A 55,677-nucleotide genomic window follows, 5' to 3' on the forward strand; every position below is an offset into this window, starting at 1 on the left:
GGCCCGCTCCGTGCGGGCCGGCCGCGGTACGTCCGTGAGACGGGGTGTCCTACTCGGGGCCGTACCAGACGGTGGTGGCGTTGCAGAACTCCCGGATGCCGTGTCCGGCGAGCTCACGCCCGTAGCCGGAGCGCTTCACCCCGCCGAAGGGCAGTGCGGGGTGCGAGGCGGTCATGCCGTTGAAGAAGACACCGCCCGCCTCCAGGTCGCGCACGCACCGTGCCGTCTCCGCCCGGTCGCGCGTCCAGACGTTGGAGCTGAGCCCGAAGGGGGTGTCGTTGGCGAGGTCCAGCGCCTCGTCGAGATCCGCCACCCGGTACAGCGTCGCGACCGGGCCGAAGGTCTCCTCGCGGTGGATGCGCATACCGGGGGTGATCCCGGCGAGGACGGTCGGCGTGTAGAACCAGCCCCGGTCCAGGCCGCCGCCCAGCCCCTCGGGCCTGCCTCCCCCGCACAGCGCGGTGGCGCCCTGGCGTACGGCGTCGTCGACGAGCTCCTCCAGATCGGCGCGGCCCTGTTCGCTGGCGAGCGGCCCCACGTCGGTGGCGTCCTCCAGCGGGTCGCCGACGGTCAGGGCGCGCATCCCCGCGGTGAACCGCTCGGCGAACGCGTCGTACACGTCCGCGTGCACGATGAAGCGCTTCGCGGCGATGCAGGACTGTCCGTTGTTCTGCACCCGGGCGGTCACCGCGGTCTCCGCGGCCTTGGCGACGTCCGCCGACGGCAGGACGACGAACGGGTCGCTGCCGCCCAGCTCCAGCACGGTCTTCTTCACCTCGTCACCCGCCACGGAGGCGACCGCCCGGCCTGCCGGTTCGCTGCCGGTGAGCGTCGCCGCGGCGACCCGGGGGTCGCGCAGGATCGCCTCGACCGCGCCCGAACCGACGAGCAGCGTCTGGAAGCAGCCGTCGGGGAATCCCGCCCTGGTGAACAAGTCCTCGATGTACAGGGCGGTCTGCGGCACGTTCGAGGCGTGCTTGAGCAGTCCGGTGTTGCCCGCCATGAGTGCGGGCGCGGCGAATCGCATGACCTGCCAGAGCGGGAAGTTCCACGGCATCACCGCCAGGACGACGCCCAGCGGGCGGTGGTGGACGTAGGCCCGGGACGCCCCGGAGTCCTTGACGTCGGCGTCCGCGGGGTGCTCGTCGGCGAGCAGGCGCTCCGCTTCGGCCGCGTACCAGCGCATCGCCTTCGCGCACTTCGCGGCCTCCGCGCGGGCCGCCGTGACGGGCTTGCCCATTTCGGTGGTCATGGTGCGCGCGATCTCCTGCCGGTCCTCGTCGAGGAGGTCCGCGGCCCGGTTCAGCAGCCGGGCCCGCTCGGCGAAGTCCGTCGTGCGGTAGCTGTGGAACGCCCGGTGGGCGGCGGCGAGCCTGCGCTCGGTCTCCCGCGCGTCCAGTGCCTCGAATGTCCTGAGCGTCTCGCCGTTCGCGGGATTCACCGTCGCGATGGGCATGACATGGCCTCCTTGCATCGGTTGATCGACCGTTACACGCCACGCCCTGCCGCGCGACGCGGCCCCCTGCCCCACGTACCCGGCCGGCGCGGATCATGCGTGCGCGGGGCACGCCGTCCGCACCGGCCTGGCGCCGGACCGCTCGTCACACGAGGGCGGGAACGGGCCCGCCGAGGAACGTACGGCCTCCGGGGAGGGGCGTACGCGGCAGCAGTCCGGTGGTGCAGGGCGTCTCCGCGTAGCGCGTGAACCAGACGACCTTGCCGTCGGTGGTCCGGCAGGTGCCCCAGCTGTCGCTGAGCGCCATGACGCGGCTGAGACCGCCGCCACCGCCGCTGAGCAGCCGGGGCATCCGGGAATCGTTGTCGGCCACGGACACCGTCAGGTGCCGGCCGGTCCAGCGGAGTTCGACGACGCACTTGTTGTCGGCGCCGACGTGCCGCTGGACATTGGTCAGGAGCTCCTCCGCCGCCCGGCAGACCGGCCGGACGTGCAGATCGAGACTCCAGTGCCGAAGGTGCGCGGCGACTATGCGCCGCAGCTGGGAAATGCGCTCTGCCGACACCTGTAGTTCGACCAGATAGTGCCGGTCGAGTGGAACGGTCATCGTCGAGGCTCCTCACCGCGAGGCCCACGTGCTTCACCCCGTTTGAACCAACGACCCCCGAACGCGAAGCGTGAGCGGCTGTCACATCTGGGTCACTCATCAGAGTGACCCGAGGGGGCCGGTTGCGCAACCGAGGGGGCCGCACACCCTGGGTCACACCAGGTGGGGCAGCAGTCTGTCCGGGGTGAGCGGGAGGGCGCGCAGCCGCACGCCGGTGGCGTGCCGCACGGCGTTCCCGATGGCGGCCGCCGTACCGACGATGCCGATCTCACCGATGCCCTTGCTGCCCATCGGGTTGAGGTGGGGGTCGTCCTCGTCGATCCAGTGCGCCTGGATGTCGGGTACGTCGGCGCACGTCGGCACGTGGTAGGAGGCCAGGTCGCTCTCGGTGAAGTCCCCGAAGACCGGGTCCATGGTGCTGCCCTCGGTGAGGGCCATGCCGAGTCCCATCACCATGCCTCCGACGAACTGGGAGCGTGCCGTGCGGGAGTTGAGGATGTGGCCGGCGGCGAACACCCCGAGCAGCCGACGCACCCGCACCTCGCCGGTGAGGGAGTCGACCGCCACCTCGGCGAAGTGGGCACCGAAAGCGTGCCGCGCGTAGGGGGACTCCTCCGCCGTCTCCTGTTCCGTGTCCGCCGTGACGGTGACGCCCTCCGGCGGGACCGGCCCGGTACGGCCGCCGAGCCTGGCCACCAGGGCGGTGGCCGCCTTGTGCACCGCCGATCCCCAGGACGCCGTGCCGGAGGAGCCGCCGGCCACGGGGGCCGCGGGCAGGTCGCTGTCGCCGATGTCGATGTGGACGTTCTCCGGCGAGGTGCTCAGTGCCGAGGCCGCGATCTGGGCCAGGACGGTGCGGGCGCCGGTGCCGATGTCGGTGGCGTTCACCCCGATGCGGAACGAGCCGTCCGGCGCTGCGTGCGCGGAGGCGGCGGACTTCGAGACGAGTACGGGGTACGTCGCCGAGGCGACCCCGGTACCGAGCAGCCACGGTCCCTCCCGGCGGACCCCTGGGTCCGGGTCCCGGTCGTACCAGCCGAACCGCCGGGCGCCTTCGGTCAGGCAGGCCGCGAGGTTGCGGCTGCTGAACGGGCGTCCGCTGTCGGGTTCGGCCACCGGTTCGTTGCGCAGGCGCAGTTCGACCGGGTCGATCCCCAGGGCGCAGGCCAGCTCGTCCATGGCGGATTCCAGGGCGTACATTCCCGACGCCTCGCCCGGTGCGCGCATCCAGGAAGGGCTGGGCACGTCGAGGGCGGTCACGCGGTGCACGGTGCGGCTGTGGGGCGAGGCGTACATGACGCGGGCCGGTACGGCGGCCTGCTCGACGAACTCCTTGACCTTCGAGGTGTGCGTGACGATCTCGTGGGAGACGGAGGCGAGTACGCCGTCGCGGTCGGCGCCCAGTCGCACCCGCTGCACCGTGGGCGCGCGGTGGCCGACGATCGCCGCCATGTACCGGCGGGGCAGCGCGAGCTGGACCGGGCGCCCGGTGTGACCCGCGGCCATCGCGGCCAGCACGGCCTGGGGGCGCGGGGTGCCCTTGGAACCGAAGCCGCCGCCCACGTGCTCGGAGATGACGGTGATGCGGTCCCGTTCGATCCCCAGTGCCCGGGCGAGGCTGTCGCGCACCGTGGTGGAGCCCTGGCTGGAGTCGTGGACGGTCAGGTGTCCGTCGGCCCACCGAGCGGTGGAGGCATGCGGTTCCATGGGGTGGTTGTGCAGGCCTCCCAGGGTGTACGTGACGTCGATCCGTGCCGGTGAGGCGGCGAACGCGGCGTCGGCGTCGCCGCGTTCGCGGACCGCCGGGTGGCCGCCGTTGGCCTGCTCGGGCGTGTAGAGGCCGGGGTGGTCCCCGGTGAGGATCACGTCGTGGCCGGTTGTCCTGTACTCGACCCGGACGGCCGCCGCACCGGCCCTGGCGGCTTCCAGGGTCTCGCCCAGGACGAGGGCGACGGGCCAGCCCCGGTGCGGAACCCGGTCGTCCTGGAGGACGGAGAGGATCAGGTCGTCGGGTTCCTTCAGGCGCGGCGCGTTGTCCGGGGTCAGGACGGTGTGCACGCCCGGCAGGGCGAGGGCGTCGGCGGTGCGGGTCGCGGTGACGTGCCCGCTCGGGACGGTGGCGGGGACGATCCAGCCGTACAGGCAGCCGGGCGGGGTGTGCTCCGCGGCGTACCGGGCCGTGCCGGTGACCTTGTCCCGGCCCTCCCTGCGGACGACGGGGGCGCCGGGCGGCTGGGGTGCGTGGCTCATGGCGGCAGTCCTCGGTTCGTCGAAGTGCGGGCAGGGCGGCTCAGCGGGGCGGTGCTGTCCGGGCGGTGAGGCGTGTCAGGGCCCCGATCGCCAGGTTGCGGGCCAGGGCCACCTTGAATCCGTTGTCCCGCAAGGGCCTGGCGGCTTCGAGTTCGGTGTCCACCGCCCGGGCGAAGGTCTCGTCGGTCGCGGGTGCGTCCCGCAGCACGGCCTCCGCCGCCCGGGCGCGCCACGGTTGGTGGGCGAGCCCCCCGAAGGCGAGGGACACCTGTTCGACACGGCCGTCGCGGACGGTCATCACAGCGGCGACGGAGGCCAGTGCGAAGGCGTACGAGGCGCGGTCGCGGGCCTTGCGGTACAGGGAGACGGCACCGTCCTGACGCGGCGGCAGCACCACTTCGGTGATCAGCTCACCCGGCCTGATCACGGTGTCCTGGTCGGGGTTGCCGCCCGGCAGCCGGTGGAATCCGGTGACGGGCACCGTCCGTTCGCCCTCGGGCCCGTGCAGCAGGACCGTGGCGTCGAGGGCCGACAGGGCGACCGCCATGTCCGAGGGGTTGGTGGCGACGCAGTCCTGCGAGTGGCCGAGCACCGCGAGATCGCGGTGGGCGCCCTCCCGGGCCGGGCAGCCGGAGCCGGGCAGGCGTTTGTTGCAGGGCTTGGAGATGTCCTGGAAGTACGGGCACCGGGTGCGCTGGAGCAGGTTCCCGCCGGTGGTGGCGGTGTTGCGGAGCTGGCCGGAGGCACCGGCGAGCAGCGCCTGCGAGAGGGCGGGATAGTCGGTCCGTACGCCGGGATGGGCGGCGAGGTCGCTGTTGCGTACGGTCGCGCCGATCCGGAGCCCCCCGTCGTCCGTCCGTGTCACCCGGTCGAGCGGGAGCCGGCTGACGTCGACGAGCAGACCGGGCGACTCCACCCCGAGCTTCATCAGGTCGACGAGGTTGGTGCCACCGCCGAGGAACCGGGCCCCGGGGTGCTCGGCACAGGCGCGGACGGCCTCGGCCACGGAGCCGGGGCGCAGGTAGGCGAAGGGTTTCACGGCGCCACGTCCTCGATCGCCCGGACGATGTGGGGGTACGCGCCGCACCGGCAGAGGTTGCCGCTCATCCGTTCGCGGATCTCCTCCGCCCCGAGGGCGGCCGGCCCGTCGGGGGCGGTCGCGGTGGGCGGGGTGACGTGGGAGGGGAATCCGTCCGCCACCTCGCCGAGCATGCCGACCGCCGAACAGAGCTGCCCGGGCGTGCAGTAGCCGCACTGCAGGGCGTCCCTCTCCAGGAAGGCCGCCTGCAGGGGGTGCAGCCGGTCGCCGTCGGCCAGCCCTTCGACCGTGGTGATGCGGGCACCCTCCTGGGCGACGGCGAGCAGCAGGCAGCTGTTGGCGCGCCGGCCGTCGACGAGCACGGTGCAGGCACCGCACTGGCCGTGGTCGCAGCCCTTCTTCGCACCGGTGAGCCCGAGGTGTTCGCGCAGCGCGTCCAGCACGGTGGTGCGGTGGTCGAGCGTCAGCGTTCGTGCGGTGCCGTTGATGTGGAGGGTGAGGGCCGAGCGGGTGCCCGGAGGCGGGCCCTGTCCGGTGTCCGCGTCGTCATTCCCGGGGATCGGGTCCATGGAGCTGGTGCCTTCCGGTCTCGGATGGTGCGGGCATCAGGCGGGGCCGCGGCTTTCCAGTCGCAGCCGGATCTCCTGTTCCTGGTCTCCTGCGGCCGTTCCCACGACCTGGACGGCGAAGGTGTCCGCCAGGTGCTGACGGAGGCGGTCGACCGCCCAGTAGCCGCCTTGCGCCTCGACCGTCACGGGTGCGGACAGCCGTGTGGGCCGGGCATCGGCCAGCGTCTCGGACACGTCGACGGTCGCCGTCCACACGGTCGGGCGCGTCGTCGACGCGTCCTGCGGTGTGTCGCTCGCCGGGCGGTCGGAGACGAAGGCCCGGCGCAGCACGTCGAAGACGGTCCGCGCGTCCTCCTTCGGGCAGCCGGTCACCGCGACCACGACGTCGCCGCTCTCCCGGTGTTCCTGTGTCTGTGTGTCCGTGCTGTTCACAGTGATTCCTTTCGACTTCGTGGAGGGCCATACCGCTGCCGGTGCGGGTCGTCACGAACGGGTCGGACAGTGCACTCGTTCGGGTGAAGCGGGTGGCGGCCGAGCGAATCGGGTACTCCGGACGTCCCTCCGGTGGTCCAGGGATTCATTCCAGGCTCACCCCGCGGCCTCGCGACGGCGACACGAGCGGGCTCGCCCCGCGGGGGCAGGTGCCGAACGGGCCGGCCTGCCGTGTCATGATCGTGTAGCCGGTTCGAGCCGCGTGAAACTCTTTCGCCGGGACACCGTCACAAAATATGAATTACTTCCCTCAACTGTCTGTTAACGGCCCTCCGGGGTATGCGCCATGCATGGACGTAACAAACGGAGCCAGGGATTCTCTCGCCGTCACCCTCGCCGGGCCCGGCACCATCGGGGTCGTTATCGGCATCGCAGGACTAGCCGTGGTGGTCCTGCTGATCGGCTCGTTCTGGTGGGGCATGCGGCGCCGGGACCGGGAGCTGCCACCCCCGCGCCCCGAGGAGCAGCCGCACCGCCCGGATCATCGGACGGAGATCCGGCAGAAGGACGTGCACGGCTCGGACCGCTTCCCCGAGGACGGCCGGGGCCTGTCACCGTACGAGCTCGGCGACCGTGGCAACGAGGTGATCCCGCCCGAGACCGACCGCCCGCGGGACTGAGGTGATTTCGCCCCGGTCCGCGGGGCGCAGCCTGCCACGGCCTCCCCGTCGCTCCGCCGACGGGGAGGCCGTGTGTTGCGGGACCGGCCGGTGCCCGTGAGGCTGGGGCTGGCCCCGCGGCACCGAAGAAGTCATGCCGCAGAACCGATAAGGCAGTGCCACCATGACCGCAAGCGAACCGGCGCCGCTGACCGGCGCCACCGCGCCGTGCTGGGTCCACCTGGTGACCCAGGAGCTGGGGGCCGCACAGCGCTTCTACGGCGCCGTCCTCGGCTGGACGTTCCGCACCGGACCACTGGGCGAGGACTACGCCATGGCCCGCTCGGGCGGTGTGCCCGTGGCGGGCATCGGTGCGGTCGCCTCCGCCTACCAGGTGGCCGTGGCCTGGATGCCGTACTTCGCGGTCCGGGACGCCGACGAGGCCTCGGCCCGCATCCGTGAGCGCAGCGGCACGGTGGCAGTGGGCCCGCTGGCCATCGGCAAGGGGCGAGCCGTGCTGGCCGCCGACCGGGAAGGCGCGTCGTTCGGCGTCTGGGAGTGGACGGGGCGCGCGGCCTCCCTGGCACCGTCCGGGCACCGGGCGCACGCCTGGCTCAGGCTGCGCACCAGGAACGCCTTCGACGCCGCGATCTTCTACGGCGAGGTCCTCGGCTGGGAGAGCGGGGCGCCCGGCTGTTGCGAGGTCTCGTACGTCAAGGAAGAGGTGCTCGTGCGGTGCGACGGCAGGCCGCTGGCCCGGATCAGCTCCGGGGCCGTCGAGGCCGCGCCCGATCCGATGGTGCGCCCGCACTGGCAGGTGCAGTTCCCGGTCGACGACGTGGCGGCGACCGTCCGCCTCGCGGAGGAGCACGGGGGCACGGTCATGGAGCGGCGCGCCGTGCCCCCCGGCAGCGAGGCGACGCTGCGCGACCCGGACGGCGGGCTCTTCACCGTGACGGACGTACGCAGCCCCGCGGACGGCGACGACTGAACGGGTCATCCGGCCTGACCGGAGTCCCCGTCGCCCGGTGACCGGCTGCCGTTGCCCCGCTTCGGCCCCCTGGCGATGGCCCACAGCGGGAAGAGGAACCAGCAGGCCATGAACCACAGCGCCATCGCGCCCACCAGCCACAGCGCCAGGGCGTTGTGGAGCGCCACCCGCATTATGAGCAGCAGGACGGAGCACATCGTGCAGAAGAGCAGACCGAGTCCGAGCTTCGTCAGGTGCGAGGCCCAGGTCACGGTCTGCGGCTTCATCCGCCGGCCGGTGAGCAGCCGGTGGTACGACACCGGCCCGATCAAGGCGGCGGCCGTGGCCGACCCCAGCATGACGGTGACGACGTAGATGTTCCGGTCGGTGGTGGAGAGCTCGGCGAACCGTGGCTGGAAGACCACCGCGAGCAGGAAGCCGAACAGGATCTGCACGCCGGTCTGGGCGACCCGCAGCTCCTGGAGCAGTTCCGTCCACTGCCGGTCCGCCCGCTCCTCCTTGGTCTCCTCACGACCACTTCTGGCCGCTTTCGCGTCGCGTTCCCGGCCGTTGTCGGGCCCGCCCGCCGATATGTGTCCCATCACTGCCTCCACCACGTCGAGTGGATGGTTCTGGTGCCCCGTACCGGCTCCACGAATCCTTCCGGCGGGAAAGCGCATGAGGGCCGCGTCCGGAAAATCGCGGTCCGGGACCTTTTCGGGCGGTACGGCCGCGCCGGGCGGGCGAAGCACCCGCCCGTTCCGCCCGTGGTGGCACCCACCCACCTCGGAATTGACCAGGCCAGGCCGGTGCGGGCGTGGCCGTGGGACCACCGGCACCGGGCGATCGCGGGCCGGACCCTCGACGCACCGTGAGCGCTCGCCTAGGATCCTCCTCACGGCATCGCGCGTCGGTCACCGGCCGGGTGAGGCGTGGAGGTAGCCCGTGAGATGCCCGCTGGAGGCATTCCACAGTGTCAGTCGAGTTGAACCACACCATCATTCACTGCCGGGACAACCGTGAGTCCGCCGAGTTCCTGGCGCACATCCTGGGCCTGGAAGCCGGACGGGAATGGGGCCCCTTCATTCCGCTCGTCCTCGCGAACGGCGTGACGCTGGACTTCGCGGTCATTCCCGCCGAATCGATCACCGCGCAGCACTACGCGTTCCTCATTTCCGAGGCGGAGTTCGATACGGCGTTCGAGCGGATCACGGCGCAGGGGATCGCGTACTACGCCGATCCGCACCGGAAGCTCCCCGGCGAGATCAACCACAACGACGGTGGACGGGGGATCTACTTCCCCGACCCGAACGGTCACGGGATGGAGCTCATCACCCGCCCGTACGGCGGCTGGTCGTAGCGGAGGCTGCCGACAAGGCGCCGGAGTGACCCCTGCCGCTATTCCGGCGGGGGTCACTCCCGTCAGGGGCTCGCGACCGGGAGGGTCAGTTCGGGCCGGTCCCACATCACCGCGGGCGGGCGGGCCGCCACCGTACCGGTGCGCTCCGCACCCACACCGAGGTAGAAGCCTTCGGCCGGGGGATGCGCGACGACGCGCACCTCGCTCAGCCCCGCGCGGCGCGCCTCGTCCCGCAGGTGAGCGACGAGGAGGCGCCCGATCCCCAGCCCCTGGGCGTCGTCGCCGACGAACATCAGGTCGAGTTCGGGCGGGGAGACGACCAGTGCGTAGAAACCGAGCACACGGCCCTCCTCGCCCACGGCGACGAAGACCCGGTGCGTCTCGATGTAGTCCGGGCCGACCCGGTACCCGGCGACCATCGGCGCGTAGGGACCCTCGTAGGCGCGTGAGGTGGTGACCAGACGGGTGAGCCGCCTGGCGTCCCGCGCGACGGCCCGCCGGATGCGGACCCCTGCGGGGGCGGCGGACCTGCCACGCCGGTACGTAACGCTCATACAGCGAGTATCACGCACCTGTACGGGCCCCGTGCACGGGGCCGCGGGCCCCCGGGGATCCGGCCTGCGGGATCCGGTTCAGCCCCGGCCGCGCCGCTCCCGCCACTCCCCCACGGCCGCCTCGACGTCGAAGGGCCTGAGGTTCAACGGCGGGCCCTCGGGTGGCATGACGAGCGCCTTCCGGATCTTCTCGTTGACCTCGGCCAGGATGCGCCGGACCTCGGCCTCCGTCCTCGCCGCGGCGGCTGCTTTTCCGGCGTCCTCCGCCTCCTTGCGGAGCGTCAGCGACGGCGGGAGCACCGAGAGCCCCTCCCGCCGCATCCTGGCCTTGATCCACCACGTCTCGTCGTAGGGCCGTTCGAGGCCGGCGAGTGGTTTGCCGAAGCCCGGCAACGCGGAGAAATCGCCGCGCTGTTCGGCCTCGCGGATCTGTTTGTCCACCCACGATTCGAAGCTGACGCCCGCGGGCTTGCGCTCGGTCACCGTGTGCCCCTCTCGGAACGCGTCCGGCGGGACTCCGGGTCCGGGCCCGGTCCGGCGCTTCCACGGTACCGGGCGGGCCCGTCCGCATGAACTCCGTCAGGTGGGTACACGTCAGCGTGCGCACCGCCCGGCACATCGGCCGGGCCCGTCCGGAAGGGGATGACGAGAGTGGGACAGCTCGACGCACCGACCACGAACCGGAAGGAGCGCCTGTCATGACGACCGTGGTGATCATCATCGTCGCCGTCGTCCTGGTGGCAGGGCTCGGCTACTTCCTCGTCCGTGCCCGCACGGGTGGCGGCCACGGGCTGCGGCGCCGCTTCGGACCCGAGTACGACCGCACCGTCGCCCGCCATGACGGCGACAGGAAGGCCGCCGAGCAGGAGCTCGCCGAGCGCGTGAAGCTGCACGGCCATCTGCGGGAGCGGCCTCTTTCCCAGGAGGCGCGCGAGGCCTACGCCGGCCGCTGGGCCGCCGTGCAGGAGCAGTTCATCGACTCACCCGCCGAGGCGCTCGCCGAGGCCGACGCCCTGCTGGCACGGCTGGCCCGCGACCGGGGCTTCCCGGACGGCACCGGCTTCGAGGAGCAGACCGCCGCCCTCTCCGTGCACCACGCGGAGCAGGTCGACGGGTACCGCAAGGTGCACACGGCAGTACGCGGCCGGGGCGGCACGGAGGAGATGCGCAAGGCGCTGATCGAGTCCCGCGACCTCTTCGACGTACTGCTCGGGCACGCGCCCGACGAGCCGGTCCGCCCGGACCGGCAGCGGACCGACGGAAGGACCACGGCATGACGCACCGCACCGAACACACCGGGAGCTCTCCCATCGAGGCACCCCGGACCGCGACGGAGAGGCGGCACACCGAGGCACCTCGCCCGATCCCGGACCAGCCGCACGACCTGTCGCACGGGACCGACGGGACACAGCTCGCGGCACCCGGCCCCGACGGGCACCAGGCGAGGAACCGGGGTCCCGGCGATGCGGGTGCGCCGCCCGCGTCCGCCGACCGGCCGGCCGCACGCCCCGAGGTCACCTCGGCGGGTCTGCCGCTGCTGCCGGCCGAGGAGCAGGACGAGCTGACCCGGCGTATGCGCCAGGCCGTCTCCGACTTCGTCGAGAGTCCGCGCCACGCGGTCGAGGAGGCCGAGAGCACCTTCGACCGGATCGTGGCCGAGCTGACCGAGGCGCTGGAGGACCGCAGGCATGTCCTGCGTTCCAGCTGGCGGACGGGGGACGCCGAGGCCCGGACGGAGGAACTGCGGGTTGCCCTGCAGCAGTACCGTGACGTCGGCGAACAGCTCCTGCGGATCTGAGCGGGACCCCGGAACGGCGGCCCGGTGCGTTGTCCTTCGAGGACGTCGCACCGGGCCGCACCGTATGTCAGACCGGTACGGTCAGGTCGGCGCGCAACCGCTCCACCACCGCCGGAGGCAGCCGCAGCCCGTCGCGCAGATAGCCGTCGAGCCCGCCCCAGCGCTCGTCCATGGCGTCGAGGGCGGCCTCCAGATAGCGGGGCCGGGCATCGATGACCGCGGTCGCGATGGCCGGGTCGCCGCCCTCGTCGAGGAAGCGCCGCACCAGGGGTCCGAATGCGGCCCTGACCGCGCGGTTCACCGCCAGGAACTCCGCCCGTACGACGTCACGGGGCGCGCCCGCGACGAGCAGGAGGAGCGCGGCGGCCCAGCCCGTGCGGTCCTTGCCGGTGGCGCAGTGGAAGAGCAGCGGTCGCGCCCGCGGGTCCGCGGCCGTCTCCACGAAGGCCCGGTACGCGGCCGCCGCGCCCGGCGACAGAACCATCTTCCGGTAGGTCTGGGCGAACAGTTCCTCCGCCCTGCCGCCGCCGAGTACGGCCGCTGCTCCGTCCGGGTCGCAGAGCAGCGCCCTGAGCCGGGCCGGGGCGACGCCCGGGTCGTCGCCGAGGACGTCGGCGACGAACAGTCTGGCGCCCGGGGGCAGCCGGTCGGGCGCCCACTTGCGTTCGTCCGCGGTGCGGAGGTCGACGACGGTGCGGATGCCGAGTGCGGCCACCGCCATGTCGTGCTCCGGGTCGAATTCGCTCAGCTGGCCCGAGCGCAGAAGGATTCCCTGTCGCAGGCGGCGGTCGCGCCCCAGGGCGATACCGCCCAGATCGCGCAGGTTGACGACGGTGGCGGCCGGGACGGCCCGGGCGGTCTGCACGATGAACTGCCTCTTTCCCGACGAACTGCACAGGTCAGGATCAACGTCGCACGGAGCATGAAAATCGACAAAGGAAAACGCCGGGTGCCGACGGTGGTATCGGCCCGGGTGTCAGTCGGTGAGGATCCTGGCCTTCTGCGCCGCGAACTCGGCGTCGGTCAGGACATCCTGCGCCCTCAGCTCGGCGAGCCGCTCCAGGAGCGTAATGATGTCGTCCCCACCGTCTGCCGGGACACGAGCGTGCGCCACGAGCTCCCCGCCCGCCGTGCGGGCCGCCCGGGCGAGCGGCACCGACCAGAGGTCCTCCCAGACGATCAGCGCCGCGGAACCGCCCTCCGGCATGCGTCCGAGCGCGTCGACGTCCATGATGTCCGGGAGTCCGGCCGTCTCGCCCTCCGGCGGCTGGAACGACACAAGCCCCGCGGGGTCGAGCACCCGCTGCTCCACACGCTCCAGGGCGCCGCCCTCGCCCTTCCGCGCGAAGGTGAGGGCCAGAATGCGCACCGCCTGCGACGCGACCGCGTCGGCCAGGACGGGTGCGATCACGTCGGCGAACCGGCCGCCGGGAAAAGTGACGACGAGGTACTCCACGGGTCCCACGGCCATGGCGCGTCCTTTCCCTCACGGTGCTGGGTCGCCAAAAGCATAACTTCGGTCATTAAGTGACGCACTGTGAAGAACTATGACCAAGCGAACTTCACCCCCTTACTCACAGGATCGCGTGCGTTCCGGAGAGTGCAAGGTCACAGCAGGTTCTACTGCTGCCTCCAAAAGTGCTGCCCTAGCATCTGAGCATGACGGTCCTGCCTGCTGACGGGCTCTCTCTGGCCGCCGATTTCCCTGACCCCTCCCACGACCAGTGGCAGAGCCTTGTCGAAGGTGTACTGCGCAAGTCGGGCAAGGACGTCACGGGCACGGCCGCCGAGGAAGCGCTGTCCACCGCGCTCGGGGACGGGCTCACCGCCCGGCCCCTCTACACCTCCGACGACACCTCAGCCGACCCCGGATTCCCCGGCTTCGCCCCCTTCGTCCGGGGCAACAGGGCCGTGGGGAACACCGTGGCCGGCTGGGACGTACGACAACACCACGCCCTGACGGATCCCGTACGCCTGAACGAGGCGCTGCTCGGCGATCTGGAGAACGGCGTCACCTCGCTCTGGCTCGCCGTGGGCGGGCCCGGCGGGGTCCCCGCCTCGGGCCTCGCCCGTGCGCTGGACGGCGTGTACCTCGATCTGGCACCCGTCGCCCTCGACGCGGGCGACGACTTCGAACCCGCGGTGCGCGCCCTGCTGGCCCTCCACGAGACACGCGGAGTGGCGAAGGGCGCGGTACGCGGCAGCCTCGGGGCGGACCCGCTCGGGCGGACGGCCCGTACCGGCACGGAGCCGGACCTGACGGCCGCCGTCCACTGGGCGCGGGTGTGCGGGCGCGAGTACCCGGGGCTGCGCGCCCTGACCGTGGACGCGCTGCCGTACCACGAGGCGGGCGGTTCGGCCGCACAGGAGCTGGGGCTCTCGCTGGCGACGGGCGTCGCCTATCTGCGGGCGCTGACCGCGGCGGGACTCTCCGCCGAAGAGGCGTGCCACCAGATGGAGTTCCGCTACGCGGCGACGGCCGACCAGTTCCTGACGATCGCCAAACTGCGCGCCGCACGGCGTCTGTGGGCCCGGGTGGCCGAGGTGTGCGGGGCGAGGGCGTCGGGTGCGCAGCACCAGCACGCGGTGACCTCGTCGGTGATGATGACCCGCCGCGATCCGTGGGTGAACATGCTGCGGACGACGCTGGCCTGCCTGGGTGCGGGTGTCGGCGGGGCCGACTCCGTCACCGTACTGCCGTTCGATCACGCTCTGGGGCTGCCGGACGCGTTCGCCCGGCGGATCGCGCGCAACACGTCGACGATCCTGATGGAGGAGTCGCATCTGGCCCGGGTCATCGACCCGGCGGGCGGCTCCTGGTACGTGGAGCGGCTGACCGATGAACTGGCCGCCGCCGCCTGGTCCTTCTTCCAGGAGGTGGAGCGGGCGGGCGGTCAGGCCGCCGCGCTGCGCTCCGGAATGGTCGGGGAACGGCTCGCGGCCACCTGGGCCGCGCGCGGCAAGGACCTGGCGCGGCGCAGGGAGCCGGTGACCGGGGTCAGCGAGTTCCCGAATCTGGACGAGCGGTCCGTGGAGCGCGAGTCCGCGCCCGCCGGGCCCTCGGGCGGTCTGCCGAAGGTGCGCCGCGACGAGGCGTTCGAGGCGCTGCGGGCCAGGTCGGACCGCCATCTGGCGACCACGGGCAGCCGCCCGAAGGTGTTCCTCGCGGCCCTGGGGCCCGCCGCGGTGCACACGGGGCGGGCGTCCTTCGCGGCGAATCTCTTCCGCGCGGGCGGGATCGAGCCCGTCCACGATCCGGCTTCCGTGGACGTGTCGACCGCGGGCGGCGCCTTCGCCGCCACCGGGGCGACGATCGCCTGCCTGTGCTCCGGGGACGCGTTCTACGCCGAACAGGCGGAGGCCGTCGCCGAGGAGCTCCGGTCCGCCGGCGCCGAGCAGGTCCTCCTCGCGGGCCGGCCGGGTGGGTACAGCGGTGTCGACGCCTATGTGTTCGCCGGCTGCGACGTGGTCGCCTTCCTCTCCTCCGCACTCGACCGTATGGGAGTGGCGTGATGCAGACCCCTCAGACCCCTGTGACCTCGCAGACCGATGTGACCTCAGAGGCCTCCGAGTCCCCCGTGGCGGGCAACCCGGTACCGGACTTCTCCGACGTCCCTCTGTCCGCGGGGACCGCGGCCGACGGATCCGCCGACCGGTGGAGTGCCGCGGTGAAGGAGTCGTCCGGCGCGTTGGAGGACGAGCTGCTCTGGGAGACGCCGGAGGGTATCGAGGTCAAGCCGCTGTACACCGGGCAGGACCTGGAGGGCCTGGACTTCCTGGACACGCGCCCGGGCATCGCCCCGTACCTGCGCGGCCCGTATCCCACGATGTACGTCAACCAGCCGTGGACGATCCGGCAGTACGCGGGCTTCTCGACCGCCGAGGAGTCCAACGCCTTCTACCGGCGCAACCTCGCCGCCGGGCAGAAGGGCCTGTCCGTCGCCTTCGACCTGCCCACCCACCGCGGCTACGACAGCGACCACCCCCGGGTGACCGGCGATGTGGGCATGGCGGGCGTGGCGATCGACTCGATCTACGACATGCGCCAGCTCTTCGACGGCATCCCGCTGGACCGGATGTCGGTGTCCATGACGATGAACGGGGCCGTGCTGCCCGTACTCGCCCTGTACATCGTGGCCGCCGAGGAACAGGGCGTCGCGCCCGAGAAGCTGGCCGGGACCATCCAGAACGACATCCTCAAGGAGTTCATGGTCCGCAACACCTACATCTATCCGCCCGGCCCCTCCATGCGGATCATCTCCGACATCTTCGCGTTCACCTCGCAGAAGATGCCGCGCTACAACTCCATCTCCATCTCCGGCTACCACATCCAGGAAGCCGGCGCGACGGCCGACCTGGAGCTCGCCTACACCCTCGCCGACGGTGTGGAGTACCTGCGGGCCGGACAGGCCGCGGGCCTGGACGTGGACGCGTTCGCACCACGGCTCTCGTTCTTCTGGGCGATCGGCATGAACTTTTTCATGGAGATCGCGAAACTACGGGCGGCCCGGCTCCTCTGGGCGAAGCTCGTCAAGGAGTTCGATCCGAAGAACGACAAGTCCCTCTCCCTGCGCACCCATTCGCAGACATCCGGCTGGTCGCTCACCGCGCAGGACGTGTTCAACAACGTGACCCGCACCTGCGTCGAGGCCATGGCCGCCACCCAGGGCCACACCCAGTCACTGCACACCAACGCCCTCGACGAGGCGCTCGCCCTGCCCACCGACTTCTCCGCGCGCATCGCCCGCAACACCCAACTGCTCCTCCAGCAGGAGTCCGGCACCACGCGTGTCATCGACCCATGGGGCGGCAGCGCCTACGTGGAGAAGCTGACGTACGACCTGGCGCGACGTGCCTGGCAGCACATCCAGGAGGTGGAGCAGGCGGGCGGCATGTCGAAGGCCATCGACGCGGGCATCCCGAAGCTCCGCATCGAGGAGGCCGCGGCCCGCACCCAGGCCCGCATCGACTCGGGGCGGCAGCCGGTGATCGGTGTCAACAAGTACCGGGTGGAGACCGACGAGAAGATCGACGTCCTCAAGGTCGACAACTCCTCGGTACGCACCCAGCAGATCGAGAAGCTGCGCCGACTGCGCGAGGAGCGCGACGAGGCGGTCTGCCAGGACGCCCTGCGCGCGCTGACGGCGGCGGCCGAGCGGGACCCCGGTCCCGGGCTCGAAGGCAATCTGCTGGCCCTGGCGGTCGACGCGGCCCGCGCGATGGCCACGGTCGGCGAGATCTCGGACGCCCTGGAGAAGGTGTACGGCAGGCACGCGGGCCAGATCCGTACGATCTCCGGGGTCTACCGCAAAGAGGCAGGAGAGTCCCCCTCCGTGGACCGCACCCGCACCCTGGTCGACACCTTCGAGGAGGCGGAGGGGCGGCGGCCTCGCATCCTGGTAGCCAAGATGGGCCAGGACGGCCACGACCGCGGCCAGAAGGTCATCGCCACCGCCTTCGCCGACCTGGGCTTCGACGTCGACGTCGGCCCCCTGTTCCAGACCCCGGCCGAGGTCGCCCGCCAGGCCGTAGAGGCGGACGTGCACATCGTCGGCGTCTCGTCGCTGGCCGCCGGGCACCTCACACTCGTACCGGCACTCCGCGCGGAGCTGGCGGCGGAGGGCCGGGAGGACATCATGATCGTGGTGGGTGGGGTGATTCCCCCGCAGGACGTCGAGGCGCTGCACGAGGCGGGGGCCGCGGCGGTCTTCCCGCCCGGCACCGTGATCCCGGACGCCGCGCACGACCTGGTCACGCGGCTCGGTGCCGCGCTGGGCCACGAGCTGTGAGCCGCTGAAGGATGGCGCGAGACATCGACATCGACGCGTACGTCAAGGGTGTGCTCGACGGGAAGCGTGCCTTCGTGGCCCGCGCGATCACTCTCGTCGAGTCGACCCGTTCCGATCACCGGGTGCTGGCCCAGCGGTTGCTGGGCGAGCTGCTGCCGCATTCGGGGCGGGCCAGACGCATCGGGATCAGCGGGGTGCCGGGCGTGGGGAAGTCCACGTTCATCGACGCGCTCGGGACCCTGCTGACGGGGCTCGGGCACCGGGTCGCGGTGCTGGCGGTGGATCCGTCGTCCAGCCGTACGGGCGGTTCCATCCTGGGCGACAAGACCCGGATGGAGCGGCTGGCCGTGGACGCCCGGGCGTTCGTCCGCCCCTCCCCCACGGCCGGGACGCTCGGTGGGGTGGCCAGGGCGACCCGCGAGTCCATGGTCGTGATGGAGGCGGCGGGTTACGACGTGGTGCTGGTGGAGACGGTCGGCGTCGGGCAGTCGGAGACGGCGGTCGCGAACATGGTCGACACGTTCCTGCTGCTCACCCTGGCGCGTACCGGCGACCAGCTGCAGGGCATCAAGAAGGGCGTCCTGGAGCTGGCCGACGCCATCGCGGTCAACAAGGCGGACGGCCCGCACGAGCGCGACGCGCGTTCCGCCGCTCGTGAACTGGCGGGTGCGCTGCGGCTGATGCATCCGGTGGACGCGGCGTGGACTCCTCCGGTGCTCACCTGCAGCGCCCGGGAGTCGACCGGTCTGGACGAGCTCTGGGAGCGGCTGGAGCAGCACCGTACGCTGCTGGACTCCACCGGGCGGCTCACGGCCAAGCGCCGGGAGCAGCAGGTGGACTGGACGTGGACGATGGTCCGCGACGAGCTGCTGGACAGCCTGCGCAGTCACGCGGCGGTGCGCGCCCTCACTCCAGGTCTCGAACAGCGGGTACGCGGGGGCGAGTTGACGGCTTCACTGGCCGCGGAGCAGATCCTCAAGGCATTCCGGGGCGATGCGGCGGGTGCGCCGGAACCGGTCGGCGGAAAGAATCCGGAGGACGGCTGAGCGCCGTTCACGCATAGTGGGTGCGGTGACCGACGACCCCGCACCCACGACCGTCTCCGGTGAGCTGCTGGGGTTCGCGCCCGATACCCGGGTGCTCATCGTCAACTGCGATGATTTCGGGATGTACCACGCGGTCAACTCGGCGGTCATCGCGTCGATCGAGGACGGTGTCGCGGCCTCGTGCAGCCTCATGGTGCCGTGCCCGTGGGCGTCGCACGGCATGCGTCTGCTCCGTGAACGGCCTCAGATCCCGTTCGGGATCCACCTCACGCTGGTCCGCGACTCGACGGACCACCGGTGGGGGCCGCTGAGCGCGCGGGACGTGGTTCCCTCGCTGCTGGACGACGCGGGTGAGCTCTTCACGCCTGCGGGCATCCCCGAACTGCTAGGCCGGGCCCGCCCGGAGGAGGTCGAGCGCGAGTTCCGCGCGCAGATCGACGCCGTCATGGAAACCGGCCTCCGGCCGACCCACCTCGACTGGCACTGTCTGGCGGACGGCGGGCGCGAGGACATCCTCGACCTGACCGTGGCCCTGGCCGGGGAGTACGGCCTGGCGGTACGGATCTGGCTCCCGCCGGCCAGGAAGAAGATGCTGCGGCTGGGCAGGCCGGTCACGGACCATGACTTCCTGGACAGTTTCTCGCTGGACCTCGACGGCAAGGCGGCACGCTACGCCGAGCTGCTGCGGTCCCTCCCGCCCGGGCTGAGCGAGTGGGCGGTGCACCCGGGGCTGGGTGACGCGGAAGCCCGCGCGATCGACGGCGGATGGCGGGTGCGCAGCACGGACCACGCCTTCCTGACGTCGCCGGAGGCGCGCGAGATCGTGCGGCAGGAGGGGATCGTGGTGACGGACTACCGCACGGTCCAGCAGATCTGGTCCGGGTCGGCCGCGGCGCGGTAGCAGGACTGGTCCCCTTCCCGTATCCGTTCTCGCGTGCTACGGTCCGTTCAGCACATGTGTACGCCCCCTTCTTCGGGCGCCGGTGCTGTTTCCTCTCTCTCCCGCTGTGGCGCCCGTCCTTCGATGACCGGCGATCCAGCTTCCTCTGTCCGGTCCGGGCTCATCCAGCCCGTCGTACGAGGCGTGTTCTCTGCCGCCTTCGCTTCGCCGGACCTCTCATTCGCCATGTCCGCGAAAGGACCCACCCATGACCAGCACACTCGAACGCCCCGTCGCCCAGCAGGGCAGCCCCGTCCGCACCGCCGGCGTCCTCGACACCACGAACAACGGACACGGCGTACTGCGCACCGACGGCGGCCATCCCTCCCCCGGCGACATCCAGGTGTCGCCCGCCCTGGTCCGGCAGCACGGCCTGCGCAAGGGCGATGTCGTGGAGGGCACCTGCGAGCGCCCCCGCGCCCTGTCCCATGTCGACTCCGTGAACGGCCGTGCGGTGCGGGAGCTCCGGGGCCGTCCGCACTTCCGCGACCTCACTCCGCTGCACCCCCGGGAGCGCCTGCGCCTGGAGACCCCGAACGGTGGACCGGCCCCGCGCATCGTCGACCTGGTGTCCCCCGTCGGCAAGGGGCAGCGCGGGCTGATCGTCGCTCCGCCCAAGACCGGGAAGACCGTGCTGCTGCAGCAGCTCGCCGCGGCCGTCGCCGTCAACCACCCCGAGTGCCATCTGATGGTGGTGCTTTTGGACGAACGCCCGGAAGAGGTCACGGACATGCGCCGTTCCGTCCGGGGCGAGGTGTACGCCTCCACGTTCGACCGGCCCGCGAAGGAGCACATCGCGCTCGCGGACCTCGCCGTGGAACGCGCCAAGCGGCTCGTCGAGCAGGGCCGGGACGTCGTGATCCTCCTCGACTCCCTCACGCGGCTGTGCCGGGCCCACAACAACGCTGCCGGGGCCGGCGGGCGCACCCTGAGCGGGGGTGTCGACGCCGCGGCTCTCACCGGGCCCAAGAAGCTGTTCGGCGCGGCCCGGCTCACCGAGGAGGGCGGTTCGCTGACCATCCTGGCGACCGCGCTGGTGGACACCGGCTCCCGGGCCGACGACTACTTCTTCGAGGAGCTCAAGAGCACCGGCAACATGGAACTCCGCCTCGACCGCACACTCGCCGACAGGCGCGTCTTCCCCGCCGTCGACATCACGCCCTCGGGCACCCGCCGTGAGGAACTCCTGCTGTCGGCGGCGGAGCTGACCGCCGTACGGGGGCTGCGGCGCGCGCTGCGGACCCGGGACAGCCACTCGATGCTCGAAGCGCTGCTGGACAGGGTCCGCAGGACCCCGGACAACGCCACGTTCCTCCGGCAGGTCCAGCACACCGTTCCCGACGCGTGACGGCATGTCAGGTCCGGGCCGGTGGCGGACCCCTGGCGCCGGGGTCCGCCCGGAGGTCCGCTCAGGCCGTGGCGCCCAGCGCCTCGGCGACCAGGGCACGGGCCTCGTCCTGGACCCTGGCCAGGTGTCCGGCGCCCTGGAAGCTCTCCGCGTACACCTTGTAGACGTCCTCGGTGCCGGAGGGGCGGGCGGCGAACCAGGCGCTGTCGGTGCAGACCTTGAGGCCTCCGATCGCGGCGCCGTTGCCGGGTGCCTCCGTGAGGACCGCCGTGATGGGCTCGCCGGCCAGCGTGTCCGCGGTGACCTGTTCCGGGGAGAGCCGGGCCAGTACCGCCTTCTCCTCGCGTGTCGCGGGGGCGTCGACCCGGGCGTAGGCGGGGTCGCCGAACCGTGCGGTGAGCTCGCCGTAGTGCTGGGAGGGTGTGGAACCCGTGACGGCGGTGATCTCCGAGGCCAGCAGCGCCAGCAGGATGCCGTCCTTGTCGGTGGTCCACACCCGGCCGTCACGGCGCAGGAACGACGCCCCGGCCGACTCCTCGCCGCCGAAGCCGAGGGTGCCGCCGAAGAGCCCGTCGACGAACCACTTGAATCCCACCGGAACCTCCACCAGGTGCCGGCCGAGGTCCGCGGCGACCCGGTCGATCATGGAGGAGGAGACCAGGGTCTTCCCGATGCCGGTACCGGCCGGCCAGCCCTCGCGGTGCGAGTAGAGGTAGCGGATGGCGACGGCCAGGTAGTGGTTGGGGTTCATCAGCCCGCCGTCGGGGGTGACGATGCCGTGCCGGTCGGCGTCCGCGTCGTTGCCGGTGGCGATGGTGTACGCGTCGCGCTGTTCGATCAGGGAGGCCATGGCGTACGGCGAGGAGCAGTCCATGCGGATCTTCCCGTCCCAGTCCAGCGTCATGAACCGCCAGGTGGGGTCGGCGAGCGGGTTGACCACGGTGAGGTCGAGCCGGTGGCGCTCGGCGATCCGGCCCCAGTAGGCGACCGACGCGCCGCCGAGGGGGTCGGCGCCGATCCGGATCCCCGCATCGCGTACGGCGTCCAGGTCGAGGACGGCCGGGAGGTCGTCGACATAGGCGGTCAGGAAGTCGTACCGGCCGGTGGTGTCGGCGGCGAGCGCCCGGTCGTGGGGCATCCGCCGTACCCCCTTCAGCCCGTCCTCGATCAGGGCGTTGGCCCGGTCCTGGATCCAGGAGGTGGCGTCCGAGCCGGCCGGACCGCCGTGTGCCGGGTTGTACTTGAAGCCGCCGTCGGCGGGCGGATTGTGCGAGGGCGTGACCACGATGCCGTCGGCGAGTCCGGTGGCGCGGTCCCGGTTGTACGTCAGGATGGCGTGCGAGACGGCCGGGGTGGGCGTGTAGCCGTCGTCGGTGTCGATCAGGACGGTGGCCCCGTTGGCGGCGAGCACCTCCAGCGCGGTGACCCGGGCGGGTTCGGACAGCGCGTGGGTGTCGGCGCCGAGGAACAGCGGCCCGTCGGTGCCCTGCCGGGTCCGGTACTCGCAGATGGCCTGCGTGGTGGCGGCGATGTGGTCGTCGTTGAAGGCCGCCGACAGGGCGGAGCCACGGTGCCCCGAGGTGCCGAAGGCGACGCGCTGGCCGGGCTGGGACGGGTCGGGTCGGACGGTGTAATAGGCAGTCACCAGCCGTGCCACGTCGACCAGATCTCCGGGCTGCGCCGGCTGACCGGCCCGTTCGTGAACCATCGCTTCTCCTCTGTGTTCGCCGGTGGGCCCGGCTGTACGGGGGCCGCCGACGGGCGGACGATCATCACGAGTTGTACCTGATGCCGTTCCCGCGGCCACACCCCGGTCGGGCGGACGGACCAGCAGTACATCCGGAGTCCGGCGTACACCCGGCACTTTCGCCATGATTGGCCGGTTCACGCGGAGGCCCGCGCAGCGACGGCGCGGGCAGGGGCGCCGCCGACGGTGGGAAGGCGACTGTCGGCGGGGACGGGAACCGAAAGCCGCGAAGGGCGCACCCGACCCTGCGGCCATTACCCGCGCTTTACCGACCGCCGGATTCGTCGTGCGTGCTTCCGCGACGAGTTGCGGAGCGCTCGCACCAGGCGAATGCGTACGGGCCTTTTCATCATGCGGCACGGTTCGGAACAAATACGGAGACCGGCATCTGACACGCCGCAGCACATCGGAAATCATCCCGCAATCCCCGTCCGGAGGTAATCCGTGCGGACAGATGCGCGAGTCATACGTGTTTTCGCACGCACTATCTGCCAAAGTGCACTTCGGTTTTACCCACTTGATCTCTGCCTCCGGAATTCTGGCCGCCGGTGTTCACCCGATCCGGCTCTCCGGGGGCATATGAGAAGAGAGCCGTGCGTGCTGCAGAAGAGTTGCACCGAGGAAAGTCGCCTGACGGTCCTTCATTTGGTCCAGCCGGTGGAGGGGGGCGTCGCACGGGTCGTGACGGACCTCGTCGCCGCGCAGGTCCGGGCAGGGCTGCGGCCTGTGGTCGCCTGTCCGCCCGGCGGGTCGCTGGCGTCGGAGGCGGCCGACGCCGGGGCGCGTGTCCACGTCTGGCCCGCGGAGCGTGTTCCGGGCCCCCGGCTGGGACGTGAGATCGCCACCGTGGGCCGGCTGGTCCGCGCCTGCGCTCCCGATGTGATCCACGCCCACAGTGCCAAGGCGGGGCTCGCGGGGCGGCTCGCGGTCCGGGGCCGGGTCCCGACCGTGTTCCAGCCGCACGCCTGGTCGTTCGATGCCCTGGAGGGCCGCGCGGCCGGGATGGCGATGGCCTGGGAGCGGTTCGGGGCCCGGTGGAGCGACCGCATCCTCTGCGTCAGCGAGTCCGAACGCCGGGCGGGTCAGCGGGCGGGCATCGCCGCCCGCTGGTCGGTGATCCACAACGGCATCGACCTCGGCCGCTTCCGGCCCGGCGGTGGTCAGGCGGCTGCCCGCGCCGGCCTGGCCCTGCTGGAGGGTGTCCCCGCCGACGCACCCCTGGTCGTGTGCGTAGGACGGCTGAGCCGGCAGAAGGGCCAGGACGTCCTGCTGCGGGCCTGGGCCCGGTCCCCCCTCGGGGACGCGCGGCTCGTCCTGGTCGGCGACGGGCCGTACGGGGACGAACTGCGGCGCACCGCACCTCCCGGGGTGGTGTTCGCGGGGGCGAGCCGGGACGTACGGCCGTGGATCCACGCGGCCGACGTGCTCGTGCTCCCCTCGCGCTGGGAGGGCATGGCGCTGGCCCCGCTGGAGGCCATGGCCTGCGGCCGGCCCGTCCTGTTGTCCGACGTCAACGGCGCCAGGGAGAGCCTGCCGCCGGGCCACGCACCCCACTGCCTCGTGCCGCCCGAGGATCCCGCGGCCCTCGCTGCGGCGCTCACCGCCCTGCTGGCCGATCCGGCGCTGCGGACGGAGCTGGGCCGCACGGCAGAGCGGCACACCCGGTCGGTCTTCGACGTGGCGAAGACCGCGGACGCGGTCCTGCGCCTCTACCGGGAACTTGCCGGCCAGTCCCGCCCCACGACGAGGAAGCGCACCGAGCGATGACGACGGAGAGTGCACCGGTCCCCCGATCCGCCCAGGCGACAGCCGTACGCCGTGCGGCTTCCGCGATCCGCCCCCCGCGTGGCGGGGACGGTCGCACGCGGTCCCTGCGGGCCGCCGGGAGCCGCCGAGGACGGGCACCCGTCACCGGCCTCGTGGCCGCGGACGGGCTGGCGCTGGGCCTTGCCCTCGCCCTGGTGGCCCCGGTGCCCTGGCCACCGGGCGTCCTCCTCCTGCAGGCCGCCGCCCAGCTGCTCCTGAACGCCTACCGGGGCCTGTACCGGATCGGGCTGTCCCCGTCCGTCCTGGCGGAACTGCCCGCGCTCTGCGGCCTGGCGCTGGTGCAGTGGTACGCCACCGCCGAGGTGCTCGGCGCGTACGACCCCCGCTACGGCATGGGCTGGACGGCGCTGGCCCTCGCGGCGGGCGCCCAGACGTTGCTGAGCTGCGCGGGGCGCGCCGCTGTCCACCGGACCCGGCTCCGGTCGGCCGCCCGGAATCCGCAGTCCACCCTTGTGATGGGCGAGGGCCCGGCGGCCGACCGGGTCACGGCCGTGCTCCAGGAGCACCCGGAGTACGGGCTCCGGCCGGTCGGCCGGGTGGGCTCCGGCGGCCCCGCGGACGACGGCCCCGAATCCCCGGCCGGGGCGGCGGCACTGCCGGTCCTGCCCGTCCTCGCGGATGCGCAGGACATCGCCCGGGCCGTCATCCAGAACTCCGTGCGGCACGCCGTCTTCACGGTTCCGCCCGAGTCGGCGCCCGACGGGGCGGCGCTCGTCGAGCTGTTCGTGCGGCACGGCTGCCGGGTATGGCTGATCACCGATCAGGGAACGCCCCTCGCCGGTCCCTCGGTGTCCCGGCAGGACCGGCCGGACCACCTGTGGGGCTTCGCCGCCCACCCGCTGCACGGAGGTCCCCGTCGGCCGGTCGCGCACCGGGTGAAGCGTGCGATGGACGCCGTTCTCGCCATGGTCGCCCTGGTCGCGGCCGCCCCGGTGATGGCCGTCTGCGCACTCGCCGTACGCGTGTGCGACGGCCCGGGCGTGATCTTCCACCAGGAGCGCATCGGCCGGCACGGACGGCCGTTCGTCCTGCTGAAGTTCCGCACCCTGCGCCCGGCCGACGCGCACGAGTCCGCCACCCGGTGGAACGTGTCGGACGACGGGCGTATGAGCCGCGTCGGCAGGACGCTGCGCCGGACCTCGCTGGACGAGCTGCCGCAACTGTGGAACGTGGTGCGCGGCGACATGAGCCTGGTGGGGCCGCGTCCCGAACGCCCTTACTTCGTGCAGCAGTTCAGCCGGATCCACCCCGGCTACCGGGCCCGGCACCGGATGCCGGTCGGCATCACGGGGCTCGCCCAGGTGCACGGTCTGCGCGGGGACACCTCGATCGAGGACCGTGCCCGCTTCGACAACCGCTATATCGAGACCTGGTCGCTCTGGCAGGACGTGTGCGTCCTCGCGCGCACGGCCGGTTCGCTGTTCCGGCTCGGAGGCAGTTGAACAGTGACACTCACCGTGACCGCGGCTCCCGCGGCCCCCGCCGTACGTTCCGCGCCGGCGCCCGTACCTTCCGCTCCGGCGTATCCGTTCCCGCGCCGGTGGGGCGGCGGATGGCCGCTGCTCCCCCTGGTCGGCACCGTGCTGCTGCTGGCCGTGCCCGCCGACGGGACGGGGGCCGGCACCGTGTACGGCGTCCCTCCGGCCGATCTGCTCTCGGGCGTGGCCGTGCTCGTCTGCCTGGCGCGCCTGCTGTTCCTGCGGGCCCGTCCGCTCACCCGGGCCGGGGCGTTCGTCCTCGGTCTGCCGGCCGCGGGCATCGCCGTGGCCACGGTGACCGCGGCGGACCCGATGGCCGCGCTGCCGGGCTTCGTCCGGTACCTCCAGATCTTCGTCCTGGTGCCCGCCGCCGTCCTTCTGCTGGTCAGGGACGCCCGGGGGTTCCGGATCATCACGGGTTCGCTCGTACTGCTCGCCCTCGTCCAGGGCGCGACGGGCGCGCACCAGTACGCCACCGGGTCCGGGGCCTCGTACATGGGTGAGGACGTCCGGGCCGTCGGCACCTTCGGCGCCGGTGATGTGATGGGGATGGCCACGGTCGTCGGCTACGGACTGCTCGCCGCCACGGCGTACGCCCTCCGCGCCCCTTCGGGCGCGCCCCGCTGGCTGCGGATCGGTGCCCCGGTGACGGCCGCCCTGCTGGTCGTTCCGCTCACCCTGTCCTTCAGCCGGGGGGCCTGGATCGCGACGGCGGCGGGGGCCCTGGCCGTGATCGTGGCGGCCGGGGTCCGGCAGGCCGTGCGCGCGCTGGCCGTGCTGGTCGCCGCCGGGGTCGTCCTCGTCGGCGGTCTCGGCGTGGGGTCCGAGATGATCTCGCAGCGGCTCACCAGCATCACCGAGGTGACCAGCGCACCCGACCGGTCGGTCAACGACCGCTACACCATGTGGGCCGCGGCCGCGGGGATGTGGCGCGAGCAGCCCGCGACGGGCGTCGGGCTCAAGGGCTTCCCGGCCCACCGGGACGGACACGCCTCGATCGGTCTCTCGGCCGGCAGTGACACCGCGGGCGCCGGACAGGACTTCGTGAAGCAGCCGCTGCTGTCCCCCCACAACATGTTCCTGCTCGTCCTGAGCGAGCAGGGCCTCATCGGCTTCACCGCTCTGGTGGGCTCCTGGGCGGCGCTGTTGGTCGGCGGGGTGCGCAGGCTCGTGCTCGCCCGCTCGCGGCGGCGGGAGGCGGCCGTCGACTGCGGTCTCGCCGCCGTCGGGCTGATGACCTGGCAGACCGTCGACTTCCTGTACGCGGACATCGGCGGCCCCTCCACCGTGCTCACCGGCATCGTGCTCGGTCTGGCCGCGTGGTGGGCGCTGGCCGGCCGGGAGAGGGCGACCGCCGCGTGACCGGGACCGTGACGGGAACGGCCGGGCAGGCAGCGGTTCCCGGAACTCCCACGCCTGTCGTTCCGCCGCGGCCCGGCGGGTTCCTCGCCCGGGCCGCGGCGGGCGCCGCCGGTCTCACGGTGATCGCGGCCCTGCTGGGGCTCGCGCGGGACCAGGCCATCGCCCAGCTGTTCGGGGCCAGTCATGACAGCGACGCGTTCCTGATCGCGTGGACCGTGCCGGAGATGGCCGCCACGCTGCTGATCGAGGACGGGATGGCGTTGCTGCTGGTCCCCGCCTTCAGCCATGCACTGACGCGGCGCGCGGCCGGCGATCTTCCGGACGATCCCGTCCGCGCGCTCGTCGCCGGCACCTTTCCCCGGCTGTTCGCCGCCCTGGCCTGCGCGGGCGTGCTGCTCGCCCTCGGTGCCCCGTGGGTCGTGGGTGTCCTGGCGCCGGGACTCGACGATCCCTCGCTCGCCGTGGACTGCACGCGGCTGACGGCCGTCACCGTGCTCACCTTCGGCGTCACGGGGTACTTCAGCGCGGCGCTGCGGGCGCACGGCCGTTTCCTGGCGCCGGCCGGTGTCTACATCGCGTACAACATCGGCATCATCGGGATGACGCTCACGATGCATTCCCTCTGGGGGGTGCGCGCGGCGGCGGCCGGGGTCGCCGTCGGCAGTGTGCTGATGATCCTCACCCAGTTGCCGACGTTCGTGCGACTGGTGCCGCGGCGCAAGCCGCGCGGGCCGCGGTGGCGGGGAGCACGGCCGGGGGTGCCCGCGCTGCTCGGCGCCTCCGCCCTCGCGCCCGTGGTGCTGTTCGTGGTGAGCCGTCAGGCGCAGGTGCTCGTGGAGCGGTTCCTCGCCTCGTCGCTGTCCGACGGGGCGATCTCCCACCTCAACTACGCGCAGAAGGTCGCGCAGCTGCCGATGGTGCTGTCCATGATGATCTGCACGGTGACCTTCCCGGTGGTCGCCAGGGCCATGGCGGCCGGGGACCGGGAGGGTGCCCGGCGACGGGTGGAACGCGACCTCGCGCTGGCCGGCACGGTGGTGCTGCTGGGCACCGCGATGGTGCTGGGGTATGCCCCCCGGATCGTCGAAGTCCTCTTCCAGCACGGCGCGTTCGACGCCGCGGACACCGCGGCGACCGCCGGGGTCATGCGCGTCTACGCGCTCGGCCTGCTCGGCCACACCCTGGTCGGAGCCCTGTGCCGGCCGTACTTCTCGACGGGGACGCCCACCTGGTACCCGCTCCGTGCCATGGGTGTGGGTTTGCTGGTCACCGTCGGTGCGGGGCTGGTGCTGGCCGGACCGTTCGGTGTCGACGGCATCGCGGCGGCCAACGCGATCGGCATCAGCACGGCCGCGGTGCTGATGCTCCTGGGACTGGGCTCGCGTGCGGTGGCCGTCCGGGCCGGTGCCGTGGCGCTCGCGCTCGGCCGGCCCGCGGCGGCCGCGGCGGTCGCCGGGACCACGGGTTACCTCGCCTCCTCCCTGACGGAAGGTCCGGTGCTCAGCGTGGCAGCCGGCTGCTTCCTCGTACCCACGGCGTTCCTTCTCACCGGACTCGCGCTCAGAGCTCCCGAAGCCGTCCATCTGCTGGCCCTCATCCGACAGAGGTTCTCCCATGGCCGCTGACACCTCCACGCCCCGTGCCGTCCCGTACACCCGCCGAAACCGTCCCTGGATCCTCACCTACCACTCGGTGACCGACCCGACGGACGATCCGTACGGCATCACCGTCTCCGCCGACCGTCTGGACGAGCAGCTGACCTGGCTGCGCCGCCGGGGTCTCACCGGGGTGGGTGTCACCGCGCTGCTGCGGGCACACGCCGCCGGACGGCGCGGGCTGGTCGGGCTGACCTTCGACGACGGGTACGCCGACTTCCTCCACGAGGCGCTGCCGGTGCTGCTCCGGCACGGCTGCTCGGCGACGGTGTTCGTCCTGCCCGGCCGGACGGGCGGTTCCAACGACTGGGATCCGCTCGGCCCTCGGAAGCCGCTGCTCACCGAGGAGGGTATCCGCGCGCTCGCCGGGGCGGGGATGGAGATCGGCTCGCACGGTATGCGTCACCTGGATCTGACGGCGCTGGCCGACGACGAGCTGCGTGAGGAGACGCACGGCAGCCGGGAGGCGATCCGTCGTCTCACCGGCACCGGACCGGCGGGCTTCTGCTACCCGTACGGCACCGCCGACCGGCGGGTGGTCGCGTCGGTGCGCGACGCCGGGTACGCGTACGGCTGCGCCCTCGCCCCCGGCCCGCTGCTGGGGCCGCTGGCCCTGCCCCGTACGCATGTCAGTCATGCCGACCGGGGCGCCCGGCTCCGCGCGAAGGCCGTCCGGCACCGGCTGCGCCACCGGAGCGCCGCCGCTCCCGTCGGCCGGGCGGGGGGTGAGGAGCGGTGAAGGTCCTGCACATCATCACCGGCCTCGGCATCGGCGGGGCCGAGCAGCAGCTGCGGCTGCTGCTGCGTCATCTGCCGGTGCGCTGTGACGTCGTGACGCTCACCAATCCGGGGGCGGTCGCCGAGGGACTGCGTGCCGACGGCGTCCGGGTGCGGAACCTCGCGATGAACGGAAACCGGGACCTCAGCGCCGTGCCCAGGCTGACCCGGCTCATCCGCCGGGGGGCCTACGACCTCGTGCACACGCACCTGTACCGGGCCTGTGTGTACGGCCGGATCGCGGCGCGGCTCGCGGGGACCACCTCGGTGGCGACGGAGCATTCGCTGGGGCGTTCGGAGATCGAGGGGCGCCCGCTCACCCGTGGCACCCGGGCACTCTACCTGCGCACCGAGCGGCTCGGAGCGGCGACGGTGGCCGTCTCCGGCACCGTCGCCGGCCGGCTGCGCGACTGGGGCGTACCGGCCGCACGGATCCACACGGTGACCAACGGAATCGATGGGGCGGCCTTCCGCTTCGACCACGCCCAACGGGCCGCGACGCGTGCGCTCCTCGGCATTCCCGGCGACGCCTTCGTGGTCGGGGGCGTGGGCAGGCTCGTACCCGGAAAGCGCTTCGACCTGCTGATCCGCGCCGTCGCGGCTCTCCCCGGTGCCTGGCTCGTGCTGGCCGGGGAGGGGCCGGAGGCCGGTGCGCTGCGCGCCCTCGCCACCCGGTCGGGGATCGCGGACCGTGTCCGCTTCCTCGGGGGCTGCGGGGCGGGGGGCGACGCGCCCGGCATTCCCCCGGTGCTGTGGGCCATGGACACCTTCGTCTCGGCGTCCCGTGAGGAGACCTTCGGCCTGGCCGTCGTCGAGGCACTGGCCGCCGGACTGCCCGTCGTCCACGGTGCGTGTCCCGCCGTCGACGACCTGCCCACCGGCCTCGCTCCGGACACCGTCCGCCTCGGCTCCCTCACCGATCCCGTCGGTGAGTTGACGACCGTGCTGCGCCACCGGATGGCGAGCGGCATCCGCAGGCTGCCGCCCCCACCGGCCGTGGACCGCTACGACATCCGGCTCAGTGGCGCGCGCCTCCTGAACGTCTACGCACACGCCCTCGACACAGCCCCCTCGACCGAGAGAGCCCACTCATGACCGACTCGCCCGAGCCGCAGCCGACCGAACCCGGCCGACGCCTGCGCAGGCTCCGCCCCGCGTTCGTACCGCCCCGTTGGTGGCCCCTGCCCGCCTGCGTCCTGATCGGGACGGCGTGCGGGCTGTCCTACGGGCTGCTCGCCCAGCCCGAGTACGCGTCCACCAGCTACGCCATGGTGACCGCGGGCAAGGGCGTCGACCCGGCGGCGGCACTGGGGTACGCGCAGTCGTACGGCCGGCTGGCCACCAGCGACGCGACCCTGAACTACGCCCGTGGTGCCGCTGGGGAGCCGGTGCGCGAGCTGCGCACCCATGTGCGGTCCGAGACCTCCCCCGACTCGCCGATGATCGCCATCACCGGTACGTCGGACGATCCGCGCCGGGCCGCCGACATCGCCGACGCGGTGACCGAGGCCGTGGTCGTCAGCAGCGGGCACGTCGCCAAGGACACCGGGGTGAAACTGATCAAGTTCTCGCACGCCGTGAGCCCGGTCGAGCCGGTCTCCCCCTCCGTTCCGCTCGGCACGGCCGTGGGTGCGAGCGCGGGCGGTCTGATCGGCGGACTGGTCCTCCTCGTCCGGCCCCGTCCGGGGCGACGGGACGTCACCGCCCAGGTCCCGGGCCCCGCCCAGGCGGCCCCGGCCGATGAACGGGAGCTCGTCCGATGACCTCAGCCCGAACCGGCCGGCTCTCCGTCACCCTCTGCCGGGATCTGCGGGAGTTCTCCGCACTCGCCGGGGAATGGGACGCGCTGCACCGCCGCTGCCCGACCGCGACCCCGTTCCAGAGCCATGCCTGGCTCCATTCCTGGTGGCTGTCCTACGGAGTCCCGGGGCGGCTCCGGGTGGTCCTGGCCCGTCGCGGGGACCGGCTGATCGGCGCGGCGCCCCTGATGCTCGCGCACCGGCCGATGCCCCTGCTGGTGGCCATGGGCGGTGCGATCTCCGACTTCTTCGACATCCTCGTCGACGGTGAGTGCGCCGACGACGCCGTCACCGCCCTGGAGCGTGGACTCGACCGGGCCGCCGTGCACACCGTCATCGATCTGCGGGAGGTACGGCCCGACGCCTCGGTCCAGTCGCTGTTCGGGCTGTGGTCCGGGGCCCGGAGCAGGCTCACCGACTCGACCTGCATGGAACTGCCGGCCGTGCCGATCGCCTCCCTGATCGAGCGGATGCCGGGCTCGCGTGCGCAGCGGGCCCGGGCCAAGCTGCGCAAGACCGATGCCGCGGGCATCGAGTGCCGTGCGGTGCCCGGGCACCGGGTGGCGGGTGCGGTCGACACCCTGCTGCGCCTGCACGAACTCCAGTGGCGTGGCCGCGGGATCAACGCCGAGCACCTGCGCCCCCGCTTCCGCGCGCACCTGGTGCGCTCCACCCGCCGGATGGTGCACGACGGTGAGGCCTCGCTGCGGGAGTTCCTGCTCGACGGAGAGGTGGTGGCCGCCGATCTGGCACTCCGGTCCGCGCTGCTGACGGGCGGCTATCTGTACGGCGCCGACCCCCGGCTCAGGGAGAGGAAGGTGGACGTTGCCTCGATGCTGCTGCGCGAGGTGGCCGGGCAGGCGGCGAGCGGCGGTTGCGGGGTGCTGAGCCTGCTGCGCGGCTCGGAGCGGTACAAGAACCACTGGGAGCCGGAGCCGGTCGTCAATCAGCGTCTGCTGCTGGCCCGTTCACCCCTGGAGCCGATGCTGCGGCTGCGGGAGTCACAGGTGGCGGTGCGGGACAGGGCCGCGGAGACCGTGAAGACGCGTTTCCCCGCCGCGCGCGACTGGCACGGCCGGCTGAGCGGGTTCCCGGTGGCGGGCCGCAACTGACGAAGAATTACGACTTTTCGACCGATCCGTTACCGTCTGTCGATTCCCGCGTTGTCAGGGCAGATCGGCCGCACGTTCTGTGGCCGGTTTCGACCCTCCCAAGGAGAACTTATGTCGCGTATCTCGAAGGTGGCCGCCGTCATGGCCGGTACCGGTGCCCTGATCGCCGGCGGTGCCGGCCTGGCTACCGCCGACGCCGGAGCCGAGGCCGTCGCGGCCCACTCCCCCGGTGTCGGATCGGGCAACGTCGTGCAGGTGCCCATTCACATCCCGGTCAACGTCTGCGGCAACACCGTGAACGTCATCGCCCTGCTGAACCCGGCCTTCGGCAACACCTGCGCGAACGTGTCGGACAACCACCACAAGCAGGGTGGCTACGGCTACTGATCTCCGTAGCTGTCCGGCCCGGGCCTCCCCTCCCCGCTCCCGCGGAGAGGGGAGGCCCGCCCGTTTCCGGGGCGGGCACGCCTCCGTCTCAGACGTAGCGGTAGATCCGGGTGTGGTCCATGAGCTGCGAGGGCGCCACGTCCCACGGGGGCATCGGCTGGTCCCGGGCGAAGACGCGGTCCCGTTGCGGGTCGTCGGCCGGGAGCTTGCGGGCGGGAAGGTAGCGGGAGCGCGGGTGCGCCTTCTGCCAGCGGGCCCAGAGCAGGTCCATGTAGGCGTGGTGCAGCCAGAAGACCGGGTCGTCGGGTGACCCGGCGCCCGCCATCGACCCGCCGATCCAGCGGTGCACCCGGTTGTGGTTGGCGACTCCCCGGGTTCCTCTGATGCCCCAGCCCTCGATCCTGTTCCGGAAGCCGGTGACGCTGAGGCTGTTCCAGGGCGCGGTGTCGTAGACCGGGTCGCTCAGCGCGCGGTCAACCTCCGCCTTGGTGGGCAGGGTGACCGGTGCGGAGGGCCGGCCGAAGTTCCGGCGCAGGAAGTGGTCGTCGGTGACTCCTCCGCCGATGCGCCAGTTGCCCTGCCGGAAGGCGAACGGTCCCGTCATGACCTGACGGTCGCCGGATCTGCCGTTGCCTCCGAGGAAGTCCTCCGCCCAGAGCGAGGAGGACGGTGTGTTGTCCCTGGTCCAGTCCCAGTACGGGACCGAGACCGTGGGGTCGACGGCTCGCAGGGCCTTCTCGAACTCCAGCAGGTACCTGCGGTGCCACGGGAAGAAGGACGGTGTCATGTGGGCGGCCCGCGGCCGGCCCTCGGCGTCGGTGACGTAGTACTGACGGTGCATCGTGACGAATTCGTCGTAGCGTCCGGAGCGTTTGAGCTCCAGGATCGCGGCGACCAGGCGCTTCTTCTCCGTACGTGTGAGGTTGCGCTGATCCTTGCGGTTGTACACCCGTGCTCGTCCTTAGGGTCGGTTGGTGTGCGGGGAGGTTGTGGACAGCTGGGAGGGACCGATCTCGTCGACGGCCGCGCGGGCCGTCTCCAGCAGCGTCGGGAACGACTCGTAGTGGTTGACCGTGCTGAGGTAACTGCCGTCGGCACGCCGCATCACGTGCAGCGGTCTGCCGTCGATGCGGACCTCGGCGTCCGGCACGGCGGCCACGGCACCGGCCTCACCGGCCCGCGGCTGCCCGCCGGCCGGGACCATGACCGTGGCCGCGCCGCGGATCTCCCGGCCCTTGTACCTCTCCGCGAACCGCTCGGGCCGCGTGGCGTCGCGCGCAGCGGGGGGACCGGTCTCCGGGCCGCCGAGGAGGACCGGGGCGAGTGCCCCGCCCGTGCCGGCGATCACCGTCGCGGTGAAGGCGGTGCGCAGCACGGCGCGGCGGCCGGGCCCGCGGCCGCCCGCTGTTTCGCCGCTCGCACCTGTGGTCGGGTCCATGGTGGTGTACCTGCCTCTCGTCCACTCTTCCGAGTTGTCTTCTCTGTCGAAGTGGGCAACGAGATGACGCGCGAACGGTTCTCGTCGGCGTGCGTCACGCGACCGTGGGAATTCTCGGGGCTGTCCGGCCGCGTCGGCCGCGCAGCGGCTCGTGGCGCGCCAGCATGGCCGTTCGAGCTCCCGGAGGTTGTGCATGAACGCGCCGACGCAGGTTTCCACGGACCGTGGACGAGGGGCGGTGGACGCCGATCTGGCCGACCCGTCGTTCTGGCGGCTGCCCAGGGCCGAGCGGCTGGCCGCGTTCGCCCGGTTGCGGGGGCTCGGCGCACCGGTGCGTTTCACCCCGCGTACGGGTTCACGCACCCCGTTCCACGCGCTGGTGCGGTACGAGGACGTGAGGGCGGCGAGCCGGCAGCCGCGGGTGTTCGCCAGTGCGCCCGGTGTCACCACTCCGGAGCCGGCCGGCTGGGCCAAGGCCGTGTTCGGCAATTCCATGGTGAACATGGACGGCGCCGAGCACGCTGGTCTGCGCCGGACCATCTCCCGCGCCTTCACCCCGCGGCTGCTCGCCGGCGCCGAGGAGAACATCGACGGGATCGCCCGGCGTCTGGTGGACGAGGTGGCGACCGGGCGGCCCGGCGACTTCATGCGGTCGGCCCCCTCCCGTATGCCGTTCGAGGTCATCTGCGACCTGATGGGCATTCCCGGCCGCCACCGCGCCGCGATCGCGGCGCAGATCGACCACGCGTCGGAGTACGTCGGGGTCCAGCGCCGGGGCCGGGCCCGGCTTCGGGTACCCGGACGCGGTCTGCGGTCCCTGGCCAGGATGCAGATCGTGATGGCGCGGATCGCCCGGGAGCGCCGCCGCCGCCCGAAGGACGACGTGATCTCGGCGCTGGTCCGCGCGGACGTCGACGGGCAGGCACTGTCCTCCCGTCAGCTCGGCGCGTTCTTCTCGCTGCTGCTCGTGGCCGGGGTGGAGACGACCCGCAACGCGATCGCCCACGGGATGGTCCTGCTGTCGGCCCACCCGGAGCAGCGCGCCCTGCTGGAGTCCGACTTCGACCGGTACGCCGATGGGGCGGTGGACGAGATCGTCCGTCTTTCGACGCCGATCATCCAGTTCCGCCGGACGGTCGCCGCCGAGTACGAGCTCGGCGGCCGTGTCCTCCTTCCCGGCGAGAAGGTGATGCTCCTCTACGCCTCGGCGAACCGGGACGCTTCGGTGTTCGCCGATCCCGACACGTTCGACATCACCCGGTCGCCCAATCCGCACCTGGGGTACGGCGGGGGCGGTCCGCATCACTGTCTGGGCGCGCATCTGGCGCGGCTGGAGATGAGGGCACTCTTCCGGGAACTCCTCATGCGCCCGGACGCGGTGCGGGCGGTGGGTGAACCGGAGCTGGTCGACTCGAATTTCGACAACCGGGTCCGTTCTCTTCCTTTCACCTTCGGAAGGCTTCACCCGAACGGCCGGGGCTGATTCCCCGCGTGTCGCGAATGGTCTATTCACGGGTGTTCGCAGAGCCCGTTGTTGAACTTTTCTCTTTATGGTCGACAGGGTCGGAGGTACGCCACAATCCAAGGAGGAGCCGTGCCCGTACAGCGCCGTCTCATCAACTTCGGAATCGGGACGGCTGTGCTCGGCCTTCTCGTCGGTGGCGCGGTCGTCGCGGACCGGGACGCTCCGGGTTCCACGGCGGACAAGGGCTCCTCACCCGCTCCGGCGGTGCCGGACGGCTCGACGGCGGTCGGGGCCTATCTGGACTACGGGCCCAAGGGCGTGCGGCGGATGGCGCAGCTGTCGCGCTGGCTCGGGGGGACGGAGATGCGGGTCGGGCACAGCTATCTGCCGGGCGATCTGTGGGTGAACATCGAGGGCAGCCCCGGCTTCCTCGCCTCGTGGGGGGCCTGGCGGCGGGCTTCCGCGGACCGGATGTTCGTGCTCAACACCCCGATGCTGGAACGCAACGAGGAGCGCGTCCCGGACGGCGAGGTGCGCCGGCTGCTGCGGGCGGGTGCCGCCGGGGAGTTCGACGAGCACTTCCGCAAACTGGCCGACCGGCTGGTCCTGCTGGGCGTCCCGGACACGGTGATCGTGCTCGGCTGGGAGATGAACGGGACCACGTACACCCACCGCTGCGGTCCCGATCCCGTCGCGTGGAAGGCGTACTGGAAGCGCATCGTGACCACGATGCGGTCGGTGCCCGGTCAGGAGTTCCGCTTCGACTTCGCACCGAGCCGGGGGCTGGACGCCGTTCCCTGGACCGAGTGCTATCCCGGTGACGACGTCGTGGACATCATCGGCATGGACTCGTACGACCAGCCTCCCGCCCGTACGTTCGACGACCAGGTGAACGAACCGTACGGCCTGCAGAAGCAGGTCGACTTCGCCGCGGAGCACGGCAAGCCGATCTCGTTCCCCGAGTGGGGGCTGTTCCGCAACGGGGACAACCCCGAGTACATGCGCCGCATGCTGGAGTGGTTCGAGCAGCACGAGCCGGTGTACCAGACGATCACGGACTACTGCCCGCACGGTGTGTGGCAGTGCGCCGACAATCCCGAGTCCTCCCGGGTGTACCGCGAAATGCTGACCCTGCGGCCGGGCGAGGAGGGGCCCCTCACGCCGGACCCCACGCCGAGCGGGACGCCGAAGCCGGACAAGCCCGCGCCCGTCGAGCCGGAGCCGGACCCGAACAGGCGCGAGTGGTGCTTCAGCGTGCCGCTGAGCGACTGGTTCGGGCAGTGGGTGGCGGACCAGGAATTCTGTCTGCGCGGCTGAGAGGGCACCCGCGCGGGCGGCTTCACGGTGAAGTGCTGAGCGTGCTGGGCTCCGGCCCGGGGACGAGGCCCCCGCCGTGTGTGCGCGGGCGCCGCCTGTGCGGTGGGAGCCTTGTCGTCGTCGCCTGTGCGGTGGGCCGCGTACTGCCCCGTGCTACCGGTCAGCCGTCCGGCCCTGCACGCGAATCGCTGGACACCGCAGGATCTGGCCCGAGGTGGTGCCGACGAGGATCGTGCCGTCGGGTGCCGCGTGCAGACAGAGTGGTTGGTACGGGGGCAGCGGACGTCGGTGGAGTACCGTCCCGTCGGCCGCGTCGAGGGAGACGAGACCGCCGTCGGCGCACAGGGCGTGCAGGACACCGGCATGGGCGTCGAGGTCGACGACCTCGGATTCCAACGGCTTGCGCCAGACTGCCTCGCCGGACGGGAAGCGTCGGCGGACGACCTCCCTGTGCCCGTGCAGCAGAGCGGCGCCGACGGCATCGGATACGTACACCACCCGCCCGAGCGGTGCGTCGACGGAGAAGAGCAGGGTTTCGACCGCTCCGTCAGGGCCGAGCGCGACCACATTCCGGCCGCTTCGCCCGTACAGCAGCTCGGGGCACCGGCGGGCCTGGAGCGGGACGAGGTCGTACCGGTCCGGCACGTGGAGCGAGCTGATCAGGTCGCTGCCCCCCGCGGTGAAGATCCGTGTGTTGGGCGGGGCGGGTGGCTCCGTCCCGAAACTGCGGTCGTACGTGTCCCGGATCGCCCAGGCCCCGTCCGTACGGGCGGACATCGCGGCCGAGAACGGCATGGAGTGCCGGTCGAGAACGGTGCCGTCGGCCATGTCCACGAGCAGGAAGTCGGTCCGAGCGCGGGCGTCGGGACCGGAGACCGCCACGCGGACGCTCCGCTCGTCCGAGGCCACCTCGATCCGGGTGCCGCCGCTCGCCGAGGGCGCGGGCACGCTCCACAGCGCCGATCCGTCCTCGGCCCAGCACTCCACCGCCACGTGCTTGCGGGTGGCGAGCACGCGGCCGTCGCCGAGCCCGGCCACGGCCCGGACCCCGCCCTGGGCGTCGTAGCTGCGCCCGGCCCGCTCGGCGAGCATGCGCAGCAGCGGTTGCGCGGGCGATATTTCGCCGAACGCCCCCGGGTCCTCGAGGTCGAGCGGTGTCCGGTCGAGTGCGGTCAGGTCGAGGGCGTCAGAGGTCAGACCCCGCCAGTTCTCCCGTACGACCGTCGCCCGGGCCGTCAGGTGGTCGACTCCGTCGTCCCACGCGAAGAAGATGAGTTCGAGGGTGCGGTCGTCCAGCCAGCGGACGGGCTCGATGCCCCACGTCGGGTCGGGGAAGTCGACGCGGTGGCCCGTGTCGCATTCGAGCAGGGTGAGCCCTCCCGCGCGGTCGTACTCGTCGCCGTTGTCGAGGCCGACGGCCAGGAGGGGCAGTGTGGGGTGGAAGGCGATCGACTCGGCCTCCTCCGTGAAGGTCAGCAGGTGCGCGCAGGACAGGTCGGCGGCCCGGTACACGGCGACCCGGCTGTACCGGTGCGTCACCGAACTGCCCGCGATCCACTGTCCGTCGCTGCTGACCACTACCTCGCACGGGTACCCGAGCAGTTCGGGAAACGGCTGGTCGTGGAGTGTGGTGGTGTGCGATTCAGGCAGGCCGGCCATGGTGCTCCGCAAGATGGGCGAACGAGTCCCGGGCCAGGGTATCGAGGGCACCGGCTTCGCGGCTGGGACGAAGGTCCGGAACGACGAGGCGAAGGCGTCGCACTCCGTGCTGGGGTCCGTACGGCGCCGGGGTCGCGTGGGGATCCGTCCTCGGCGGGTTCCGAGTGCGCGGCGACCACCGGCAGGACCGCCTCAGGCCTCACCTGAGGCCCGGCCGAAGCCCGGAGACAGGAATCTTGGTGGGCGGGGCCGACGGAACCGGGTAACGTCTTGTGTCATGTTCTTCCAAACGCCGGTTCACGAGTGAGCGCGTGACGGGTCCCTGCTGACGTCTCCCGACGTCGCCGCGACCGTCCCCCACCGATGAATCCGCAGATCACTTCACATCATTTCCGGGAGAACCCATGACCGTGAGCAAGAACATCAACAACCCCGTGGGCATGGGCGGCGGCCAGCGCAAGCGGCTGTCCCGCGCCGAGCGGCAGAACAACGGGCCGCACCGCAACCTCGACCGCCAGAGTGCCGCCGACCAGAAGGCGGAGCTGGTGCGCAAGATGCGCGAGAAGGCAGGCTCGGCCGAGGGCGCCGGGCACACGGACGACGACACCACACAGAGCTGAGGCACCGCCGCCACGGGGCGGCACCGAACGAAGCAGGGCCCGGACCGCGACACGCGGTCCGGGCCCTGCCGCCGTAGCGACCTCGCCCTGGAGCGGCCCAGGACGAGCGCCTTCCACGACACCCTGCTTTCGTACGGCAGTGCGACAGGGCTACGTGTGAGCAGGCGCAGCTGCTCACGCGGGCGCTCTCCCCCGCCGACCAGGGGTGGAGGGCTGAGAGCGGCCAGGGCCGCGGCGGCGATCAGGCTCAGGACGGCGACGGCTGTGCAGGTGGCGGGTCGACCGACAGCGGTGCCGGCGGCAGTCCCGACAACCATGGTCACGGTCGGACCCAAAAACCGCACCCGGCTCAGTCCCGTCAGCGGTGACGAGACGTACAGCTCTTGCCGCCACAGGCGCTGTCCGCGAAAACGCCTGGTCAAGTCCACGATCCCGGAGCCGAGGGACCAGGGGGCGAACACAACGGTCGTCGGCACCTCGCAGGCGGCTGTCTGCTCGATCTGCCAGAGGGCGGCCGAACCCGCTGGCGTTCCACAGCGCGTCGACCGGCTGAACATCTCCTACAGAGGGTCTGACTGTTCGTCGTTGATCCAACCGGATGGGTCGCTGTCCAGCCTCAGGGTGAGCTCGGCGATCCGCCACCGCCTTCGGACCGGCGCAGACCGAACGTGCAGGCCCGGTCGAGATCAGCTGGATGCTCTTGCCGGTGTTCCTCGTCCGCACCGGGTAGGCCCGCACCTCAGCGGTAGCGGCGGCCGTCGTCGTGACCACGACATTACCCAGGTGGTGCCGCACCCTTCCGGTCTGTGCCGTGTGTCCGTCGCGGACGAAGTCGAGCACCGCCGCACGTCCGGTGACCGGGCCGACACCCCTTGTCCGGGCCTGTCAGCACGATCTTGCCCTGGATGTGGCCCCGCGCGGCTCGCGCGTGGGCGCTGCCCGCCTCGGGCAACGGGAAGGTGCTGTCCACCCCGACCTGGAGCTTGCCCTCGCCGAACAGGCGCCCGACCTCGGCGATCTGCGGGCCGTTAAAACGCACCTGAATGTTCGAGACCGTGATGCCCAGACTCGCCGTCTCTTCCGGGTCGTACTGGGCGAAGAACACCGGAGGCATGCTGTCGCCGCGCTTGAGCACGGGCAGGAAGCGTGAGCTGTCCGGGCCACCGACGGTGTCGATCACCACATCCACGCCACTGACCACGTCCGCGGCCTACGGCCCGCGGCCCGCGGCCTGGTGTAGTCGATGAACTCATCGGCGCCGAGCTTGCGCAGGAACTGCTCGTGCCGGCCCGGGGCGACCGCGATGACGTGTGCCCCCTTCCATTTCGCCAGCTCGTATTCCTCGGACGTCCAGGAGACGGTCCACACCAATTCGTGCTCCTCGACGTCCACCACAGCCATACGCAGTGCCTCCGCACCCCCGGCACGCCACCTCTGACAGTCGCGCTCCAGTTGTTCCTCGACGGCCCGAACCGCGGCTTCTCGCTCGATCACGCCTGCAGCATTCCGTACGGACACGGGTCCGGCCAGCCATTTCCGGCAGCCCGTGGGGCGGCTTCCTGACGTCCTTGCCGGGCATCCTTGCCCAGGAAATACAACAGCAGCGGAGTACCTCGCCCGGGATCTGTTCGGAGTGCCACGACACGCCCGCCGTCCCCGGCGCGTACAGCCCGCCAGCTGGTGTGGACAGCTGCGTCACCATCAACGGCGGCGCACCGCAGGAGCGGATCCGAGCGCCGGAGCATGCTGCGGTGTGCGGCATCATGCCCGGATGAGCAATTCGGTGGGGTTCTTCGTAGCGCCTGATGACGTAGTGGCCGCACGCGTGCTTCGAGACGGACCCGGCCACGCCTCGGAGGTGGTGTCCTGCGCAAACTTGACCCGGAGGAGGCCGTGCTCGAGTGGGAGTGCCTCTTCAGCGGCAGCAGTTTCGAGGAGCTCGTCGAAGCCGACGAGCCGCGAGTTGTCGCTGACCAGGACCACGACGGGTGCATGGTCTTCGCCCTCTCGGACCGCTTGCTCTCAGCATTGCGTGCTGCCGGGGAACCCGAGATCAGCGAGGTGGCGGGGCTGTGGTCTCAACTGCGGGAGCGGGATGGGGAGGCCATCGGCGTGGACCTGGCCGGCGAGATCCCGGGCGATCTGACGCGTCTTGCCCGTGTCGCCGAAGGACAGGCGGGCGGTGTCTATTGCTGGGTTGCGTGAGTCACGGCCGCAGTCGCCTCCAATTCCTGGTGGCCGGACCCCAGCCGTCCAGCCCGGGTTCCGACGGCTTATATGTTGATCAAGAGCAGCGTTGTCGCGTTCGATAGCAGGGAGTCGGTTCTTGAGCCGGCAGCTGGGGTCGTTGACGGAGCTGCGTCAGAATGCCGCACTCGGGGTGCTGATGAGGCCGGCCCGGTCTGCCTGGCCCGTCTCCATCCCGCCCACCAGGAACGGAAACAGCACGATGACGAATGACGACGACCCGGTACTCGACGACCCGGTAGGGCAGTCGCTTGGGGGCCAGCACGCGCATCTCGCCCGACGGCTCGGCCGGGCCGCCACCTATCACGCGGATGTGGCGACCTTCTCCTCTGTGTCCACCGACCGGAACGCAGAGGGCTGGACCGATCTTGCCGGGTTGCTCGGTCCAGGCGCCTTCGCCGACATGTTCAACTGTCCCGTCGTCCCACCACCGGGTTGGGAGCCGGTCTTCAGTCTTGAGGGCCGTCAGATGATCTGGTCCGGCGGTGCCCGCCCCGACCCGCCTGGTGCCGAATCCGACGCCGATGTGATCGAACTGGGCGCGGACAGCGTGACCGAGATGCTCGACCTGATTGCACGGACGGAGCCGGGGCCCTTCTGGCCGCGAACCCACGAACTCGGCGCCTATCTGGGTGTCCATGACGACGGCTCCCTGGTGGCGATGGCGGGTGAGCGCCTGCGGCCCCCGGGGTGGACCGAGATCAGCGCGGTCTGCACCGTTCCCGACGCACGTGGGCGAGGACACGCCTCACGCCTGGTCAGCGCGCTCGTCACCCGCATCGTGGCTCGCGGCGAGCGTCCCTTCCTGCATGTGGCCGAGACGAACACCGGCGCGATCGCGCTGTACGAACGGCTCGGGTTCAAAACCCGCCGGCAGATGACCTTCCGAGGGTTTCGCACCCCGTGACGGGCCTGCCTCGGCTGTCGGCCATGAACACTGGCAGCGGGCATCCGCGCGGAGGACCGGGCCGCATACGCCGCGACGTCAGTTGACGGACAAGCGATGCCGCCGAGCCCTCCGTCCTCGATGACAGGCGCACCCTCGCGATCGCCGCGTGGATCGGCGCCACTGCGGTCGACTGGCTCAACACCGCCGACCCTACGGTTCGCATTGTCGGCTCGGCCGGATGCGGAGGGTCACTGTGCACCAGCCTCAGGACGACTCACCATCCACGAGAGGCATTTCCATGAGTATCCACTCGATCCGACGGATCAAGGGCGCCATGGCAGTCGGCGCCCTCACCGCCAGCCTCCTCGGAAGTGCCGTAACTTTCGCCTCCCCAGCAGCTGCTGCCTATGCCCGGCAGTGCAATATCAATCAGGTGACATCGGTCGGTGTCACCCCCGGCTACTCCATCACTCGGCCGGCGTAGCTGAGTGGAGGCAGCAGAACGGCCAACTGCTGGATGGATTACGGCAGCAGCGGATCCGGCGTGGAGTGGCTCCAGTTCACGCTCAACTCCTGCTACGGGTTCAGCCTCGCGACTGACGGCGAGTTCGGGTCGAACACGCGCAGTGCCCTTGCGTCCGCCCAGCAGCAGGAGAAGATCACCGCTGACGGCATATACGGCACCCAGAGTCGTCAGTACCTGAAGTTCCCGCGATACCGGGAGATCACAGGTGACCGCAGCGGCTGCGAGTCGGTCAACTGACGCGTAGGGGCTTAGGAAACCGGCCTCGTTACGGTCTCCGAGCGTGCGGCGAGCAACAATTCGGGGTCGGCATCCGGATCGGGTGATCTTCGCGCCGTGCAGGCACAGAGATCATCGAAGGTGTCACGGCGGTCGCCGCCGGACCCGCCGTCGACGGCCCGCCTTCCGCGCGACGACACGACCTGACGGGCAGTACCCACGCCCCGGCCCGTACCCAGGCCGGGGCGTGCACCTCGTTCAGGGGCACCTGACGGCCCATGCGTGAGACCGCCGGCCTCACGAGCCGCCTTACGGCTGTCGTCGCCGCGGCACTCCAGACAGAGCCCTACCGGTGCCGCGCACTGCCGTCCCGGCGCTTCGAGCCGCCCCTCCTCGTCCGCGGCGGACAGCGCCCGGTACACCGTGGTGAGGCAGATACGAACTCCCTGTCGCGTCATCGCCGGCATTCGGGAACGCCGCCGTCAGCCGTTCGGCGGCCCTCTTGCCGCGGTGGGAAGAGCCGTTGTCGACGACCCAGAAGACACGTTTGGCGCTGGCGTAGGGTTCCCGTGTCATGACCTGGACGACCAGGGTCATGAACGGGTCGATGCCGGTGCGCGGTTCGCAGCGGCCGAGCACTCGGGCCGGTGGACGTCGTAGGCGGCCAGGTAGGCCAGGGCGCCGCCGCGCCCGTAGGTGTTTTTGACGCGCGTCGCCCTGGCCTGGTCCGGGGCCAAAGTCGGAGGGCAACGGCAGCGGCCTGGATCGAGGTCTTCTCATCGCTGGAGACGACGTACTCGTCCGTGCCGAGGGGTTCTCCTTCGAAGGTGCGGGCGTACAGGTCCAGAACTCGCTGGGCCTTGGCGCGGAAGTCCGGGTCGCGGATGAAGATCCAGGACCGGTACTGCCGGACTTGAGCGCGTCCTGGCGCAACCAGCGGCGTACCGTGGACGCGGAGATGCTGTCGGTGACCTGGCGCGCGGTCAGCTCGGTGGCCAGCTCCGGGCACGACCAGCGACAACGGGACCCCCGGTCTCGGCCGGGAGCTGGCACCAGGGCCTTGGCCTCGGCGACCTGCACTGGGGTGAAACGCTGAAACGCGCAGGGCGCCCCGAGGCCTGCGGTCGGCCAGGGCAGGCAGCCGGCCGTCGGCGAATCGGTTGCGCCAGGTGCGCACGGTGTCCAGGTGCAGGACCGACTCGCGAACAATGTGCGCATTGGGGCGCCCGCGGGCCGCGTGCCGCACGATCGCGGCCCGCTGCCGGGCCTGGTACGCGGTCTTGTGACCGTAGGCCGCCTTCTTCGACCGCTCACGTTCGGCGTTGGTCAGGACGATCGGACGGGCGAAGGCAACAGGCATGGCAGGCAGACCGATCGGGAGAAGTGGATCACCGGGACCGCAGTCTGCCGTGCCCGTGCCAGGACGCGTCGGGCAGGATGACCGTCATACCCACGCCCCCGGATCACACAACGCCACCGTCCTATTGTTGGCTGATGCGCGCACACCATATTGACCGCCCAGCCGATCTCGACGTCGTCCGTGAGTCCTATGACCAGGTGGCCGACAACTACGCCCACATGGTGGTGACGGCGGGCATGGGTGATATCCGTCGCCATCCCTGGCTCAAGGCGTCGATCGACGCCTTCGCCGACACCGTGGGCGATCTTGGGCCCGTCCTCGACGTCGGTTGCGGCCCCGGCACGGTAACTGGCTACCTCGCCGAACGCGGACTCGACGTATCCGGGGTAGACCTCTCTCCCCGCATGATCGAGAACGCGCGCCGTCTTCATCCGCAATGCCGCTTCAGCGTCGCCTCCGCCACCGAGCTCGACCTCGGTGAAGCCTCGCTCGGCGGCGTGCTCGGGTGGTGGTCACTGTTCAACCTCCCCCGCGATGTCCTTCCGCAGGTCCTCGCCCATTTCGCGCACGCCCTGAAGCCGGGCGGGCACTTCATCACCGCCACACACGTCGGTGACGAGGATGCGGTGCGCACCGAAGCCTACGGAGGAGTGCCCGTTCGCTGGACCACGCACAAGTGGCGGCCGGAGCAGCTCGTGGACCTGATCGTGCAGGCCGGACTGCACCCGGTCGCCGAACTCCGGCTCCCTGCGGATGAGCAGACCGGGCCGGGCGTGGTCGTCATGGCCAAGCGCCCGGTCTGAGGACCCCAGGACCCGGAGGCGCCACGCTCTGGACTGCGCCTGCGCCTCTACGTCGCAGCCTCCGACACATCTGACCAGCCCCACACGACGCCGCTTTCGGAGGCGACCACTTAGAGACCATCTCATTTGGCGAGTCTGCGGTAGCAGATGAGGGTGCGGGCGATGCTGGTGAAGGCCAGGAAGTGGTCGCCGCCGGCGGAGCAGGTGGGCACGACAGCGGCGCGCCCGGGTTCCGGCCGCGCCGCTGTCGAGCTGTGGTCAGCCCTCGGGGGAGCCCCCGGGTCAGTGGAGCTTGTTGACGGCGGTCTTCGTCGTGGTGCGGAAGGCGGTCAGCGGGGCGTCCTCGAGGTCGCCCATCTGGCCCCAGCGGACGAGGGTGACGGTGCGGCCGTCGCGGCCGACGGAGAACAGGTGGATGTCGGAGATGCCGATCTGCGGGTCGGCGGTGTCCAGGCTGTAGACCCAGGCGCCCTCCTCGACGGCGAGCTTGCCGTGGGAGGCGCTGACGGCCTGCAGGCCCGGGTTCTGCTGCTCCAGCAGGGGGCCGCAGCCGGCGAGGGCCCCGCGGAGGGTGTCGACCAGCTTCACGGCGTCGGCCTCGGTACGGGCGACGGTGGTGACCTGGACGCCGTTGGTGTCGAGCTCGGTGCTGAACTCGCGGTAGCGGGTGTTCTGCGCCGGGATCTTGTACGGGGCGCAGAGGACGCCGCCGTTCTCCGGGACGCCGGTGAAGACCTGGGTGGCGGTCCACGGCGTCGACGACGGCGGCATCTGGGAGGCAGCGAGGAAGGCGGGCTGGGCAGCGGCCTGCGCCGGGGCTGTGGCGAGGGCCGCGAGGCCCAGTGCGGCAGCGGCTGCGGTGGCGAGTGCGGTGCGGAGCTTGTTCATGGTGGTGGATCCCCCGTCGGGTCGTTCGTTCGGTCAGTGCTCAACCAGCGTGGGGCCGGCGCCCGCCGGATGCAACGATCACGCGCCCACCAGCCGTCCCGGAACCATTCCACCCCCGCTGACGTGCAAGGACGTGAAGGATGGGACGCAGGGTCGAGGGGGATGGAATGCCGAAGGACGCCGCCGTCGAGGAGTTCGCGGGGCTCGTGCGCGCGCTGAAGGCGCGGGACGGGAGGAGTTACGAGGCGCTGGGCCGGCGGCTGAGCGTCAGCGCGTCCACCCTCCACCGCTACTGCTCGGGCGCGACCGTCCCGGAGGAGTTCGCCGTGGTCGACCGCCTCGCCCTGCTGTGCGGGGCGGACCAGGAGGAACGGCGGGCCCTGGAGGCGGCCTGGACGGAGGCGGACCGCGCCCGCCGCCGAGCGGCCTCGCCCGCGCCCACGCCTGTGCCGGCCGTGTCGGCCGCGCCGGAATCGAACCCGGAACCGTCCGCGCCGGAACCGGGCCCCGGCCCCGCGCCGGACCCGTCCGCCCCGGACCCGACCGCCCCGGACCCGACCGCCCCGGACCCGTCCGCCGCGGATCCGTCCGCGCCGGAGGCGCCCCGCGCCCGCCCCCGTCGTGGCGCCCCCGCTCCCCTCCTCGTCGCCGCCGTCGCCCTCGTCGTGCTCGCCCTCGCCGCCACCCTGCTCGGCCACCCCACCCGTACGACTTCCGCCCCCGCTCCCGCTTCCACCGCTCCGGGGCGGACTGCGGCCCCCCTCCCCTTCACCTGGAGCATCGGTTCCCAGCTCTGGGAGGGCGGCTGCGGGCACACCTACCTCGTGGACCGGGCCCCCCGCGCGGTCGCCCTGCCGCCGGTCGCGGCCGACTCCGGGGCGTGGGCCGGGACGCACGGTGCCGTGCACGGCGGGGAGGCGCTGGTGCGGATCACGGTCCAGGGCCGGTCGCCGTCCGACGCCGTCGTCCTCCATGCCCTGCACGTGCGCGTGGTCGACCGCGCCGCGCCGCTGCCGTGGAACGCGTACCGGATGGACAACGGCTGTGGCGGCGCCGTCACCCCGCGCCACTTCGCCGTGGACCTCGACCGGCCCCGCCCGCTCGCGAGGCCCGTCGACGGCCTTGACGCCTCCGGCGCCGAGGTCCGGAAGATCCCGGCCGTCTCCTTCCCGTACAAGGTCACCTCCTCCGACCCCGAGGAGCTGCTGGTCTCCGCGCGGACGGCGGGCTGCGACTGCCGCTGGTACCTGGAGCTGGAGTGGAGCGCCGGGGGCCGTACGGGGACGGTGCGGATCACGGACGGCGGGAAGCCGTTCCGCACGAGCGGGACCAGGGGGAGGCCGGCGTACGTGCACGACTCCGCCGAAGGGCGCTGGATCAGACTCGGACTCTGGACAGACCGGGTGACCGATGAGTAACTTCGACTGACATAGGCTGAGCAAGCGCTTGGAGACCATCTCATTTGGCGAGTCTGCGTTAGCAGATGAGGGTGCAGGCGATGCTGGTGAAGGCCAGGAAGTGGTCGGCTTTGCGCTCGTAGCGGCGGTGGAGGCGGCGGCATCCAGCGAGCCATGCCATCGTGCGTTCCACGGTCCAGCGGTGGCGGCCCAGGCGTTGTGAGGACTCAACTCCCTTGCGGGAGATGCGGTGGGTAATGCCTCGCCCGCGTAACCATCGTCGCAGGTGGTTGTAGTCGTAGCCCTTGTCGGCGTGGAGCTTGCCAGGCTTGCGCCGCCGTCGGCCACAGCGCGAGCGGATCGGCGGGATGCCCTTCACAAGAGGGATCAGGGCCTGGTTGTCATGCGGGTTGGCCCCGGAGATTCCGACGGAGATGGGCAGACCGGAGCGTTCCGTGATCAGGTGGATCTTCGAGCCGTACTTGCCCCGGTCGACAGGATTCGGACCTGCCAGGTCCCCTTTTCGGGGCTCGCATGTTCACCGAGTCGATCGCGCACCGCGACCAGTCCAGCTCGCCACGAGCCCCGAGTTCGTCGAGGACCAGGCGGTGGAGCTTGGCCCACACCCTGGCCTTCGACCACTCCGAGAACCGCCGGTGGGCCGTCGCCCCGGACGGGCCGAACGACGCGGAAGGCAACTGCTGCCAGGTGCAGCCCGACGTGGCCACGAACACGATCGCGGCCAGCACCTCCCGGTCACCGTGCCGCCGCCGGCCACCACCTTGCGGCCGCGACGGCGCCTCCGGCACCACCCGCTGGAACAACTCCCACAGCTCGTCCGGCACCAGCCGCTCAACGATCCCCACCATGACCCACGGAATACCGGTGTAACCAAATGAGATGGCCCCTTAGGTGCGGGTAGTGCAACTGCTGGTCATGTCAGCCCTCAGGAGTCGGCGCACGCAGCGGCCGACCTCACGGGGAGGGCCGGCGCCGAGGGAGCCGGACACCGGCCCGCGGAGAGTGCCTGGGGCTCCAGGCAGACCGCCTGGCGTTCCTTCAGGCCGGGTGGCCCACCCTCGACGACGGGTCCCCGGTACCCGCCGTCGGCGGGGCGGCCGGGCCCCGTCGCCACAACGGTGATCACCCCTCACCTCGAACGAGATGGTAATCATTTCGGGTCGCCGACAGAGCCACCGGAGAACCCGAACGAACATCACCACCCCTCCCCCGCGGGCCCTGCGAGACACCCGCGCGCCCACGAAGGCACCTCACCGGCCATGACAGCTTCGGGCCAGGGAACGGCGACGGGTGGCGTCACGGCCCCGGCCGCACCACCACCCGTCATCGACACCGAGGGTTCACCAGGAGGACTTGGTCACTCCGGGAAGGAATCCGGCATGCGCCTGTTCGCGCATCCGGACCCGGGACAGCCCGAACTTCCGCAGGTGACCGCGCGGCCGGCCGTCCACACTGTCCCGGTTGCGCACCCGGGTAGCACTGGCGTTGCGCGGCTGGCGGCGCAGTTCCCCGACCGCGGCGAGCCGCTCGGCCTCCGAGGTGCCGGGCCTGCGGATGATCTCCTTCAACTCCGCACGCCGGGCTGCATACTTCTCGACGGTCGCCTTGCGCTTCTCGTTCTGCGCGATCTTGCTCTGCTTGGCCATCAGACCTTCACTCCCCTCGCCCGGATGCGGGCTACCGCCGCCTCGATGCCGATGGTGTCGATCACCTTGATCGCCCTGGCGCTCAGCACCAGGCGCACATGCCGCCCTTCGCCGGGCAGCCAGTAGCGCTTCCGCTGGATGTTCGGGTCGAACCGGCGCGACGTACGCCGGTGCGAGTGGGAGATCTTGTTGCCGAATCCCGGCTGTGCGCCGGTCAGTTGACAGTGGGCGGACACGGAGTTACCTGCCTCTCATCGAGTCGACTCCATATTGAAAATGGAAACCATTGCCATATAGTAGCGGCATGGCTCGCAACGAACTACGCCCGATCATCAAGCTCCGCTCCACCGCGGGAACGGGTTACACCTACGTCACCCGCAAGAACCGGCGGAACAACCCCGACCGGCTGGTCCTGCGGAAGTTCGACCCGCTCGTCCGCCGCCACGTCGACTTCCGCGAAGAGCGCTGACACCACCACTCCCCCGACCCTCAACCACCAGGACACCGCCATGAAGCCCGGAATCCACCCCGCCTACCGTCCTGTCGTCTTCCGCGACAAGACCGCCGACTTCGCCTTCCTGACCCGCTCCACCCTGACCAGCGACCGGACCGTCGAGTGGGAGGACGGCCACACCTACCCGGTTGTCGACGTGGAGATCTCCTCGGCGAGCCACCCCTTCTACACCGGCACCGCCCGTGTCCTGGACACCGCGGGACGCGTCGAACGCTTCGAGCGACGCTACGGCCGCCGCGAGGGCCGGTGATGGAGGACAAGCACACGCTCCCTGTCGTCATCGTCAGCGGGCTGCACTCGGACGCACGCCACGAGGTCGTGGAGGGGCTGCTGAGGGAGATGCCCCACAGCGTCGCCCTGCACCACGACCTCGCGACGGCGGGGAAGGGCACGGTGCTCCGGACCGTGCGCGACGCCTCCGGGGTGCTCTCCAGCGGCGAGACCCCGCTGGTGAACGACTGCGCCTGTTGCGCCCTGCGCGAGGACCTGGTGCCGGAGCTGGAGCGACTGGCGGCCGACGGGGTGACCAGGGCGGCCGTCGTCGAACTGTGGGACTCCGTCGAGCCCCAGGCGATGGCCGAGGCCATCGCCGCACACGGCGGGGGACGGATAGAGGTGACCGGCGTGATCACCGCCGTCGATCCCGCGCTCGTGCTGCCCTACCTCGTCAACGGTGACGACCTCGCCGAGGCGGGTCTGGCAACCGCGGCCACCGATCAGCGGACCGTGGGCGACACCTGGGCGCGACAGCTGGAGTACGCCTCGGCGGTCGCCCTCGTGGACGACGGCCAGGCGGACCAGGAGGACCGGGCCCTGATCGGCCAGCTGCACCCGACGGCCCCTCAGGCGGCGGCCGGCTCACCGGAGCTGGTCGGGCTTGCCCTCGTGGGGTTCGACGTGGAAGCGGCCGGCGCGGGACAGCATCCGGCGTGCGCGCTGCTGCCCCAGGAGGCCGAGGAGGCCGGCGTCAGCACTCTGGTGTGGCGCAAGCACCGACCGTTCCACCCCGGGCGCCTGTACGACGCCCTGGAGGACCTGAGCTGCGCGGCCGCCCGTAGCCGGGGCCGGTTCTGGCTCGCCGACCGCCCGGACACACTCCTGTCCTGGGACGCGGCGGGCGGCGCCCTCTGCGTCGAGGACAACGGCCCCTGGCTCGCGTCCCTCCCGGATGCCGCCTGGGACATGATTCCGCCGGTCCGGCGGGCGGCCGCCGCACTGGACTGGCACCCCGAGCACGGCGACTGCTGCCAGCACCTGGTCTTCGTCTCCCCGGGCCTGGACCGGGACGGGCTGACCGCCCTGCTCGATTCCTGCCTGCTGACCGACGCCGAGTACGCCGCGGGCCGTGCGGCATGGAAGGACCTGCCTGCCGCCTTCGACGAGTTCCTCGATCCCGTCCACCGACCGCCGCACGCACCCGCTCACCCCGCTCCGTAAGGAAAGACCCATGGCCCGACCCCAGGAACCCCGTAGGCCCGCCAAGGACCGCCCGAACCCGCTCGACGCCGCCAAGATCACCCACATCGACTACAAGGACACCGACCTCCTGCGTAAGTTCGTCTCCGACCGAGGCAAGATCCGCAGCCGCAGGGTCACCCACATCACCGCCCAGCAACAGCGACAGGTCTCCACCGCGATCAAGAACGCCCGCGAGATGGCGCTGCTGCCGTACGCCGGCTTCCGCAAGTGATCAACGAACCGGGGGTGATCACCACGAAAAGTGACGGTTGAGGACTCCGGGTGCCGAACAGCACCTCCGGCAGCGCGCCCGGAGGTGTCCTTCCGGCGACGGGCTTACGCTGCGAGATATGCCGGACATGTCTGCCCCCGGCGGGCGCGTTCGGTGCCCCCGATCCCCGGGACGGCGAACCGACGAAGGAGTCAGTGAGATGTCCGCGACCACGGCGCACCACCCCCATCCCGCGCACGCGCACCAGCACGCCCCAGGGTGCGGCCACGTGGCGATCCCGCACAACGACCACATCGACTACGCGCACGACAACCACCTGCACCGTGCCCATGAGGACCATGTGGACGAGTGCGTGAATCCGGCACACTCGGTGCACGAAGGACACGAGCACCGGCACGGACAGGACTGCGGTCACGTCGCCGTGCCGCACGAAGAGCACGTCGACTACGTCCACGACGGCCATCGGCACGCCTCCCACGACGGCCACTGGGACGATCACTGATTGATCGGCCGCCCCTCGGCCCCGGTTGATCACATGACATCCACGCGTCCGACAGGCGCCGGTGCGAAGTTCCGCACCGGCGCCTGTCGCTGTCCATGTTCATGCATGGAGCAGGAAGAGAGGCCACTCCGCCTGGACATCATGAATACGACAATCATCCCGCCAAGCTGACCCATCACCTGCGGCGGCGCGCCGACCGGCGCCCACGGTAATCGAGCTGTCGCTGCCCCGCTGAGAGGTGAGTGCCGCTGATGGCGGGTTGACCATCGATGCGGGATCGGACACGGGTGCCGCCTCGGCGACGTGACCGGCGTGGCGAGCCCGAAGAGCATCAGGCAGAGCGTCAGAGGGACGCGCCATCGTTTCATCGGTACGACTCCATGATTGTGAGGAGGGTTGACGCCCGGACGTCGCGGTCCGCCGGATAGGTACGTGAGCCTGGAGGCCGGCAGCCGTTCGCGCCACCGGACCCCACCGGACCGGGATAACCGGCCCCGGAGGCCGGTCGTTACGACCGGGACGCACGTGAGGGCCGGGCCACGAAGCGGGCCGCATGACGGCGGGCGCCGGGTGCGGGTGTACGAGCCGCCCCAGGGAGGCACGCCGATTCCCATGCGTCACCGCCCGGACCGGCCTCTTCGTTCCGGTACGTTTCCACAGAGCCGAGGCGCACGCGCAGTTGCCCGATCGAGGTGCGAGCGCGGACAGCGGGCGTCCGGGCCAGGCCACTTGGCCTTCGACGCACACCCCCTCCCGGCGGCAACGGCGCCACGGGAACAACTACGTCAGACCGCCGACCCGAGAGCCCGTCAACAAGCCGGGACGGCGGTTTCCCATCCGTCGACATGTCTCGAGCATTGACGTGCCCATGCCGTGTCGCTATTTTCGGAGAGCGCTCTCCTTCACCGGCGGAGCGCCGCTTCCGCGACGAACGTTTCAGGAGCCTCATCCATGAAGCCTTCACGATTCACGTCGACTGCCCTCCTTGCCGCACTGACAACGTTGTCTCCGCTCCTGGGTGTCGGGGTGTCGGAGTCATCCGCCGCCGCGGCGGCGACGGTCATATGCAACAGGTACTGCGACGGGCGGGATCCGGCGCTGAGCGCCCAGGATCGTGTCCCGGTCACCGCCGGGGTCTCCTCTCGATCGGTCGCGCTGCACTTCGACGACGCCGGCGCGATGGGGTGGGCGTCCATCGACGACGGGGCACCGGGCGACCGCGTGTGGCTGGACAGATCGATGAACGGGGGCCGGACCTGGGAGGCGGGCAGCCGTCTCGGCGAGACCTCGGTGCCCTCCGGGTGGCGAGGCTGGCGCACGCAGATGTACAACGTCGACGACTGGAACACCCAGGGCGTCGGGGCTCTTCGGGCCTGCGGTCAGCCGGCCGGGGGCGCCATCGCCTGTACTCCCTGGGCACGCACCACGTGGAACGCGGGCAGCAGGAGCACCGCGGCGGCCACCGCCCTGATGATGTCGTTCGACCGCGACAGCAAACTCTTCGGCGGCAACGGCTGGTGGACCGGCGCCAACGCCCTGACCGCGATCATCGACAACATCCGGATCAGCGGCATGCGCAGCTATGCCTACGCCATCGCCGACACGTACGAGAAGAACATCGCCTCGCAGGGTGGGCAGTTCCGCAACGAGTACCTCGACGACACCGGGTGGTGGGGTCTGGCCTGGATCGCCGCATACGATCTGACCGGCGACCGCCGGTACCTCGACACCGCGCGGGCCGACGCGGACCACATGTACGCCAACTGGAACGGCACCTGCGGGGGCGGTGTCCGTTGGAGCACGAACGGCAACTACAAGAACGCCATCACCAACGAGCTCTTCCTCCAGCTCACTTCGGCTCTGCACAACCGTATCCCCGGGGACACCATGTATCTGGAGCAGGCGAAGAGGGAATGGGCCTGGTTCCGCAACAGCGGCATGATCAACGGCGACCGCCTGATCAACGACGGTCTCGGCGACAACTGCGCCAACAACGGCCAGCCCACCTGGACCTACAACCAGGGCGTCATCCTGGGCGCCCTGACCGAATTCCACCGGGCCACGGGCGACCCAGGCCTCCTGACAACCGCACGCGGCCTGGCCGACGCCTCCACCGTCCGGCTCCAGACCGAGGGCGTCCTGCGCGAGCCGGGCGAGGGCGACAACTGCACGGGAGACGGCCCCAGCTTCAAGGGCGCCTATGTCCGCGGGCTCGGCACCCTCAACCGCCAGTTGTCCGACCGCCCGTATGCCGCCGCCCTCACCCGCTGGGCCAACAGCGCCTACGACCGCAATCGCAACGCGCTCGACCAGTACGGCCCGCACTGGAGCGGTGGCAGCACAACCATCGGATACGGCTGCCAGCAGAGCGTGCTAGACCTCCTCAACGCCGCCACGGGCTGAGCTGACGATGCGGTCGCGGGGTGGCGCAAGAGGGTGCGGTCCTCCGCAGCCGCCATGGTGGAGAGCGAGATGAGCGCGTACGTGACGGAGCGGTGGTTCGGGGCGCTCTCCGATCAGCACCGCTCACTCTGCCGCGGCCAGTACTTCCCCGGAGCCCATAGTTCGCGTCCTTCGTACTGCACGATCTTGAGCCGGGCCGGCTCGCGCAAGCCGCCTGATCTGCAGGAACAGAGAGCGCCCCCTTGGCTGTCGGCAGCAGGTGATCGTCGTTTCCGGCTTGTGGCGCAGTGCCGTTCGTTGGGAGCATCTCCGCATGTTCGAGTTGCTCCCCGGAGTCGGGCTCCGGCTCCCCGGCTGTGCCGGCACCCTCTGCTTCGGCATGGACGAGCGCACCGCCCAGTGGGCCGTCGCCACCTTCGCGGACGTGCGCGACGGTTGGGCCTGCGGCGCCCGCTGGGCCTTCAGCGCGCAGTACCGGGGCCTGAGACTCGACGCGTACGGCGACACCAGGGACCGCCGCGGCCGGCACCAGGACACCCTTGGCCTAGCCGGCATCGGCCTCACCCGCGACCCCTTCACGCTCACTGGGCCGTCTGCCTGCCCAGTTGTCCTAGGCGCCGTCGATCTCTTCGGCTGCCCGACCGCCGAGGTTTCGGATGCCCTGAGTGACAGCCTGCCCCCGACGCTCCGGCTCAGCGGCGACGGTCTCTACCTCACCGCCGTGTCGGTTCACGCGGAGCCCGTACCTGTCGAGAGCTGATCACGACGGCGAGCCTGATCGACGCGCCCGAGCACGGCGCAGCAGGAGCTCCAGCGGGCCTGACGGGGTGACCCGGACCTCCGCCAGGACGCACGTGATCCGCGCCGCAGCTGGATTTCGTTCATGAGCGCAGTTCCTGCCGTTCCGGGAGCCGTGGAGCAGTCGCGCTGCACCCGCCTGATGGTCGGCCGGCTCCGACGGTGGGGTCGACCGCGACGAGGTCGTTGATCTCGTCGGCGAAGTCGGGTCCCGGCAACGGGAGGTCTACGTCCGGTTCGTCGGTGACGTAGCCGACGGCCACGGCGGTCGGTACGTAGTGCATCAGCGCGTCGACGAACTCGGTGCGCGGGCGGTT

Annotated in this window: 55 protein-coding genes and 1 pseudogene (1 of these 56 only partly in view); 34 read left to right on the forward strand and 22 right to left on the reverse strand. The window is 71.4% G+C overall.

Going from position 1 to position 55,677, the window contains the following annotated elements:
* Positions 1-49: 49 nt before the first annotated feature.
* The 6 genes from ACFWVP_RS03700 to ACFWVP_RS03725 all read right to left on the reverse strand — a co-directional run bounded on the left by ACFWVP_RS03700 (position 50) and on the right by ACFWVP_RS03725 (position 6,353).
* A complete protein-coding gene (locus ACFWVP_RS03700; RefSeq protein ID WP_384493310.1) occupies positions 50-1,456 on the reverse strand; it encodes an NADP-dependent succinic semialdehyde dehydrogenase in 1,407 nt (468 codons plus the stop codon).
* 145 nt (positions 1,457-1,601) lie between these two features.
* A complete protein-coding gene (locus ACFWVP_RS03705) occupies positions 1,602-2,063 on the reverse strand; it encodes an ATP-binding protein (RefSeq protein ID WP_384493311.1) in 462 nt (153 codons plus the stop codon).
* A gap of 153 nt (positions 2,064-2,216) precedes the next feature.
* Positions 2,217-4,313 carry a xanthine dehydrogenase family protein molybdopterin-binding subunit gene (locus tag ACFWVP_RS03710; RefSeq protein ID WP_384493312.1) on the reverse strand — a complete coding sequence of 699 codons (2,097 nt, stop codon included), beginning with the start codon at positions 4,311-4,313 and terminating at the stop codon, positions 2,217-2,219.
* A gap of 40 nt (positions 4,314-4,353) precedes the next feature.
* Positions 4,354-5,352 (reverse strand): FAD binding domain-containing protein, encoded by a 999-nt coding sequence (locus tag ACFWVP_RS03715; protein ID WP_384493313.1) that lies wholly within the window; start codon positions 5,350-5,352, stop codon positions 4,354-4,356.
* Positions 5,349-5,921 carry a 2Fe-2S iron-sulfur cluster-binding protein gene (locus ACFWVP_RS03720; RefSeq protein WP_384493314.1) on the reverse strand — a complete coding sequence of 191 codons (573 nt, stop codon included), beginning with the start codon at positions 5,919-5,921 and terminating at the stop codon, positions 5,349-5,351. The genes ACFWVP_RS03715 and ACFWVP_RS03720 overlap by 4 nt, the downstream gene beginning before the upstream one ends.
* Before the next feature lie 36 nt (positions 5,922-5,957).
* Positions 5,958-6,353, reverse strand: coding sequence for a hypothetical protein (locus ACFWVP_RS03725; RefSeq protein WP_384493315.1), 396 nt, complete (start codon positions 6,351-6,353; stop codon positions 5,958-5,960).
* A 350-nt stretch (positions 6,354-6,703) separates the two neighbouring features.
* On the opposite strand from ACFWVP_RS03725, the gene ACFWVP_RS03730 reads away from it, so the two are divergent.
* Together ACFWVP_RS03730 and ACFWVP_RS03735 are read left to right on the forward strand one after the other, a co-directional pair.
* Entirely contained in the window at positions 6,704-7,033 is a 330-nt protein-coding gene (locus ACFWVP_RS03730) for a DUF6479 family protein (protein WP_384493316.1), read from the forward strand.
* Between the two features lie 163 nt (positions 7,034-7,196).
* Entirely contained in the window at positions 7,197-8,003 is an 807-nt protein-coding gene (locus ACFWVP_RS03735) for a VOC family protein (RefSeq protein WP_384493317.1), read from the forward strand.
* A gap of 5 nt (positions 8,004-8,008) precedes the next feature.
* On the opposite strand, the gene ACFWVP_RS03740 is transcribed toward ACFWVP_RS03735, so the two are convergent.
* The gene (locus ACFWVP_RS03740) at positions 8,009-8,584 is read right to left on the reverse strand and encodes a DUF6328 family protein (RefSeq protein WP_384493318.1); all 576 of its coding nucleotides are present in this window, start codon (positions 8,582-8,584) and stop codon (positions 8,009-8,011) included.
* 371 nt (positions 8,585-8,955) lie between these two features.
* On the opposite strand from ACFWVP_RS03740, the gene ACFWVP_RS03745 reads away from it, so the two are divergent.
* Positions 8,956-9,342, forward strand: a complete 387-nt coding sequence (locus ACFWVP_RS03745) for a VOC family protein (protein ID WP_384493319.1) — start codon at positions 8,956-8,958, stop codon at positions 9,340-9,342.
* Between the two features lie 62 nt (positions 9,343-9,404).
* Here ACFWVP_RS03745 and ACFWVP_RS03750 read toward each other — a convergent pair whose 3' ends face one another.
* The gene (locus ACFWVP_RS03750) at positions 9,405-9,896 is read right to left on the reverse strand and encodes a GNAT family N-acetyltransferase (protein WP_384493320.1); all 492 of its coding nucleotides are present in this window, start codon (positions 9,894-9,896) and stop codon (positions 9,405-9,407) included.
* Positions 9,897-9,974: 78 nt separating this feature from the next.
* Entirely contained in the window at positions 9,975-10,379 is a 405-nt protein-coding gene (locus ACFWVP_RS03755; protein WP_384493321.1) for a DUF1992 domain-containing protein, read from the reverse strand.
* 215 nt (positions 10,380-10,594) lie between these two features.
* On the opposite strand from ACFWVP_RS03755, the gene ACFWVP_RS03760 reads away from it, so the two are divergent.
* Entirely contained in the window at positions 10,595-11,173 is a 579-nt protein-coding gene (locus tag ACFWVP_RS03760) for a hypothetical protein (protein WP_384493322.1), read from the forward strand.
* Positions 11,170-11,694, forward strand: a complete 525-nt coding sequence (locus tag ACFWVP_RS03765) for a hypothetical protein (protein ID WP_384493323.1) — start codon at positions 11,170-11,172, stop codon at positions 11,692-11,694. The genes ACFWVP_RS03760 and ACFWVP_RS03765 overlap by 4 nt, the downstream gene beginning before the upstream one ends.
* A gap of 67 nt (positions 11,695-11,761) precedes the next feature.
* On the opposite strand, the gene ACFWVP_RS03770 is transcribed toward ACFWVP_RS03765, so the two are convergent.
* Both ACFWVP_RS03770 and ACFWVP_RS03775 read right to left on the reverse strand, forming a co-directional pair.
* Positions 11,762-12,559: a tyrosine-protein phosphatase gene (locus ACFWVP_RS03770; RefSeq protein ID WP_384493324.1), complete on the reverse strand. Its 798-nt coding sequence runs from the start codon at positions 12,557-12,559 to the stop codon at positions 11,762-11,764.
* A 111-nt stretch (positions 12,560-12,670) separates the two neighbouring features.
* Entirely contained in the window at positions 12,671-13,165 is a 495-nt protein-coding gene (locus ACFWVP_RS03775; protein WP_384493325.1) for a DUF6325 family protein, read from the reverse strand.
* A 188-nt stretch (positions 13,166-13,353) separates the two neighbouring features.
* Between ACFWVP_RS03775 and mutA the strand changes: the two genes are divergently transcribed.
* The 5 genes from mutA to rho all read left to right on the forward strand — a co-directional run bounded on the left by mutA (position 13,354) and on the right by rho (position 20,817).
* Positions 13,354-15,207, forward strand: coding sequence for a methylmalonyl-CoA mutase small subunit (mutA, locus tag ACFWVP_RS03780; RefSeq protein WP_384493326.1), 1,854 nt, complete (start codon positions 13,354-13,356; stop codon positions 15,205-15,207).
* Positions 15,207-17,483, forward strand: coding sequence for a methylmalonyl-CoA mutase (gene scpA, locus ACFWVP_RS03785; protein ID WP_384493327.1), 2,277 nt, complete (start codon positions 15,207-15,209; stop codon positions 17,481-17,483). Before mutA ends, scpA begins: the two co-directional genes overlap by 1 nt.
* Before the next feature lie 11 nt (positions 17,484-17,494).
* A complete protein-coding gene (gene meaB / locus ACFWVP_RS03790; protein ID WP_384493328.1) occupies positions 17,495-18,529 on the forward strand; it encodes a methylmalonyl Co-A mutase-associated GTPase MeaB in 1,035 nt (344 codons plus the stop codon).
* 25 nt (positions 18,530-18,554) lie between these two features.
* The gene (locus ACFWVP_RS03795) at positions 18,555-19,430 is read left to right on the forward strand and encodes a polysaccharide deacetylase family protein (protein WP_384493329.1); all 876 of its coding nucleotides are present in this window, start codon (positions 18,555-18,557) and stop codon (positions 19,428-19,430) included.
* A gap of 247 nt (positions 19,431-19,677) precedes the next feature.
* Positions 19,678-20,817: a transcription termination factor Rho gene (rho, locus tag ACFWVP_RS03800; protein ID WP_384493330.1), complete on the forward strand. Its 1,140-nt coding sequence runs from the start codon at positions 19,678-19,680 to the stop codon at positions 20,815-20,817.
* Positions 20,818-20,878: 61 nt separating this feature from the next.
* Here rho and pgm read toward each other — a convergent pair whose 3' ends face one another.
* Positions 20,879-22,525 (reverse strand): phosphoglucomutase (alpha-D-glucose-1,6-bisphosphate-dependent), encoded by a 1,647-nt coding sequence (gene pgm, locus ACFWVP_RS03805; protein WP_384493331.1) that lies wholly within the window; start codon positions 22,523-22,525, stop codon positions 20,879-20,881.
* Positions 22,526-23,161: 636 nt separating this feature from the next.
* Between pgm and ACFWVP_RS03810 the strand changes: the two genes are divergently transcribed.
* The 9 genes from ACFWVP_RS03810 (at position 23,162) to ACFWVP_RS03850 (ending at position 32,961) form a co-directional block, all read left to right on the forward strand.
* Entirely contained in the window at positions 23,162-24,331 is a 1,170-nt protein-coding gene (locus ACFWVP_RS03810; RefSeq protein ID WP_384493332.1) for a glycosyltransferase, read from the forward strand.
* A complete protein-coding gene (locus ACFWVP_RS03815) occupies positions 24,328-25,833 on the forward strand; it encodes an exopolysaccharide biosynthesis polyprenyl glycosylphosphotransferase (RefSeq protein WP_384493333.1) in 1,506 nt (501 codons plus the stop codon). Before ACFWVP_RS03810 ends, ACFWVP_RS03815 begins: the two co-directional genes overlap by 4 nt.
* 15 nt (positions 25,834-25,848) lie before the next feature.
* A complete protein-coding gene (locus ACFWVP_RS03820) occupies positions 25,849-27,231 on the forward strand; it encodes an O-antigen ligase family protein (RefSeq protein WP_384493334.1) in 1,383 nt (460 codons plus the stop codon).
* 8 nt (positions 27,232-27,239) lie between these two features.
* Positions 27,240-28,856: a lipid II flippase MurJ gene (locus tag ACFWVP_RS03825; RefSeq protein ID WP_384493657.1), complete on the forward strand. Its 1,617-nt coding sequence runs from the start codon at positions 27,240-27,242 to the stop codon at positions 28,854-28,856.
* The gene (locus ACFWVP_RS03830) at positions 28,846-29,625 is read left to right on the forward strand and encodes a polysaccharide deacetylase family protein (protein WP_384493335.1); all 780 of its coding nucleotides are present in this window, start codon (positions 28,846-28,848) and stop codon (positions 29,623-29,625) included. Before ACFWVP_RS03825 ends, ACFWVP_RS03830 begins: the two co-directional genes overlap by 11 nt.
* Positions 29,622-30,758 carry a glycosyltransferase gene (locus ACFWVP_RS03835; protein WP_384493336.1) on the forward strand — a complete coding sequence of 379 codons (1,137 nt, stop codon included), beginning with the start codon at positions 29,622-29,624 and terminating at the stop codon, positions 30,756-30,758. The genes ACFWVP_RS03830 and ACFWVP_RS03835 overlap by 4 nt, the downstream gene beginning before the upstream one ends.
* Complete coding sequence (locus tag ACFWVP_RS03840) at positions 30,755-31,426, forward strand: YveK family protein (protein WP_384493337.1); 672 nt, start codon at positions 30,755-30,757, stop codon at positions 31,424-31,426. Before ACFWVP_RS03835 ends, ACFWVP_RS03840 begins: the two co-directional genes overlap by 4 nt.
* A complete protein-coding gene (locus ACFWVP_RS03845; RefSeq protein WP_384493338.1) occupies positions 31,423-32,574 on the forward strand; it encodes a GNAT family N-acetyltransferase in 1,152 nt (383 codons plus the stop codon). Before ACFWVP_RS03840 ends, ACFWVP_RS03845 begins: the two co-directional genes overlap by 4 nt.
* 111 nt (positions 32,575-32,685) lie before the next feature.
* Complete coding sequence (locus ACFWVP_RS03850; RefSeq protein WP_384493339.1) at positions 32,686-32,961, forward strand: chaplin; 276 nt, start codon at positions 32,686-32,688, stop codon at positions 32,959-32,961.
* Between the two features lie 88 nt (positions 32,962-33,049).
* On the opposite strand, the gene ACFWVP_RS03855 is transcribed toward ACFWVP_RS03850, so the two are convergent.
* Positions 33,050-33,910 (reverse strand): tyrosinase family protein, encoded by an 861-nt coding sequence (locus tag ACFWVP_RS03855; RefSeq protein ID WP_384493340.1) that lies wholly within the window; start codon positions 33,908-33,910, stop codon positions 33,050-33,052.
* Between the two features lie 12 nt (positions 33,911-33,922).
* On the reverse strand, positions 33,923-34,399 hold the full coding sequence (locus ACFWVP_RS03860) for a tyrosinase family oxidase copper chaperone (RefSeq protein WP_384493341.1): 477 nt from the start codon (positions 34,397-34,399) through the stop codon (positions 33,923-33,925).
* Between the two features lie 193 nt (positions 34,400-34,592).
* Between ACFWVP_RS03860 and ACFWVP_RS03865 the strand changes: the two genes are divergently transcribed.
* Together ACFWVP_RS03865 and ACFWVP_RS03870 are read left to right on the forward strand one after the other, a co-directional pair.
* Positions 34,593-35,882, forward strand: a complete 1,290-nt coding sequence (locus tag ACFWVP_RS03865) for a cytochrome P450 (protein ID WP_384493342.1) — start codon at positions 34,593-34,595, stop codon at positions 35,880-35,882.
* Positions 35,883-35,993: 111 nt separating this feature from the next.
* The gene (locus ACFWVP_RS03870; protein WP_384493343.1) at positions 35,994-37,181 is read left to right on the forward strand and encodes a glycoside hydrolase family 26 protein; all 1,188 of its coding nucleotides are present in this window, start codon (positions 35,994-35,996) and stop codon (positions 37,179-37,181) included.
* Between the two features lie 153 nt (positions 37,182-37,334).
* Here ACFWVP_RS03870 and ACFWVP_RS03875 read toward each other — a convergent pair whose 3' ends face one another.
* Positions 37,335-38,840 carry a PQQ-binding-like beta-propeller repeat protein gene (locus ACFWVP_RS03875; RefSeq protein ID WP_384493344.1) on the reverse strand — a complete coding sequence of 502 codons (1,506 nt, stop codon included), beginning with the start codon at positions 38,838-38,840 and terminating at the stop codon, positions 37,335-37,337.
* 404 nt (positions 38,841-39,244) lie between these two features.
* Between ACFWVP_RS03875 and ACFWVP_RS03880 the strand changes: the two genes are divergently transcribed.
* Positions 39,245-39,460 (forward strand): DUF6243 family protein, encoded by a 216-nt coding sequence (locus tag ACFWVP_RS03880; RefSeq protein WP_384493345.1) that lies wholly within the window; start codon positions 39,245-39,247, stop codon positions 39,458-39,460.
* Between the two features lie 883 nt (positions 39,461-40,343).
* Here ACFWVP_RS03880 and ACFWVP_RS03885 read toward each other — a convergent pair.
* A pseudogene (locus tag ACFWVP_RS03885) lies at positions 40,344-40,795 on the reverse strand (zinc-binding dehydrogenase); the annotation flags it as partial.
* Between the two features lie 558 nt (positions 40,796-41,353).
* Here ACFWVP_RS03885 and ACFWVP_RS03890 point away from each other — a divergent pair.
* The 3 genes from ACFWVP_RS03890 (at position 41,354) to ACFWVP_RS03900 (ending at position 43,359) form a co-directional block, all read left to right on the forward strand.
* Positions 41,354-41,665 carry a hypothetical protein gene (locus ACFWVP_RS03890; RefSeq protein ID WP_384493346.1) on the forward strand — a complete coding sequence of 104 codons (312 nt, stop codon included), beginning with the start codon at positions 41,354-41,356 and terminating at the stop codon, positions 41,663-41,665.
* Between the two features lie 244 nt (positions 41,666-41,909).
* Positions 41,910-42,614, forward strand: a complete 705-nt coding sequence (locus ACFWVP_RS03895) for a GNAT family N-acetyltransferase (protein ID WP_384493347.1) — start codon at positions 41,910-41,912, stop codon at positions 42,612-42,614.
* 499 nt (positions 42,615-43,113) lie between these two features.
* A complete protein-coding gene (locus ACFWVP_RS03900) occupies positions 43,114-43,359 on the forward strand; it encodes a peptidoglycan-binding protein (RefSeq protein WP_384493348.1) in 246 nt (81 codons plus the stop codon).
* A gap of 433 nt (positions 43,360-43,792) precedes the next feature.
* Here ACFWVP_RS03900 and ACFWVP_RS03905 read toward each other — a convergent pair whose 3' ends face one another.
* The gene (locus ACFWVP_RS03905) at positions 43,793-44,698 is read right to left on the reverse strand and encodes a helix-turn-helix domain-containing protein (protein ID WP_384493349.1); all 906 of its coding nucleotides are present in this window, start codon (positions 44,696-44,698) and stop codon (positions 43,793-43,795) included.
* A 134-nt stretch (positions 44,699-44,832) separates the two neighbouring features.
* On the opposite strand from ACFWVP_RS03905, the gene ACFWVP_RS03910 reads away from it, so the two are divergent.
* Positions 44,833-45,501: a class I SAM-dependent DNA methyltransferase gene (locus ACFWVP_RS03910; RefSeq protein WP_384493350.1), complete on the forward strand. Its 669-nt coding sequence runs from the start codon at positions 44,833-44,835 to the stop codon at positions 45,499-45,501.
* Between the two features lie 282 nt (positions 45,502-45,783).
* Here ACFWVP_RS03910 and ACFWVP_RS03915 read toward each other — a convergent pair whose 3' ends face one another.
* Positions 45,784-46,389 (reverse strand): hypothetical protein, encoded by a 606-nt coding sequence (locus ACFWVP_RS03915; protein WP_056789649.1) that lies wholly within the window; start codon positions 46,387-46,389, stop codon positions 45,784-45,786.
* Between the two features lie 167 nt (positions 46,390-46,556).
* Here ACFWVP_RS03915 and ACFWVP_RS03920 point away from each other — a divergent pair, with 167 nt between their 5' ends.
* The gene (locus ACFWVP_RS03920) at positions 46,557-47,807 is read left to right on the forward strand and encodes a helix-turn-helix domain-containing protein (RefSeq protein ID WP_384493351.1); all 1,251 of its coding nucleotides are present in this window, start codon (positions 46,557-46,559) and stop codon (positions 47,805-47,807) included.
* A 58-nt stretch (positions 47,808-47,865) separates the two neighbouring features.
* Here the strand turns inward: ACFWVP_RS03920 and ACFWVP_RS03925 are convergent.
* The 3 genes from ACFWVP_RS03925 to rpmB form a co-directional block, all read right to left on the reverse strand.
* A protein-coding gene (locus ACFWVP_RS03925; RefSeq protein ID WP_384493352.1) for an IS5 family transposase occupies positions 47,866-48,655 on the reverse strand; the annotation gives its coding sequence in 2 pieces (ribosomal slippage) (positions 47,866-48,307 and positions 48,306-48,655; 792 coding nt in all).
* A gap of 492 nt (positions 48,656-49,147) precedes the next feature.
* Positions 49,148-49,453, reverse strand: a complete 306-nt coding sequence (gene rpsN / locus ACFWVP_RS03930) for a 30S ribosomal protein S14 (protein WP_384493353.1) — start codon at positions 49,451-49,453, stop codon at positions 49,148-49,150.
* Complete coding sequence (rpmB, locus tag ACFWVP_RS03935) at positions 49,453-49,689, reverse strand: 50S ribosomal protein L28 (protein WP_328892151.1); 237 nt, start codon at positions 49,687-49,689, stop codon at positions 49,453-49,455. Before rpmB ends, rpsN begins: the two co-directional genes overlap by 1 nt.
* A gap of 68 nt (positions 49,690-49,757) precedes the next feature.
* Here rpmB and rpmG point away from each other — a divergent pair, with 68 nt between their 5' ends.
* The 7 genes from rpmG (at position 49,758) to ACFWVP_RS03970 (ending at position 55,322) form a co-directional block, all read left to right on the forward strand.
* Complete coding sequence (rpmG, locus tag ACFWVP_RS03940; RefSeq protein WP_203183923.1) at positions 49,758-49,922, forward strand: 50S ribosomal protein L33; 165 nt, start codon at positions 49,758-49,760, stop codon at positions 49,920-49,922.
* Between the two features lie 40 nt (positions 49,923-49,962).
* Positions 49,963-50,217, forward strand: coding sequence for a type B 50S ribosomal protein L31 (locus ACFWVP_RS03945; RefSeq protein ID WP_384493354.1), 255 nt, complete (start codon positions 49,963-49,965; stop codon positions 50,215-50,217).
* Entirely contained in the window at positions 50,217-51,404 is a 1,188-nt protein-coding gene (locus ACFWVP_RS03950; protein ID WP_384493355.1) for a CobW family GTP-binding protein, read from the forward strand. The genes ACFWVP_RS03945 and ACFWVP_RS03950 overlap by 1 nt, the downstream gene beginning before the upstream one ends.
* Before the next feature lie 10 nt (positions 51,405-51,414).
* A complete protein-coding gene (rpsR, locus tag ACFWVP_RS03955; RefSeq protein WP_384493356.1) occupies positions 51,415-51,657 on the forward strand; it encodes a 30S ribosomal protein S18 in 243 nt (80 codons plus the stop codon).
* 199 nt (positions 51,658-51,856) lie between these two features.
* Positions 51,857-52,159: a hypothetical protein gene (locus ACFWVP_RS03960; RefSeq protein ID WP_384493357.1), complete on the forward strand. Its 303-nt coding sequence runs from the start codon at positions 51,857-51,859 to the stop codon at positions 52,157-52,159.
* Between the two features lie 951 nt (positions 52,160-53,110).
* Positions 53,111-54,562: a glycoside hydrolase family 76 protein gene (locus ACFWVP_RS03965; RefSeq protein ID WP_384493358.1), complete on the forward strand. Its 1,452-nt coding sequence runs from the start codon at positions 53,111-53,113 to the stop codon at positions 54,560-54,562.
* A 313-nt stretch (positions 54,563-54,875) separates the two neighbouring features.
* A complete protein-coding gene (locus ACFWVP_RS03970) occupies positions 54,876-55,322 on the forward strand; it encodes a hypothetical protein (protein WP_384493359.1) in 447 nt (148 codons plus the stop codon).
* Between the two features lie 121 nt (positions 55,323-55,443).
* Here ACFWVP_RS03970 and ACFWVP_RS03975 read toward each other — a convergent pair whose 3' ends face one another.
* Positions 55,444-55,677, reverse strand: the 3' portion of a protein-coding gene (locus tag ACFWVP_RS03975; protein ID WP_384493360.1) for a hypothetical protein. Its footprint extends 603 nt past the window's final position; the window shows 234 of its 837 coding nt (coding positions 604-837); the start codon falls outside the window, past its right edge; it ends in the stop codon at positions 55,444-55,446.

This window comes from Streptomyces sp. NPDC058637, assembly GCF_042717325.1.
Classification (GTDB): domain Bacteria; phylum Actinomycetota; class Actinomycetes; order Streptomycetales; family Streptomycetaceae; genus Streptomyces.

Excerpts from the sequence above, each read along its gene's own strand:
- ACFWVP_RS03700 (WP_384493310.1), bottom strand. The coding sequence starts at position 1,456 with ATGCCCATCGCGACGGTGAATCCCGCGAACGGCGAGACGCTCAGGACA.
- ACFWVP_RS03705 (WP_384493311.1), bottom strand. The coding sequence starts at position 2,063 with ATGACCGTTCCACTCGACCGGCACTATCTGGTCGAACTACAGGTGTCG.
- ACFWVP_RS03710 (WP_384493312.1), bottom strand. The coding sequence starts at position 4,313 with ATGAGCCACGCACCCCAGCCGCCCGGCGCCCCCGTCGTCCGCAGGGAG.
- ACFWVP_RS03720 (WP_384493314.1), bottom strand. The coding sequence starts at position 5,921 with ATGGACCCGATCCCCGGGAATGACGACGCGGACACCGGACAGGGCCCG.
- ACFWVP_RS03730 (WP_384493316.1), top strand. The coding sequence starts at position 6,704 with ATGGACGTAACAAACGGAGCCAGGGATTCTCTCGCCGTCACCCTCGCC.
- ACFWVP_RS03735 (WP_384493317.1), top strand. The coding sequence starts at position 7,197 with ATGACCGCAAGCGAACCGGCGCCGCTGACCGGCGCCACCGCGCCGTGC.
- ACFWVP_RS03740 (WP_384493318.1), bottom strand. The coding sequence starts at position 8,584 with ATGGGACACATATCGGCGGGCGGGCCCGACAACGGCCGGGAACGCGAC.
- ACFWVP_RS03750 (WP_384493320.1), bottom strand. The coding sequence starts at position 9,896 with ATGAGCGTTACGTACCGGCGTGGCAGGTCCGCCGCCCCCGCAGGGGTC.
- ACFWVP_RS03760 (WP_384493322.1), top strand. The coding sequence starts at position 10,595 with ATGACGACCGTGGTGATCATCATCGTCGCCGTCGTCCTGGTGGCAGGG.
- ACFWVP_RS03765 (WP_384493323.1), top strand. The coding sequence starts at position 11,170 with ATGACGCACCGCACCGAACACACCGGGAGCTCTCCCATCGAGGCACCC.
- ACFWVP_RS03775 (WP_384493325.1), bottom strand. The coding sequence starts at position 13,165 with ATGGCCGTGGGACCCGTGGAGTACCTCGTCGTCACTTTTCCCGGCGGC.
- mutA (WP_384493326.1), top strand. The coding sequence starts at position 13,354 with ATGACGGTCCTGCCTGCTGACGGGCTCTCTCTGGCCGCCGATTTCCCT.
- scpA (WP_384493327.1), top strand. The coding sequence starts at position 15,207 with ATGCAGACCCCTCAGACCCCTGTGACCTCGCAGACCGATGTGACCTCA.
- meaB (WP_384493328.1), top strand. The coding sequence starts at position 17,495 with ATGGCGCGAGACATCGACATCGACGCGTACGTCAAGGGTGTGCTCGAC.
- rho (WP_384493330.1), top strand. The coding sequence starts at position 19,678 with ATGACCAGCACACTCGAACGCCCCGTCGCCCAGCAGGGCAGCCCCGTC.
- pgm (WP_384493331.1), bottom strand. The coding sequence starts at position 22,525 with ATGGTTCACGAACGGGCCGGTCAGCCGGCGCAGCCCGGAGATCTGGTC.
- ACFWVP_RS03815 (WP_384493333.1), top strand. The coding sequence starts at position 24,328 with ATGACGACGGAGAGTGCACCGGTCCCCCGATCCGCCCAGGCGACAGCC.
- ACFWVP_RS03830 (WP_384493335.1), top strand. The coding sequence starts at position 28,846 with ATGGCCGCTGACACCTCCACGCCCCGTGCCGTCCCGTACACCCGCCGA.
- ACFWVP_RS03840 (WP_384493337.1), top strand. The coding sequence starts at position 30,755 with ATGACCGACTCGCCCGAGCCGCAGCCGACCGAACCCGGCCGACGCCTG.
- ACFWVP_RS03845 (WP_384493338.1), top strand. The coding sequence starts at position 31,423 with ATGACCTCAGCCCGAACCGGCCGGCTCTCCGTCACCCTCTGCCGGGAT.
- ACFWVP_RS03850 (WP_384493339.1), top strand. The coding sequence starts at position 32,686 with ATGTCGCGTATCTCGAAGGTGGCCGCCGTCATGGCCGGTACCGGTGCC.
- ACFWVP_RS03860 (WP_384493341.1), bottom strand. The coding sequence starts at position 34,399 with ATGGACCCGACCACAGGTGCGAGCGGCGAAACAGCGGGCGGCCGCGGG.
- ACFWVP_RS03865 (WP_384493342.1), top strand. The coding sequence starts at position 34,593 with ATGAACGCGCCGACGCAGGTTTCCACGGACCGTGGACGAGGGGCGGTG.
- ACFWVP_RS03875 (WP_384493344.1), bottom strand. The coding sequence starts at position 38,840 with ATGGCCGGCCTGCCTGAATCGCACACCACCACACTCCACGACCAGCCG.
- ACFWVP_RS03880 (WP_384493345.1), top strand. The coding sequence starts at position 39,245 with ATGACCGTGAGCAAGAACATCAACAACCCCGTGGGCATGGGCGGCGGC.
- ACFWVP_RS03895 (WP_384493347.1), top strand. The coding sequence starts at position 41,910 with ATGACGAATGACGACGACCCGGTACTCGACGACCCGGTAGGGCAGTCG.
- ACFWVP_RS03900 (WP_384493348.1), top strand. The coding sequence starts at position 43,114 with ATGGATTACGGCAGCAGCGGATCCGGCGTGGAGTGGCTCCAGTTCACG.
- ACFWVP_RS03905 (WP_384493349.1), bottom strand. The coding sequence starts at position 44,698 with ATGCCTGTTGCCTTCGCCCGTCCGATCGTCCTGACCAACGCCGAACGT.
- ACFWVP_RS03910 (WP_384493350.1), top strand. The coding sequence starts at position 44,833 with ATGCGCGCACACCATATTGACCGCCCAGCCGATCTCGACGTCGTCCGT.
- ACFWVP_RS03915 (WP_056789649.1), bottom strand. The coding sequence starts at position 46,389 with ATGAACAAGCTCCGCACCGCACTCGCCACCGCAGCCGCTGCCGCACTG.
- ACFWVP_RS03920 (WP_384493351.1), top strand. The coding sequence starts at position 46,557 with ATGCCGAAGGACGCCGCCGTCGAGGAGTTCGCGGGGCTCGTGCGCGCG.
- rpsN (WP_384493353.1), bottom strand. The coding sequence starts at position 49,453 with ATGGCCAAGCAGAGCAAGATCGCGCAGAACGAGAAGCGCAAGGCGACC.
- rpmG (WP_203183923.1), top strand. The coding sequence starts at position 49,758 with ATGGCTCGCAACGAACTACGCCCGATCATCAAGCTCCGCTCCACCGCG.
- ACFWVP_RS03945 (WP_384493354.1), top strand. The coding sequence starts at position 49,963 with ATGAAGCCCGGAATCCACCCCGCCTACCGTCCTGTCGTCTTCCGCGAC.
- ACFWVP_RS03950 (WP_384493355.1), top strand. The coding sequence starts at position 50,217 with ATGGAGGACAAGCACACGCTCCCTGTCGTCATCGTCAGCGGGCTGCAC.
- rpsR (WP_384493356.1), top strand. The coding sequence starts at position 51,415 with ATGGCCCGACCCCAGGAACCCCGTAGGCCCGCCAAGGACCGCCCGAAC.
- ACFWVP_RS03960 (WP_384493357.1), top strand. The coding sequence starts at position 51,857 with ATGTCCGCGACCACGGCGCACCACCCCCATCCCGCGCACGCGCACCAG.
- ACFWVP_RS03965 (WP_384493358.1), top strand. The coding sequence starts at position 53,111 with ATGAAGCCTTCACGATTCACGTCGACTGCCCTCCTTGCCGCACTGACA.
- ACFWVP_RS03970 (WP_384493359.1), top strand. The coding sequence starts at position 54,876 with ATGTTCGAGTTGCTCCCCGGAGTCGGGCTCCGGCTCCCCGGCTGTGCC.